The following is a 56346-nucleotide window of genomic DNA, read 5'->3' on the forward strand; positions in this document are numbered from 1 at the left end:
ATCTCGAGAGCCGTCTGTTCGGGAGCAGGTTTCTTCAACATGTCCCAGTGAATCACAAACCCCCAGCCAGAGCCAGGGGTTTGTCAGCAGTCTGAACCGGCGCTCTCGCGCCGGTTTCTTTTTTTGATCGAGAGCGTTGGCTCTCTCCGATCAGGCGATCATACCCATCGATGCCATGCCCAGAAGAATGGCGCCGAGAATGATGCGGTAGATCGCGAAGGCCGTGAACTTGTTGCTCTGGATATAGGAGAGCAACCATTTGACGGCGACGAAGGCAACGATCGTCGACACGACGAAGGCAATGCCGAGAGCGGTCCAGTCCTCATTGGCCGCGCCACCATCCCTGAATGTCTTCACCAGCTCATAGGCGCTTGCGGCGTACATCGTGGGAATGCCGACGAGGAAGGCGAATTCCGTGGCCGCTGCGCGGTTGCCGGTGCCGGCCAGCATGGCGACGAAGATCGTCGAGGCGGAGCGCGAGGTGCCCGGAAACACACCGGCGACGACCTGAGCGATACCAACCAGGATGGCGACCAGCCAGGTGATCTCCTTGTGCGGCGGGCGGCGGGCGGCGAGCCATTCGGCAACCATCATCCAGATACCGCCGATGATCAGCGCCCAGGCGATCGGCGTTGCCGTGCTTGGCAGCTCGAAGCCGAGCTTCTTGACGATCAGGCCGAGGATGGCGGTGATCAGGAAGGCAAGGATGAGCTTGCCGAGATAGGCGCGATTGTCCGCGTCCCGCCAGCCGAGCAGGAGCGTCATGATACGGCGCCAGTAGATGATCGTGACGGCGAGGATGGCGCCGGCCTGAATGACGATGTTGAAAAGATCAGATCGCTGGCCGAGCCATTGCTCCGCAATGATGAGGTGGCCGGTGCTTGAAATCGGTAGAAACTCGGTAATGCCTTCGACTATGCCTAGGATTATCGCGTTAATGTAATCCATCAATTGTCTCCGCTTTGGGTTCGGTCGGACGTGAATTGCACTGTGTCGCCGGGAGGAACGACACTGATTTTCACCAGACGAGGATGCGACGAGAACCTCTGATCGGTTGTCGGCGATTTTTGGGCGAGGTCGATTTCCTTCGTCAGGGTTTCGGCGGCCCGACTCGCTTGTGTTGGAGGGGCCAAACTTCTATAGCTTCAACGAATGAGTCATGACTAGGGCGCTATAATCATCGCGTCCCTGCGACGTGCACCCCAGCCATCAAAAAATCCGAGTCTCGATGCCCACGCTCTATCACCACCCCATGTCATCCTCATCACGCTTCGTCCGGTTGATCCTGACGGAGTATGGCTATCAGGCAGACCTGATCGAAGAGCAGACCTGGGAGAAGCGCCGGGACTTCCTGGCGCTCAACCCGGCCGGCACGCTGCCCGTCTATGTCGACGACAGCATGCGCGCGCTCTGCGGGTCCACCGTGATCTCCGAGTATCTCGACGAGACGCACGGCGTGTTGAAGCGCGACCGGCGGCTCCTGGCCGAGGACCCGTTCCAGCGCGCCGAAATCAGGCGTCTGACCGAGTGGTTCATGGTCAAGATGGAAACCGACGTGACCCGGCCGCTCGCCCGCGAGCGCGTCTACAAGCTGCAGATGACGGCCGATCAGGGCGGCGGCGCGCCGGATTCGAAGATCCTGCGCACGGCGCGCGCCAATATCCGCCAGCACATGAAGTATCTGACCTGGCTTTCCGGCTCGCGCCAGTGGCTGGCCGGCGACCGGATGAGTTATGCTGATCTCGCGGCCGCCTCGTCGGTCTCCATTCTCGATTATCTCGGCGAGATCGACTGGTCGGAATCGCCCGTCGTCAAGGAATGGTACCAGCGCATCAAGTCGCGTCCGTCGTTCCGGCCGCTGCTCACCGAGCGCGTGCGCGGCCTGACCCCTGTTTCGCACTACGCCGACCTGGATTTCTGACGGGGCCTCTCATGCCCGAACGATCCGCGCAGACCAAGGAAGACAAACGCCGCGACACGCTGACCGCCTTCGTCAAGACGCATGCGCAGGCGCTCGGCTTCGACCTCTGTCGGATCACCCGTCCGGACAGCATTCCCGAGGCGAAGGACCGTCTTGGCCAGTTCATCGATGCCGGCAGGCACGGGACGATGGAGTGGATGGCCGAAACGCGCGAGCGGCGCGGCGATCCGCGCGCGCTGTGGAGCGACGTGAAATCGGTCGTCGTCTTCGCGATGAATTACGGCCCCGAGGAAGACCCGCGCGGTATTCTCGACAAGCCGGACAAGGCGGCGATCTCGGTCTATGCGCGCAACCGCGACTATCACGACATCATCAAGGGCCGCCTGAAGGAGATCGCCACGCGGTTCGCGGCGCGCGCCGGCGAGGACGTGAAGGTGTTCGTCGATACCGCGCCGGTGATGGAAAAGCCGCTGGCGGCCGCGGCCGGGCTCGGCTGGCAAGGCAAGCACACCAATCTCGTCAGCCGCGCGCACGGCTCCTGGCTGTTTCTCGGCTCGATGTTCACCACGGCCGATCTCTCGATCGATGCGCCGGAGATCGATCATTGCGGCTCGTGCCGGGCCTGCCTGGACGCCTGCCCGACGGCCGCCTTTCCATCGCCTTACCAAATCGACGCGCGACGCTGCATCTCTTATCTGACGATCGAACACAAGGGGCCGATCGATCCCGAGATCCGGCCGCTGATCGGCAACCGCATCTATGGCTGCGACGACTGTCTGGCGGCCTGTCCGTGGAACAAGTTCGCCAGCGCCGCCTCGGAAATGAAGCTGAAGGCGCGCGAGGATCTGCGGGAGCCTGAGATCGCCGCGCTGCTTGCGCTCGACGATCCCACGTTCCGCGGCTTCTTCAGCGGCTCGCCGGTCAAGCGTATCGGCCGCGACCGCTTCGTGCGCAACGTGCTGATCGCGGCCGGCAACTCCGGCGATCGCGGACTGGTCGATGCCTGTCTCTCGCTTTCCTCCGACGCCTCGCCGGTGGTGCGCGCCATGGCGATCTGGGCGCTGTCGCGGCTGATGGAGGCTGGCGAATTCAAGCGCTTTGCGGCACAAAGGCCGCAGGATGAGTCGGACAGCGATGTGCTGAACGAGTGGAGACTGGCGGGAGCGGCGTGATGCATCTTGTGATTTTCGGTTGCGGCTATTCCGGCACCGCCATCGCCAGGGCGTTCATGGCCGACGGTTTCCGCGTGTCCGGCACCACACGCTCGCAAGAGAAGGCGGCGGCTTTGCGCGCCCAGGGCATCGAGGCCTTCGTGTTCGACGGCGAAACGCTCGACGAGACACTTGTTGATGCCATGCGCTCGGCCACGCATCTGGTACAGTCGATCGCGCCGCGCGAGGCGGGTGATCCTGTGCTGAGGCTTGCCGGCGAGCGCATCCAGACGCTCATGCCCGCGCTTTCCTGGATCGGCTATCTCTCGACCGTCGGCGTCTATGGCGACCACAAGGGCAACTGGGTGAGCGAGGAAACGCCCTGCGTGCCGGTCTCGGGTCGCTCCAGGGAGCGGCTGGAGGCGGAGGCGGCGTGGGTCGGCATCGGCGGCAGGATCGGCATTCCCGCGGCCGTGCTGCGGCTGTCCGGCATTTACGGTCCGGGTCGCAACGCTTTCGTCAATCTGGCGCGCGGCACGGCGCGGCGGCTGATCAAGAAGGATCAGGTGTTCAACCGCATCCGCGTCGAGGATATCGGCGCCAGCGCGCGGTTCCTCTCGGACCGCAAACTTGGCGGCATCTATAATGTCACCGACGACCGCCCCGGCCCGCCGCAGGATGTCATCGTCGAGGCGGCCCGCCTCATGGGCGTCGAGCCACCGCCGGAACAGGCCTTCGAAACCGCCGAACTGACGCCGATGGCGCGCTCCTTCTATGGCGAGAACAAGCGCGTTTCGAACGCCAAGCTGAAGGCCTCCGGCTTCAGCTTGGCGTTCCCCACCTATCCGCAATCACTCGCGCAGTTGTTGCAGGACGAGCGCTGGCGCGGCTGAGGCCGCAGGTCCTTTCAGCTGTCATATCGCATGCGATGAATTGGTAGGAATTTCCTACTCGCGGCATATTTCGTTAAAATTTGGCGCGAAATTTGGGCGCAAGCCTTGGAAATTGCCCAAATGCGGCAAGAATTATGACGCTCGCGCAAAATTATTTTCGTGATTTTTGTGATCGCGAGAGTCGCGAACGGTTGCTTGCAAAAAAAGTTCTAATTTTACTTGATTCAATTGTGCTTTTTTCATTCGAAACCGCTTGACGACGGTTCGAATCATTTCGCCGGCTCATCACATATATTTCAAAATGTAACATTCCGTGATCGGTCGGGGCACTTTTCTGCCACTTTTCGACCGGTTTAAGCCCCCGCCGCCCACAAGGCGTAGGTTTAACAGTTGAGGGACACCCCGTTTTGAAGAAAATCTGCCGTTCTATTATCGCCGTCACAACTATAGCAGCCTCTTCTACGATCCTTCCGATGGAAGGTTTTGCTGCAAATGGTTGCGGTGGCGCGTCGTGGTACGCACTTCACTCCAAAACCGCTTCCGGCGAACGCATGAACCCGACCATCAATACTGCCGCGCACCGCTCGCTCGCCTTCGGCACGAAGCTGAAGGTCACCAACCGCAACAACGGCCGCAGCGTCGTCGTCCGCGTCAACGATCGCGGTCCCTTCATCCGCGGCCGCGTTCTCGATCTTTCGCGTGCCGCCGCGCAGAATATCGGCATGGTCAGCAGCGGCACAGCCAAGGTCTGCTACGAAGTGATCGGCTGAGCCTGAACATAAGGCACCGCTTGCTCTTGCCGCCAATCGCGGATACCACGCGGTTGAGACTTGTGTACCATCCGCTGCGTCTGTCGCGCTTCCTGCGGATCGTTCACAAGCCGCCGGCCTTTAAGGGTCCGGCATTGATCCAGGCAATAGGAGCGTTGTGAATGCGATTGGGCGGTAGGCTCGAAGGGGCGATTTCGGTTCTTGAAGACATCGATGCCCGCAGACGGCCTGTCGCCGATGCCCTCAAGGACTGGGGGCTCGCGCATCGGTTCGCCGGTTCCGGCGACCGCGCCGCGATCGGCAACATCGTCTACGACGCGCTTCGCATGCGCCTCTCGCACGCCTGGCTGATGGACGACGACAGCGCATCGGCGATCGCCCATGCCGTCATGTTCCGCCAGTGGGGCTTCACGCCCGAGACACTCGCCGCCGAGCTTGCCGATGATAAGTTCGCGCCAGCAGCACTCTCCGTGGCAACACTTTCGGCCTTTCACTCCCGTGATCTCAAGGACGCTCCTTCCCATATTCAGGGCGATATCCCGGAGTGGGTTCAGCCCACCTTCGAAAAATCCTTCGGCGACACCTGGCTCAGGGAGGCACAGGCGCTCGCCGAGCGACCGACGCTGGATCTCCGTGCGAACATCCTGAAGGCCACCCGCGAAAAGGCCGTCAAGGCGCTCGAAAGATCAGGCGCGCAGGAGGCAAACATCGCGCGTTACGGCATCCGGATCGCCGCCGGCGAAGGAGCCTCCCGTCTTCCCAACGTGACAGCGGAGCTTTCGTTCCAAAAAGGCTGGTTCGAGGTTCAGGACGAGGGATCGCAGATCGTGGCCGACCTGGTGCTGCCGCAGGATGGCGAGCAGGTGCTCGATTACTGCGCCGGCGGCGGCGGCAAGACGCTCGCCATGTCGGCGGCGATGCACAACAAGGGCCAGGTCCACGCCTATGACGCCGACCGCAAGCGGCTGGCGCCGATCATCGAGCGGCTGAAGCGCGCGGGGACCCGCAACGTCCAGGTGCACGACAATCCGAAGGCGCTGAAGAACCTCGAGGATCGCTGCGACAAGGTGTTGGTCGACGCGCCTTGCACGGGAACCGGCACATGGCGCCGACGCCCGGATACGAAATGGCGCCTGACCGCCAAGAACCTCGACGAGCGCACCGCGCAGCAGCAGGACGCGCTGAAGCAGGCAAGCGCCTATGTGCGCCCCGGCGGCGAGCTGATCTACGTGACCTGTTCGGTGCTGCCGCAGGAAAACGAGGATCAGGTGCGCGCGTTTACCGCCGCAAATCCCGAGTTCGAGATTTCGGGCGCGCTCGAGGGCTGGGATCAGCTCTTCGGCAAAAACAGCCCGCGCCCGCGCTCCTCGGACGGCCAGACGATCACGCTGACGCCCGCATCGACCGATACGGATGGATTCTTCTTCTGCCGGATGAAGCGCAGGGGCTGATCGAACGACCGGGCCGGATGGCCCAGACAGCAGGCCTTGATCAGTGCGGAGCCCGCAGCGGATATTGATGCCGCGGCGGGATCAGGTGATGCAGCACGGCGATCGCGATCAACAGCGCGCTGCCGAAACCGACGATCACAAACAGCATGGGCCCGCCCATATGCGAGCCGAAAGCCACCAGCGGCACGGCGCCGGCCGGCGGATGGGTGACGCGCAACATCAGCATGCCGGCGATGGTCAGCCCAACGGCGATCGCGCCGACCCACCACAGCCCCGGGAACAGGAAGACCGCCAAGCCGCCGATCAGCGCCGCCAGGAGGTAGCCGCCGATGACGTTGGCCGGCTGCGCGAGCGGGCTCTTCGGCTGACCGAAGATCAGCACGGCCGTGGCGCCGAAGGGCGCGATCAACAGCGGAATGCCTGTCAACACGGTCAACGCGCCGACCGAGGCCATGCCGATCATGGCGCCGATGCCGGATTTGAGATGGAGGTGAACGGTACCCTTCGGCTCATGGCGATGGGTGAAATGCTTGATGTGTCGGCGCATGCGCGGTCGATCCGGACAATGTTTATGCAGATGCACAGTGATTACTCACATATCGCCCATTTTCCAAGCAATTCGATTTCGATTTGACGGCCTTTCGGCGGATTTCGTTTCCTTAAAACCATTCCAAACTAGAGTGTTTGACACCGGTTTTCTTTTGCGCGAAGACATTTTCGCCGGGCGTCATACGGGAGGCCCGTCACAGGAGAGGATCCCATGAAACTCAACAGGAATTTCTGCGCAGCCCTGGCGCTGGCGGTGGCCCCAACCGCTTTGTCCGCCATTCCCGCTTACGCGGCACCGGACGCTGCCGCCGTTGTGAAATACTACACCGAAGTCGCCCATGCGAAGTACGAGGATTCGCTGATCACCGCCAAGGCGCTGGACGTCGCGATCGACGCGCTCTTGAAGGATCCGACCGACAAGACGCTGCAGGCCGCCCGCGCCGCCTGGATCAAGGCCCGCATTCCCTACCTGCAGACCGAAGTCTACCGCTTCGGCAACCCGATCGTCGATGACTGGGAAGGCAAGGTCAACGCCTGGCCGCTCGACGAGGGCCTGATCGACTATGTCGACACGTCCTACGGCACCGAGAGCGACGAGAACGCGCTTTACGTCGCCAACGTGATCGCCAACAAGACGATCAAGATCGACGGCAAGGATGTCGACGCGTCGAAGCTGACGCCCGAGTTTCTCTCCGGCACGCTGGCCAGCGCCGGCGCGGTCGACGCCAACGTGGCGACCGGCTATCACGCCATCGAATTCCTGCTCTGGGGCCAGGACCTGAACGGGACCGGCCCTGGCGCCGGCAACCGCCCGGCCACCGACTACGACCTGAAGAAGTGCACGAACGGCAATTGCGACCGCCGCGCCGAGTATCTGAAGTCGACCTCGACGCTTCTGGTCTCCGACCTGCAGGAAATGGTCGACAAGTGGACGCCCGACGGCGAGGCCACCAAGCAGGTCGAAGCCGATCCGAAGGCCGGCCTCGTCGCCATCCTGACCGGTATGGGCTCGCTCTCCTATGGTGAGCTCGCCGGCGAACGCATGAAGCTCGGCCTGATCCTGAACGATCCCGAAGAAGAGCAGGATTGCTTCTCCGACAACACCTACAACTCGCATCTCAACGACGCCGTCGGGATCGTCACCGCCTATACGGGCAACTATACGCGCGCCGACGGCACGAAGATGAAGGGTCCGTCGCTGCACGATCTCGTCTCCGCCAAGGACAAGAAGCTCGACGCGGAAATGCAGGGCAAGCTCGACACGACGATGAAGGCGATGGCGATCATGGCCAAGCGCGGCCAGAACGTCGAGAAGTACGACCAGATGATCGCCGAAGGCAACAAGAAGGGCAACGCCGTCGTTCAGGCCGCCATCGACGGCCTCATCGACCAGACGAAGTCGATCCAGCGCGTTATCGCCGCGCTCGATCTCGGCACGATCAAGCTGCAGGGTTCCGACAGCCTGGATAACCCTGGCGCGGTCTTCCAATAAGAAAAGGCGGGCCGCCTCGTCATCGAGGCGGCCCGAACCCCTGATGTCGCCTTTCCCGGCCCGCCGTCTTCTCTTCAGCGCCCTCGCGTGCGCCACGATCGCGGGCATCTCCGTCGCGCTTGCGGCCGGCTTCGATTTTCCGACGAAACGCACAGATCTCACGCAAGCGGACGCCAAACGCGTCGCCGAGGTGACGCGGCCGACCACCGATTTTTCCAAGGCCGAGCCCTACGAGGCGATGCAGGCGGGCGGCGCCACGTCGATCGATCCGGTGACGCAGGATGCCTTCTCGCGCATCTCGGCCACCATTCCCTTCGAGGAGGAGCAGCCGTTCAAGCTCGGCAACGCGCTCTTCAAGAAACTCTGGGTTTCCGCCCCGTCCTCGACGCTCGCCTCCGACGGGCTGGGGCCGTTGTTCAACGCCCGCTCCTGCATGAACTGCCACGTCAATGACGGGCGCGGCCGGCCGCCGGAGGCCGGCGCCAACACTGCCTCGATGTTCCTGCGGCTGGCGCGGCCGGCCAGGACGGCCGAGGAGGAACGCGCCATCGCCAATGCCGAGATCCTCAACTTCCCCGATCCGGTCTACGGCCGCCAGCTGCAGGATCGCGCGGTAGCGGGCCTTCCCTCCGAGGGGAAGATGAAGATCGAGTACACCGAGGAGACGGTGACGCTTGCCGGCGGCGAGATCGTATCGCTGCGGCGGCCGCGCTACTCCGTCGACAATCCCGGCTACGGGCCGCTCGACCCGGCCACGACGATCTCGCCGCGCGTGGCGCCGGCGATGATCGGGCTCGGGCTGATCGAGGCCATTCCCGAGGCCGATATCCTCGCCAATGCCGATCCCGACGACAGCAACGGCGACGGCATTTCCGGCAAGGCGGCGATCGTTCGCGACCACCGCACCGGCAAGCCGGCGCTCGGCCGCTTCGGCTGGAAGGCGCAGAACGCGAGCGTGCGCGACCAGAGCGCCGATGCCTTTGCCAGCGATATCGGCATCTCCACGCCCGACCGGCCGGCGGCGTATGGCGACTGTACCGAGGCGCAGGGCACCTGCCGGGACATGCCCGACGGCGTGCAGAAGCGGCTCGGAAACGAGGAAGCGCCGGGGCCGATCCTCGACCTGGTGACCTTCTATTCCGCCAATCTCGCCGTGCCGGCGCGGCGCAAGGCGAGTTTTCCCGAGACGCTCAACGGCAAGAAGGTCTTCTACGACAGCGGCTGCGCGGCCTGCCATGTCCCGAAGTTCGTCACCCGCCGCGACAGCGCCGACAAGGCGCAGTCCTTCCAGCTGATCTGGCCCTATTCCGACTTCCTGCTGCACGACATGGGCGAAGGGCTTGCCGATGGGCAACAGGTTGGTTTTGCAAGCGGACGTGAATGGCGCACGCCGCCGCTATGGGGTATAGGTCTCACCAGGACTGTCAGCGGACATAGCTTTTTCCTTCATGACGGCCGGGCCAGAAACCTCACCGAGGCCATTCTCTGGCACGGCGGCGAAGCACAGAAGTCGCGCGACGCATTTGCCTCCCTGCCTGCCGACAGCAGACAGGCACTGATTACGTTTTTGGAGTCTCTTTGATGCGCCTTTGGTACCCTCTGGTTCTCTCCTTCGCCCTTGCCTCCAGCGCCGCGGCCCAGACCGCCACACCGCAGACGGGCCAGGCTCCTGCCCAGGCCGGCCAGACCGTCGCTCCGGCAGGCCAGGCTGGCGCTCCGGCCGGATTGAACGAGGATGCCGTGCTTCCCGTCATGCAGCGCGCGGTCGACGAGGTGATCCGCCCGGGATACCGCAACGCCCAGCAATCGGCGGCGCGGCTGACGACAGCCATGAAGGACCTCTGCGACAAGGGCACGCCCGCCAGCCTCGACAAGGCGAAGTCGGCCTTCGACGACATCATCCGCTACTGGTCCGGCATCGAGATGGTGCAGATCGGCCCGGTCATTCAGGACAATCTTTTCGAGCACATCCTGTTCTACCCGGATCGCAAGGGCGTGGGCCTGAGGCAGGTGCAGACGCTGATCGCCAAGGCCGACCCCAAGGATACGACGGTGGACGCGATCGCCGCCAAGAGCGTGGCGCTGCAGGGCCTGACGGCGCTCGAATACGTGCTCTACGGCACGGGTTCGGAGGATCTGACCAGCCAGAAGGGCGGTTTCCGCTGCCTCTACGGTGCCGCCGTCGCCGGCAACATCCAGCGCGAGGCGGCCGAGGTGGTCGCCGCCTGGGAGAAGCCCGACGGCATCCAGGCGAGCTGGAAGCACCCGGGTCCGCAGAGCGCCGACTTCATGGACAACAAGGAAGCCGTGACGGCACTGCTCGGCATTCTCGTGCACGGCGCCGAGAACGTCCGCGACCAGCGGCTGGAGCAATTCTACAAAGGCAAGGACGCGACGCCGCGCCCGAAGATGGCGATCTACTGGCGCTCGAAGAACACCTGGAAGTCGATGACGTCGAATCTGGAAGCGCTGCGCACGCTGTGGCAGAAAGCCCAGATGGCCGATCTTCTGCCATCGGACAAGAAATCCGTCGCCGACGCGATCGACGCCAAGCTGAAGGCAATTATCGAAACCGTGCCGAAGCTCAACCCCGATATCGAGGCCGCGACCAGCGACGCGGAGCGCGCCAAGCTCGATCAGCTGCTGATCGACACGCGCGAGCTGGTGACGACAATCAGCGACGACTACGGCGCGGCGATCGGCCTTTCGGCCGGCTTCTCCTTCTCCGACGGCGACTGAACGATGATCAGGAGTGCGGCGATCGACCGGCGCAGCTTCGTCAAGGCCGCCGGGCTGACCTTCCTTTCGGCATTGCAGCCGCGCGCGCTGATGGCGCTCGAGCGCGCCGACGCCGTCTATGCCTCGGGAATGCGGCAGGCGAACGGATCCTTCGCGGTCGCGACGGTTTCCGAGCGCGGCGAGATCATCGATCAGGTGGCGCTGCCGGCGCGCTCGCACGGCATGGCCTTCAGCACGGCCACGGGCCGGACCGTCGCCTTCGCGCGGCGGCCGGGCACCTATGCGATGATCTTCGACCCGCAGGCGAAAGCCGAGCCGATCGTGATCGCCGCCGCCGAGAACCGGCATTTCTACGGACACGGCGCGTTTTCGCCCGACGGGCGCATCCTCTATGCCAGCGAGAACGATTTCGACGGCAATCGCGGCATGATCGGGCTTTACGACGCCAGAAGCCGTTTCGAGCGGATCGGCGAGTTCGAGACCTATGGCGTCGGCCCGCATGACATGACCGTCAGCGACGACGGTCGGATGCTCGTCGTCGCCAATGGCGGGATCGAGACGCATCCGGATTTCGGCCGCACCAAGCTCAACCTCGGCAACATGCAGCCATCGCTGACGCTGGTCGACGCCGCCACCGGGACGCTGATCGAAAAGCACACGCTGCCCGCCGAGTGGGCGCAGGTCTCGACGCGCCATGTCGATATCGACGACAGCGGCCGCATCTGGTTCGCCTGCCAGTACGAGGGCCGCCGCAACGACCTGCCGCCACTGGTCGGCTCCTTCGCCAAGGGCGAGGACCTGCGCTTCGTCGATCTCCCCGAAGAGACCACCCGCAGGCTCGCCAACTATGTCGGCGCCATCGCCGTCAACCGCAAGGACGGGCTGGTGGGCGTGACATCGCCGAAGGGCGGGGCTTCGGTGACGATCGATGCCATAACCGGCCGGGTGCTGCGCGAGGCGCTCGTGCCCGACGCGGCCGGCATCGCGCCGGCAGCCGGCGGCTTCGCCGTCTCCTCCTACGGCGGCGACTTCCTCGGCCAGCGCAGCAACGTCGCCTGGGACCAGCACATCGTCAGGATCGCGCCGTCACGACGCGTGTGACCATGCTTTCCGCCCGGCGCCGACGGAGGCGTCCGCCCGGCAATCGCGATCATCGCACGTTTGGTTGAATCGCATGCGATATGGCTCTGGCGAAGGCGGTCGCCACGCCCTATCTCAGCGGCATGAACAAAGCCCTTACCACCATCATCTTCATTGCGATCGCGCTTGGCGGCGGTCTGGTCATCGGCATCGGCAATCCTCCGGGCGAATGGTACCAATCGCTCGCCAAGCCGCCCTTCAACCCGCCCAACTGGGTGTTCGCGCCGGCCTGGACGCTGCTCTACGTGCTGATCGGCCTCGCCGGCGCGCGGACCTGGATGCGCGGCAACCTCTCCGTGGGCATGCTGATCTGGGCGGGGCAGATGGTGGCGAATTTTCTCTGGTCGCCATTCTTCTTCGGCCTGCGGATGCCGCCGGTGGCGCTGGTCGTCATCCTCGCCCTCCTGGCGCTGATCATCGCCTTCATCCGCAACCGCTGGAACGCCGACCGGATCGCGGCGCTGCTCTTCCTGCCCTACCTCGCCTGGGTCTCCTTCGCGACGCTGCTCAACGCCTCGATCGTCTATCTCAACTGAAGGCGGTCTCCGCGAGATACTTTTCCATGCGGAAATTGGTGAGGTGCTGGCCGCGTTTCTCGACGCTCTGGCGGGCGATGACGGTGAAGCCGCGACGCTCGAAAAAGGGCCGCGCGGTGAGGCTTGCCTCGGTGAAGATGCGGCCGATGCCCTTCTTCCTCGCCTCCTCCTCGACCTTCGCGAGCAGCAGGCTGGCAACGCCGATGCCATGATGGGCGGGATGGACGAACATCATGTCGAGATGGCCGTCGGGCTCCAGATCGGAAAAGCCGACCGGGTGTCCCCCGCGCTCGGCAATGAAGGTCGGCCGGCTGGCGCGGCGTTCGGCCCAGGCGGCGCGATCCTCGACCTGCGCCCAGGCGTCGATCTCGGCCGGACTATAATCACGCGACGCCACCTCGCGGATCGCCGCGAGAAAGATCGCGATCGTGTCGTCGCAATCGTCCGCCGTGTAACGCCTCACCTGCACCATGCTATCCCCTCCTCCTCTCCATCCTCCCCACCCGCACGATCTAACACGTCCGGCCACCGGCGTTGAGTGCACAATCGTACCGGCTCCGATCCATTGCGCTTGTCTGACGCGGCGCAGCATGGCACTTTCCGGCTCGCACGAGGGCAGACAGATGACCAACACCGACAGCGGCGATTTCCGCGACCGCATCCAGACCAATTTTTCGCGCCAGGCGGCGCTGCACACGATCGGCGCGGAACTGACGCGCGTCGAGCGGGCGATGGTGGAGATCGAGCTGCCGTTCGACGTGAAGCTGACGCAGCAGCACGGCATCCTGCATGCCGGGATCATTTCAGCCGTGCTGGATTCGGCCTGCGGGTTTGCCGCCTACAGCGTCATCGACCCCGACGCCTCGGTGCTGACCATCGAGTTCAAGGTCAATCTGATGTCGCCGGGGCGCGGCGACCGTTTCCTGTTTCGCGGCGAGATCACCAAGCCGGGCTCCAACATCATCGTCGCCGACGGGCGCGGCTACGCGATCAGCGACGGCCCCGCCAAGCTGATCGCCTCGATGACCAGCACCATGATGATCATACGCGGCCGAGAGGGAATTTCCGGATGACGTTCGAGCTGAAATCGGTCGCGGGGAAATCCATCCTGTTCGTGATGGCCGCGGAGGCCGAATACGGCCCCTTCCTGCGCTCGCGCTTCGAGCCGCTGATGACGGGCGTCGGCCCGGTCGAGGCCGCCGTGGTGCTGACGCGCACGCTCGCCGCCCTCGAGCATCAGGGCGAGCTGCCGCAGCTTGTCGTCTCGCTCGGTTCGGCCGGCTCCGCCAGGCTCGAGCAGACGGGCGTCTATCAGGTGACGTCTGTCTCCTATCGCGACATGGACGCCTCGCCGCTCGGCTTCGAGAAGGGGCGCACGCCGTTTCTCGACCTGCCTGCCGTGATCGACCTGCCGTTGCGCATCCCCGGTGTCGCGGAAGCGACGCTGTCGACCGGCGCCAATATCGTCTCGGGCGCGGCCTATGCCGGCATCGATGCCGACATGGTCGACATGGAGACCTTCGCCATCCTGCGCGCCTGCCAGGCCTACAATCTGCCGCTGATCGGCCTGCGCGGGATTTCCGACGGCGCCGAGGAGCTGCAGCACATTTCCGGCTGGACCGAATATCTGCATGTGATCGACCGCAAGCTTTCCGACGCCACCGACAGCCTGTTCACGGCGCTGGAGGATGGGGTATTCTGGTTCTAGGGCTTCTTATGCCCGAAAAACGCCTCCAGGCCCTGCGAGAGCGGGACAATCGATGCAATAAAATCCCGCGGCGGCGGATTTCCCGCATTGCAAGACCGGGTGCTTTTCATTAAAGGCTCGCCATGACCCAGACAGCACATCCCGACAGCGTTCTCATCGTCGATTTCGGCAGCCAGGTAACCCAGCTGATCGCGCGCCGCGTGCGCGAAGCGGGCGTCTACTGCGAGATCGTTCCCTTCCAGTCCGCCGAAGAAGGCTTCAAGAGCCTGAAGCCGAAGGCCGTGATCCTGTCCGGCAGCCCGGCCTCGACGGTCGACGAGGGTTCGCCCCGCGCACCCCAGATCATCTTCGATAGCGGCCTTCCGGTTTTCGGCATCTGCTACGGCCAGCAGACCATGTGCATGCAGCTCGGCGGCAAGGTCGAGAGCGGCCATCACCGCGAATTCGGCCGCGCCTTCCTTGAAGTCGATGAAGACAGCGCCTTGTTCGAAGGCCTCTGGTCCAAGGGTTCGCGCCACCAGGTCTGGATGAGCCATGGCGACCGCGTCACGGCATTGCCTGAAGGCTTCAAGGTGGTCGCCACCTCGCCGAACGCACCCTACGCCTTCATCGCCGACGAGAAGCGCAAGTATTACGGCGTGCAGTTCCACCCCGAGGTGGTCCATACGCCCGACGGCGCCAAGCTGATCGGCAACTTCATTCACAACATCGCCGGCATCAAGGGCGACTGGTCGATGTCTGCCTACCGCCAGAAGGCGGTCGACGAGATCCGCAAGCAGGTCGGCGACAAGCGCGTGCTCTGCGCGCTCTCCGGCGGCGTCGACAGCTCGGTCGCCGCCCTCCTGATCCACGAGGCGATCGGCGACAAGCTGACCTGCGTGCTGGTCGACCACGGCCTGATGCGCAAGGACGAGGCGGCCAATGTCGTCGCCATGTTCCGCGAGCACTACAATCTGCACCTGATCCACGTCGATGCCGCCGACAAGTTCATCGGCGAGCTCGAGGGCGTTTCCGACCCGGAGACCAAGCGCAAGATCATCGGCCGCCTGTTCATCGAGACCTTCGAGGAAGAGGCCAAGAAGCTCGGCGGCGCCGACTTCCTCGGCCAGGGCACGCTTTATCCCGATGTGATCGAAAGCGTTTCCTTCACCGGCGGCCCGTCGGTGACGATCAAGTCGCACCACAATGTCGGCGGCCTCCCTGAACGTATGAACATGCAGCTCGTCGAGCCGCTGCGCGAGCTCTTCAAGGATGAAGTGCGCGTGCTCGGCAAGGAGCTCGGCCTGCCCGACAGCTTCATCGGCCGCCACCCCTTCCCGGGCCCGGGCCTGGCGATCCGCTGCCCGGGTGGCATCACCCGCGAAAAGCTGGAGATTCTCCGCGAAGCCGACGCCATCTATCTCGACGAAATCCGCAAGGCCGGTCTCTACGACGCGATCTGGCAGGCCTTCGCCGTGCTGCTTCCGGTCCAGACCGTCGGCGTCATGGGCGACGGCCGCACCTACGAATTCGTCTGCGCGCTGCGCGCCGTGACCTCCGTCGACGGCATGACGGCGGATTTCTACCACTACGACATGGAATTCCTCGGCCGCGCCGCGACCCGCATCATCAACGAAGTGCGCGGGATCAACCGCGTGGTCTACGACGTGACCAGCAAGCCGCCGGGCACGATCGAGTGGGAATGAGGGTTCGGGGCTAATTGCCTCGCGCTGATAAGGATGCCGCCGGCGTGATGCGTCTGGCGGCATTTCTGTTTGGTGGGGTTTGATGTCGGACGGTGCCGAACAGACAATTCTCGATGCTTACCAGCACGCAAGTCGCCCATTCATGTCGCATGCCCGGAGACGTGGATGGATCTTTCTCCCTCGAACGATCCCCGGCGTCACGCACCCCGCAACGGCGGAAAACCCTCGTACCACTCGGAATGCTCGCCCTCCCAATTCTCCATCCCGGGCCTGGTGAGGATGCCGCGCGGGCTGACGTAGCTCTGGACCACCCGGCGCGGGCGTTCGTGCCACTGGATGTTGAAGGCCCATAATTTCGGGAAGAAGCAGAGCGAGGCGTAGGGCAGATGGTCGTGGATCCACCAGGCGAGCCGCTGCCAGTCCTCGAGCGCATGATAGCGATCGACCACCCAGGGAACGACGACGCAGGCCGCGGCACCCATGTAGCCATCCGCGTCGCGCATGTCCCAGATGTGGTGGGCGGCCGTGGATGCGTTGGTGGAGCAGTTGAGCTTGTTCAGATTACCGAAGCGGTTGACCGCCGCCGAGCGGTAGCCGGAGCGGATGTGCAAGCGCCCGAAGGTCTCCTGCAGGGGTTCCAGCAGCTCGTCGCACAGCCTCCTGCCTGTTTCGATCGCCAGATCCGGATCATCCGGGATATTCGGGATGCGATGGAAATCGGCGATCTCGGAATGCAGGAAATCGCGCAGGAAGAAATTCCTCGACAACCGCGCCCGGCCCATATCCTCCAGTGCCTTCATCGATCCCGGCTTCTTCATGTACGGCCTCCCCGCGTTCGAGACCCTCATCCTTTCGCGCGGACCTTCATCGCGCAACCCGATTTCATGCTTCGCGCGCGAGATCCAACCACAGATCATGGCGGCCATATCGATTTGTTCAACTTTGGGTCTTCTCCTCGCGCATATTAGCACTAGGTAAACTTTCCGTTGAGAGGAAGGGAACCCCATGCCTGATGCCAAGGACAAAGGGCCGGCCGATCCAGGCCTGTCCGACATAAGAGGACGCATGCTCGTGCTGGAAGTGGTGGTGATGACCTCGCTGGCGCTGGTTCTGGACACATCCGGCGAGGATGGCGGGAAGATGGGGCGCGGTATCCTGCACCTGATCCGCGAGGCCGTCGGCAACAAATGCGACGAGATGGGCCTGTCCGACAACGCCTCATCGACCGCGCAGGCCTATGCCGAGGAACTGATCGGCACCGCCCTGGCCACGCTCTACCCATCCACGCATTAAAGTCACCACAGTCCCGCAACGACTTTGCGCGTCGCGCGCTCCGCGCTATACTTCACCATCGACACGATCGAGGTACGGACCATGACGGACCGGCAGGCGATAGAAGCAGTCGTGCATCTCTATGTCGAAGGCATGACCTTCGCCAACGAGGCGGCGCTGCGCAAGGCGTTTCATCCGAAATGCGCTGTCATCGGGCATTACGAGAGCGCGGTCGAATGGTCGACCCGCGACGAGTTCATCGCCGCCATCGTGGCCGAGGGCTCGGCCCCGCCAGGCACGCAGCCGCACATGGACATCCAGACGCTTGATGTCGTCGGCGACGCCGCGAGCGTCAAGGTCAGCGACGACTTCGCCGGCATGCGCTTCACCGACTATCTCTCGATGCTGAAGATCGAGGGGCGATGGACGATCGTGAATAAGGTTTATTATCTGCACAATTGATGGGGTGCGAGCCTGCCCTGTAGGTTTCTATCGCGTTACACGATAGCCCACTCTCCTCCCTCATTCCTTTGCCCAGGCTTCGCCCGTGCGATGTGACAGGAATCCAGCCACGGCGCGTCCGCGACGTGAATGAACGTTTCTTGCATGTCAGGAAAGAGTCTCTCCGCCGCGCCGACGCGCGGCGGCTGGATCCCCGCCACGAGGGCGAGGATGAGGGAGAGTTGGGGGTGCGACCAGCGCTAAACCAATACGAGCGGCGGCCGTAGGGCCGTTGCCTGCCCGCACCAGAGGCCGAGGCCGCACACCCTATTTCATCAACCCCGTAGCACGCCACCGGTGATCTTGGTGACGCTGGCGACGATCTTCTGCGTCAGGGCCTCGAAATCCTCGTCGGTCAGCGTGCGCTCGACCGGCTGGATCTGCACCTCGATGGCGACGGACTTCTTGCCTTCGCCAACCGAAGCGCCCTCGAAGATATCGAAGACGTTGACGCCGGCGACCAGCTTGCGGTCGGCGCCGGTCGCGGCCTTGATGATGGCGCCGGCCTCGACCGCCTTGTCGACGACGAAGGCGAAGTCGCGCTTGACGGCCTGGAACTGCGAGAGTTCCAGCGCCGGCTTGGTGCGGGTCGCCTTCTTCTTCGGCTCGGGCATGACGTCGAGATAGACCTCGAAGCCCGCGAGCGCGCCGGAAACGTCGAGCGCTTCCAGCGTCGAGGGGTGGAACTCGCCGAAATAGCCGAGCACGACCTTCGGACCCATCTTGACGGTGCCGGAGCGGCCGGGGTGGTACCAGTCCGGACCGCCCTGCTCGACCTGGATGTTGGTCATCGGCAGGCCGCAGGCCTCGATCACGGCGAGCGCATCGGCCTTGGCGTCGAAGACGTCGACCGGCTTGCCGCCGCCCTTGGCCGTGTTGGACCACATGCGGCCGGAGCCCGCCATCGAGGCGGTGCCACGACGGATGCCGCCGGCAACGCGGCGCTGGCCTTCCGGCCTGTCGTTCTCATAGGTGCCGGAGACTTCGAAGATCGCGACGTCGCCATAGCCCTTGTCGGCATTGCGCTGGGCAGCGGTAAGCAGACCCGGCAGCAGCGAGGGGCGCATGTCGGACATTTCAGATGCGATCGGGTTCGCCAGCTTCAGCGACGGCGCACCGCCGCCGAAGAGCTTGGCCTGATCCTCGGAGATGAAGGACCAGGTGACGGCCTCCAGCATGCCGCGCGAGGCAAGCGCACGCTTGGCGGTGCGGGTGCGGATCTGCAGCGTCGTCAGGATGCGGCCGTTGATCGCGGTGTGGCTTTCCAGCGGCGCCGGCTTGATGTTGTCGACTCCGTGGATGCGCATGACCTCTTCGACGAGATCGGCCTTGCCATCGACATCGGGACGCCAGGAGGGAACGGCGACCGAGACGCGCTCTCCGGAACCGTTGACCTTGAAGCCGAGGCGGGTCAGGATCTCGATGCTTTCATCGGTGGAGACTTCCAAGCCCGTCAGGCGCTTCACTTCCGAGAAGGGGAAGTCGACGACCTTGGGCTCATAGCCCTTGTAGCCGACGATCTCGGCCTTGGCTGCCGTGCCGCCGCAGAATTCGAGCACCAGTTCGGTGGTGCGCTCGAGGCCGGGGACCATGTATTCGGGATCGACGCCGCGCTCGAAGCGGTAGCGGGCATCGGTGATGATGCCGAGGCCACGGCCTGATTTGGCGATGTTCATCGGGTCCCAGAGCGCCGATTCGATCAGCACGTCGGTGGTGTTTTCATCGCAGCCGGAATGCTCGCCGCCCATGATGCCGCCGATCGATTCGATGCCGTTTTCGTCGGCGATGACGACGTTGTTCGGCCCAAGCTTGTACTCGCGCTGGTCGAGCGCCAGCACCGTCTCGCCGTCCCTGGCGCGGCGAACGGTGAGGTTGCCCTTCACCTTGGCGGCGTCGAAGACGTGCATCGGGCGACCCTGATCGAAGGTCATGTAGTTGGTGATGTCGACGAGCGCGTTGATCGGACGCAGACCGATCGCCGTCAGGCGCTGCTGCACCCACTTGGGGCTCGGGCCGTTCTTGACGCCGCGCACCAGGCGCAGGCCGAAGCCCGGGCAGAGCTTGTCGTCGTCGAGATCGAGCGTCAGCTTCACCGGCGTGTCGCCCTCGACGGCAAACGACGGCGCGGCGCGCGTCTTCAGCGTGCCGAGGCCGGAAGCGGCCAGATCGCGGGCGATGCCGTAAATCGAGGTGCAATCCGGACGGTTGGGCGTCAGGTTGATCTCGATGACAGGATCGTCGAGATGGGCGTAGGCGGCGAAAGAGTTGCCGATAGGCGCATCCTCGGGCAGGTCGATGATGCCGTCGTGGCTGTCGGACATGTTGAGCTCCTTTTCGGAACACATCATGCCGTGGCTTTCGACGCCGCGGATCTTGCCGACGCCGAGCGTGACATCGATACCCGGCACATAATCGCCCGGCCGCGCCAGCGCGCCGACCAGACCGGCGCGCGCATTCGGCGCACCGCAGACGATCTGCAGCGGCTTGCCGCCGTTGATATCGGGGCCGGCATCGACCGACAGAACCTTCAGGCGATCGGCTTCCGGATGCTTCTCGGCTGAGAGCACGCGCGCGATGACGAAGGGCTTGTAGGCCGCCTTGTCGTCGACATCCTCGACCTCGAGGCCGATCTCGGTCAGGCGCTTGCAGATTTCATCCAGTGTGGCGTCGGTCTCAAGATGATCCTTGAGCCAGGAAAGCGTGAATTTCATTGTGTTGTTCTCGTCTCAAAAATCATCAATCGTTCGGTTAGGCAGCCTTCTCCGGAGCCTTGGCGCCGGGGGCCTTTATGCCCAGAAACATGCTTTTCACCGAAATACCCTCGTCGATGGCGGTCCACCAGATACCCTCGTACATCAATTCGATGTCGTTCAATGCCTTATCATCAAGTTCGGACAGGAACGGGTACCACCAGATAGGCGTGGCGATGGCGCGCCCATCCGCGAGCGCGACGTGAACCTCGCCATCGAGGCACCACGCGCGAACGGGCCGCATATCGTCGGTCTCAAACGCCAAAGAATTCATTCCACGCGCCTATCCATTCGTCCCGGTGCTCGGAGGCAACCTTGAGCAGCCTTGCGATCTCCTGATCACTATAGCCTTTGTTCTTCTCGACTTCCAAACTCTTCAACCACACCTTCAGGGACTTGCCGTCCTTGACGATATGGACATGCGGTGGTTCGCCGACATCCAAGGCGTAGAACCTGAACTTGTATCCATGCCAGATGAGCAAGGTCGGCATCGTCCGGTCTACGCCGCCTTTTCCGGAGCCTTGGCCTCGGGATACTTCCACCCCGCCAGCATGCCCCGGATCGACAAATCCTCGTCGACGTCAGGCCAGTGAACGCCCGCCAGCATCAGCTCGACATTGTTGCGCTCGGCCGGCGACGCCGTCAGAAGGCGGGGATACCACCAGAGTGGGGTTTTCACCGCTCGTCCGTCGGCAAGCCGGACGTGAAGATCGTGCGGGTCGCACCACGCCTCCACCGGCCGCTCGTTATCAGGATACAGACTTGGAGAATTCATCCCATGCCCCCGCAAACTGGTCCTTGTGATCTTCGACGACCTCCATGATACGCTTGAGATCACCCGCGTTAAACCCCTTCGCCTCGACTGCTCGAAGCGAAGGACGGTTGGCATTGGCTTACGCGCTCAACCCGCCGAACAGCGTCGGCATGTCGAGTGGGCGGAAGCCGTAGTGGGTCATCCAGCGGACGTCGGCGTTGAAGAAGTCGCGCAGATCCGGCATGCCGTATTTCAGCATGGCGATGCGGTCGAGGCCCATGCCCCAGGCAAAACCCTGGTACTCATCGGGATCGAGACCGCCCGCGCGCAGCACGTTCGGGTGCACCATGCCGCAGCCCAAAATCTCCATCCAGTCGGTGCCTTCGCCGAACTTGACGATCGGGCCGGAGCGGTCGCACTGGATGTCGACCTCGAAGGACGGTTCCGTGAAGGGGAAGAAGGACGGGCGGAAGCGCATGGTGACGCTGTCGACCTCGAAGAAGGTCTTGCAGAATTCTTCCAGCACCCAGCGGATGTTGGCGACATTGGCCTTCTTGTCGACGACGAGGCCCTCGACCTGGTGGAACATCGGCGAGTGTGTCGCGTCGCTATCCTGTCGGTAGGTCTTGCCGGGAATGATGATGCGGATCGGCGGCTTCTGCGCTTCCATGGTGCGCACCTGCACCGGCGAGGTGTGCGTGCGCAGCACCTTGCGCTCGCCGTTCTCATCCGGGTTGAAGAAGAAGGTGTCGTGCATCTCGCGGGCCGGATGGCCCTCGGGGAAGTTCAGCGCCGTGAAGTTATAGTAATCGGTCTCGACGTCGGGACCTTCGGCGATCGAGAAGCCCATGTCGGCGAAGATCGCGGTGATCTCGTCGACGATCTGGCTGATCGGATGGATGCGGCCGCGCTCGGCGGGCGAGGAGCGGACGGGGAGCGAGACGTCGACCGTCTCGGCCTTCAGGCGCTGATCGATCGCGGCCTTCTTGAGATCGGCCTTGCGGGCGTTGATCGCATCGGTCACCACAGTCTTCAGCGCGTTGATCGCCGCACCGCGGGTCTGGCGCTCTTCAGGGGTCATCGAGCCCAGCGTCTTCAGGAGTTCGGAGACCGACCCCTTCTTGCCAAGGGCCGCGACGCGCACGGCTTCGATCGCCGGTTCATCGGCGGCGGCCGCGACATCGGACAGGAGTTGCTTTTCCAGGGTTGCGAGTTCGGTCATCTTTTCCTGCCTTCAGGGCGCCCGGTCTTTGAGGGACACTTCACGAAACATGCTTCAGATAGCTGGTCGCCACGATGAAACGTCGCAGATCACTACCCATGTGGACGCGGCCAATCAACCGGGCAGCCGACAAAAAGCCGCCGAGAAAGCCGGTAAGCTTGCGCAGTTCGGCAACGGCCGCCGGCGGCGCCACCTCGGCCCAGGCCTTGTAGGCCCGGTCGTGGGTTTCGCCGCCGAGCTTGGCGCGGGTCGCGACCTGCAAAAAGAGCAGCCAGATATCGCGCGCCTGGGCGACCTCCAGCGGCATCACCCGGTCCGGCTCCTCCTCGAAATCCATGAAGCCGATGCGGCCGTCCTTCAGGAACATGTCGCGCGGATAAGGCCTGCCGTGGCACAGCCCCTTCGCATGCAGCCGGCCAAGCTCGGCGGCGCAATGGACGAGCATATCGTCGTGGGCCACCGGGTCGTTGTTCAGCACATGGTGGAGCTGGCGATCGACCGTATCGCCGGCATCGCTGAAGACGACGGCGGCGCCGGAGGAATAGATCACGCGCGCGGTCGGCACGTCATGAGAAGAAAACTGGGCGAGGCGGCGGATCTCGCGCCCGGCCATGCCTTCGTCGGCCAGAATCGGCGACGGGCGCAGAAACGGCGCGCGGATGAGATTGGCGAGCATGCGCTGCAGCACCATCCAGCGCGAGGCGCGCTCGGTGCCATAGCGCTTGATCCAGACGGCGCCGCCCGACAGAGCGACACGCTCGACGCGCTTGGAGCCGCGCAGCAGGGCCGCGATGAGAACGGGCACGTCCTCCTCGCCCAGCCCGCTCCTGGCAAGCAGGTCGCGATCCGTCGTCGGATGTCTCGGATCGTTCGCCAAATCTTGATCGTTCGCCACCAACGGCGCCCCTATCCCGGTAAAACGACGAAACCCGCGCAAGCCTTGCCAGCGCGGGTTTCAAATCATCGAAGCGAAGGTTCGAATAGCGCCGGCTTAGTTGACGGCTGCTTCAAACTCGTTCTTCGTGCCAGCGTCCTTCAGGTACTCGAGTGCCTTCTTGGAGGCAGCAACGAGCGCACCGAATGCTTCCGGCTCATGGATCGCCATGTCGGAGAGAACCTTACGGTCGACTTCGATGCCAGCCTTGTTCAGGCCGTCGATGAAGCGGCCGTAGGTCAGGCCGAATTCGCGGACGGCAGCGTTGATGCGCTGGATCCAGAGGGCGCGGAAGTTGCGCTTGTTGACCTTGCGGTCGCGGTAAGCGTACTGCTTCGAACGATCGACAGCAGCCTTGGCGGCGCGGATGGTGTTCTTGCGGCGGCCGTAGAAGCCCTTGGCCTGCTTCAGAACCTTCTTGTGCTTGGCGTGGGCGGTAACGCCTCTCTTTACACGTGCCATATCATGATCTCCTTAATCTATACGTTCGCGGAATAGTCTTAGAGACCGTTCGGCAGGTAATTCTTCACGACCTTGCGGCCATCCGGTTCTGCCAGAACCATGGTGCCACGTGCATCGCGAATGAACTTGTTGGAACGCTTGATCATGCCATGGCGCTTGCCAGCGGCTGCAGCCTTGACCTTGCCGGTCGCGGTGATCTTGAACCGCTTCTTGGCGGAGGACTTCGTCTTCATCTTGGGCATTTTGCTACTCCGTTTCTGATCCCCCCACCTGGCCTGCAAGAGGCGCGCTTCAAAAGAAGCCTTCTCGCGATCCCGGTTTCCCGGGTGTCGCAACAAGTGCGGGAGCGTTTGTTGTTGATCTGCGGTCACGGTGACGAACCGTGCCGCAAGCATTCGAAACTGCCACGGCATGCCCTGCCGGTCAGTTCGGACGCGCGCTTATAACCGCAGTGTCATGAAAGTGCAACGGGGCACGGGCCGGAATCTTTTCAGCAGCGCTTCGCCCCGCCCCTTGGGCGTCGATTGCCCGCCATACCAGGGCGAAAATACAAAAGCCGCCCTTGCGGACGGCTTTGATACGAACAGTGGCGACGCGCCTTATTTCGGCGCGAGCACCATCATCATCTGGCGTCCCTCGAGCTTGGGCTCGGCTTCGACCTTGGCGAGCTCCAGCGTGTCGGCCTTGACCTGCTGCAGGAGCTTCATGCCGAGTTCCTGGTGGGCCATTTCGCGGCCGCGGAACTTCAGGGTCACCTTGACCTTGTCGCCTTCCTCGAAGAAGCGGCCCATCGCCTTCATCTTCACGTCATAGTCATGCGTGTCGATGTTCGGACGCATCTTGATTTCTTTGACTTCGACGATTTTCTGCTTCTTGCGCGCCTCGGCCGCCTTCTTCTGGTTGGCGTATTTCAGCTTGCCCAGATCGAGGATCTTGCACACAGGCGGTTCGGCATTGGGGGAAATCTCAACGAGGTCGAGTCCGGCTTCTTCAGCCATTCTCAGGGCCTGGTCGGTCGCCACGACGCCCAAATTCTGTCCTTCAGCATCGATCAGCTGAACCTTGGGAATGCGAATTTCCCTGTTCGAGCGCGGCCCATCCTTCACGGGCGCGTCGGCTTTAAACGGTCTGCGAATGGTCGTATTCTCCTCGCGTTGTTTCGGATTGCTGCAGCGGATCGCCTCTATATAAGGAGGACGACCGTGTTTCGCCATCGCTGCAACGAAGTCATTAGCACGCTTTAGCGGAAAAATCACCTGCTGTCAGCCTGTCAAGAATCTGTTTTATAGGCTGAAACAAAGGAGTTCCGCCATGTCCGAAGCCAATATCGCCCCGCAGCACCAATTTCTGACCGTCGGCGAGGGATCGGCGGCGCGGGAGATCGCCTATATCGCCCGGCCCGCGGCCAGCGACGCAGCCGGGCCGACGCTGGTCTGGTTATCCGGATATCGATCCGACATGAGCGGCAGCAAAGCCGTGGAGCTCGACCGGATGGCCGCAGAGAACGGGCTAGCCTGCATCCGCCTCGACTATTCCGGCCATGGCCTGTCGGGCGGCGAATTCCGCGACGGCACGATCTCGCGCTGGCTCGAGGAGGCGATGGCCGTCGTTTCCCATCTCGAGCCGGAACGCATCATCCTCGTCGGCTCCTCGATGGGCGGCTGGATCGCGCTCCGGCTGGCGCAGGAATTGGCGGCGATTACCGGCGCGCCAAAGCTCGACGGGATGGTGCTGATCGCGCCGGCGCCCGATTTCACGCAGGTATTGATCGAGCCGAACCTCACCGAGAAAGAGAAGACCTCGCTCGCCGAGCGCGGCTTCTTCGAGGAGCATTCGGAGTACAGCCCGGAACCCAACATCTATACCCGCGCGCTGATCGAGGACGGTCGAAACAACCGGGTTTTGAGCGGGATGATCGAGACCGGATGCCCGGTTCACATCCTGCAGGGGATGAAGGACCCCGACGTGCCCTTCAGTCACGCAATGACGCTGATCGAGCATCTTCCGGCCGACGACGTGGTGCTGACATTTATTCGTGATGGCGACCACCGCCTGTCGCGCCCGCAGGACATCGAGCGCATGCTTTCGGCGGTGAAATCGCTCGTCCGCTGAGGCACCGGACTGGAAACCGTATCGGCTGACCTGAGAATATCGATTTGTTTCAACAACTTGTCGAAAACACGCCACGCCGGGCAAGCGCGCCCGGCGCGCGGCACTGTGCCAAATCCTAACGCATTTTAACCATGTTCACCGCTTCCCACCCCCTCGCCAGAAGTAGTGATTGACTCCAAGCGGCCGCCGCCATTAACTTTTTGTTAATAAATATGGGGCGATGCAAGGGACAGCGGGCGTGCGTATCAAGGGTTTCCTGTTGGCCATGATGGCCTTGTTTGCGATGTCGAGCGCCGCGATGCCGGCAGCGACAAACACTCTCTGGATGGAGACCGGCCAGGCGACATCGCAGCCGATCGGCCATTACGAATTCTGCCAGTCGCATGGCAACGAGTGCGGACCGAACCGCAATGTCGGCCCGATGGAGATGACCGACGCCAAGTGGGCGCTGGTGCGCGCCATCAATACCAGCGTCAACACCACGATCGCTCCGATGACCGACAAGGACATCTACGGCAAGGAAGAAGTCTGGGCCTATCCGACGACCGCCGGCGATTGCGAGGACTATGCGCTGCTGAAGCGCCGCATCCTGATCCAGCGCGGCTTTTCCCCCTCAAATCTGCTGATGACCGTGCTTCGCAAGCCCGATGGCGAAGGCCATGCGGTGCTGACGCTGCGCACGACCAAGGGCGACTTCGTGCTCGACAATCTCGCCGCGACGGTGAAGCCGTGGTACGACGCCCCCTACTCCTTCATCAAGCGCCAGTCGAGCGCCAATGCCGGCCGCTGGGTCACCATCGAGAACGGCCGCGACGTGCTGGTCGGCGCGCTGCGCTAGACCAGGATTTTCGAGGACCGAAATGTTCGATGGCCGGCGCGATGCCGGCCATTTTCGTTTCCGCGTCAGCCGTTGCCGATCAAGATGCCAGCGCCCAGCACCAGTCCTCCGCCGACGACGACCTGGAGGGCGGCGCGCAGGAACGGGGTTTCCATGAAGCGGTTCTGGATGAAGGCGATGGCCCAGAGCTCGAAAATGGCGATGATGACCGCCAGCGTGGTCGCCGTCCAGAAATCGGCGATGAGATAGGGCAGCGTGTGGCCGAGGCCACCGAGCGCCGTCATGACGCCGCAGGACAGGCCGCGCTTGACGGGCGAGCCGCGTCCGGAAATCTTGCCGTCGTCATGCGCCGCCTCGGTGAAGCCCATCGAGATGCCGGCGCCGACGGAGGCCGAGAGGCCGACGAGGAAGGTCTGCCAGGTATCCTGCGTGGCGAAGGCGGCGGCGAAGATCGGCGCGAGCGTCGAGACCGAGCCATCCATCAGGCCGGCGAGGCCCGGCTGCACATAGGTGAGCACGAACTGCCGGCGGCTCTTCAGATCCTCTTCCTTGCGGACGTCTTCCGGCGTGTGCCTGTCGCCGAGCATGCGGGTGATGTCCTCATGCCCCTGCTCGGCAAGGGCGAGATCGCCGAGCAGTTGCCGCGTGGAGGCATCACCGACGCGGCCGGCCGCCTCGATGTAGAAGCGGTAGGCCTGGTTCTCCATGGCCTCGGCCTCCTGGCGGATCTTCTCCAGCGACAGGTTGGCGCGCAGCCAGTCCGGCTTGCGCTCGTAGAAGCCTTCGACATGCTCACGTCGGATCAGCGTGATGCGCTCGCCGAAGCGCTGGCGGTAGAGCGTGATCAGCGAGTTGCGGTGGGTGTTTTCGACGTCCGCCATCTCCTCGAAAACCTTGGCCGATGCGGGATAATCGGCGCGCAACCTGTCGGCATAGGCGAGATAGATGCGGGCGTCGTCCTCCTCCGAGCCAATGGCGAGCGCCAGGATCTCCTGCTCAGACAGACTGTCGAAGGAACGTTTGGGTGATCTGAAAATTCGTTTCAGCATGATGGCCTCTTTTAGAATAATTCTAAAATAGGCTTCGCGAACGTGGTGGTCAAGTGCAAGCTGCCGTCCCGAATGGCCGGAACGGCTCATCCATCGCGAGAAAATCTTCAGCGAGAGAGAAAAGCCGCGCCCGCTAGTAACCGCGCCACACCCGTAAACTAGCTTCATGTATTTTATGCACGCTCAGGTATATTTCATCTTGTTTAACTAAGAAAACATCCTAAAAATCAGCCGAAAAGCTGGTTGAAATTTGCAAATCTTGGGTTGAGATATTTAAAAACCTCTGCATAGTGCTCAGATAAAATTAATGAAATGAACGGGAACACTCAAAGTGCCAGATCCGGTGGATATTATTGTCGGCCAGAACGTCCGGACGTTGCGCGCCAAGCGACGCATCTCCCAGCTGGAACTCGGAGAGGCGCTCGGGCTGACGTTTCAGCAGATCCAGAAATATGAAAAGGGCACGAATCGCGTCTCGGCGAGCAAGCTGCATCAGATCGCGGTTTTTCTCGGCGTCGATATTTCGGCCCTTTTCGAGGGTGCCGACACGACGGCGCGGCCGGGCCTCAGCGCCGAGGCCTACGAGCTTGCGGTGACCTACGACAAGCTGCGCTCGCCGGAAGGCCGTGAAGCCGTCAAGACCATCGTGACGCTGATGTCGGGTGACGACGTCTACGCCTGAGATTTTCGGGGCGACGCGACGAGCGACCGCGTAGGGCGGTCATCTAGTGAATATCGCAGTCGTGCAGAGCGACCAGCAGCTGATCCTGCGTCTGATGACCGGCATGATAGAGATCGATCGCGATGCTGGCGATCGACAGACCCTGCTGGCTCAAGAGTTTGATGTTGCGCTCGGCACACCAGGCGTACAGCGCGCCCGCGAGTACATCGACGTCATCAGACTGAAAAGACAAAGCGGCTACCGTCATGGAAGTTGCTCTCGGTGTAATGTGGTGTATTCCCCTTCGAGCATATTGAATATATTCGCGACCGCTGCAAAGCGACTTCGATTGCTTGCGTTAACGCCAATGTTGCGACGGCGCACCCCTGTCCCGAAATGAAGCGCCCGAGCGTGCGCACTCTACCTTAACGTTATTCCGATGCGACGCGGAACCCGTCCTGATGGAAGGTGCAGGCCGCGATGGCGTCGAGCATCGCCTGGAAACGCGGATGCCCGCGTACCGCGTCGAGGTCGGAATCGTGGCTGAACCAGAGGATCTGGTAGCAGGACGACTGCGGCAGCAACGCTTCGAGGATATCGAGCGCCTGGTCGCATTCGTTGAGCAGGGCGTGGACGCAGGCGACGTTGTACTGCGCGACGATATCGTCGGGGTCGATCAGTTGCGCCCGCTTGACCCATTCGCGCGCCTCGTCGAAGCGGCCCATATGGGCGAGCGCCAGCGCGCCGCGATGCGCCGGGCCGGCGTTTTCGGGATGCAGCTCGAGCGCCCGCTCGGCGCGCTCCAGCCCGACCCTGGCCCAGTGCTCATGCTCGCGCGAGAGCCCGAGAGAACGGCAGGCGCTCGTCAGATGGATCGGCGACAGATAGTCGTCCGGCCGTATCTCGCAGGCGCGGGTGAAGAAGGTGACGGCGCCCTCGAACTTGCCCTGCATGAACAGGAAGCGGGCGTAGTGGAAATTCGCCTCGTAGAGATCGGGCTCCAGCGCCAGCGCCTTTTCGAACTCCACCAGCGCCTCGCCGTCGCGGCCGTCCTGATGCAGCGCCAGGCCGCGCGAGGCATGCGCCTCGGCGAGATTGGGGTCGAGCGCCAGCGCCTTGGCGGTCAATTCCAGAATGCCCTTCAGCGTGTATTCGCCGGCATGCCAGTCGCGCAGCGTCGATTCGCAATCGGCGATGCCGGCATAGGCCTCGGCGTAATCGGGGTCGAGCGCGACCGCGGTGGCGAACATGCGGCGCGCCATCAGCAGGTAATGCCGGGTCCAGGAGTGCGAGAACTGCCGGCCGCGCAGATAATAGGTGTAGGCCTCGACGTTGGTGGTCGGCTCGGCGGCGATCGCTTCCTGTTCTTCCGGCAGAAGCTTGATCTTCAATTGGTCGACGATCGCGTGGGTGATCTCGTCCTGCACGGCGAAGATATCGGTCAGATCGCGGTCGAAGCGGTCGGCCCAGAGATGGGCGCCGTTGCGCGCGTCGATCAGTTGGCCGGTGATGCGCACCCGCTGACCGGCCTTGCGCACGCTGCCCTGCAGCACGAAATGGACGCCGAGCTCGGATGCCGCCTGCTTCACCTGCACCGACTTGCCCTTGTAGGTGAAGGCGGTGTTGCGGGCGACGACGTAGAGATTGGAGATCTTCGACAGATCGGTGATGATGTCCTCGGTGATGCCGTCGGAGAAGTATTCCTGCTCGGGATCACCGCTCATGTTGGAGAAGGGCAGCACCGCGACCAGCGGCTTCTGCTTCTCCTTGGCCGCGGCAAGTGCCGCCGCGTTGACCCTGAGCGGCAGGGCGCGCTTCGGCGAGATGGCATAGACCTGCACCGGCTGCTCGATGTTCTTCAGCGTGAAGAGGCCGAGATCCTGGAAGGAAAGATCGAGCCGGCTGCCGACGTGATCTCGGGCGGACGCCGAAATCGCCACGCCGCCGGGCGAGCAGATCGCTTCCAGCCTGGCCGCGACGTTGACGCCATCGCCGAAGATGTCGTTGTCCTCGACGATGACGTCGCCGAGATGGATGCCCATGCGGAACTCGATGCGGCGCTCTTCCGGCAGCGCCGTATTGCGCGCCGCCATCGCCTGCTGCACATCGTTGGCGCAGGACACCGCGTTGACGATGCTGGAGAACTCCACCAGCATGCCGTCGCCGGTGTGCTTGACCACGCGGCCACGCGCATGCGCGATCCTTTGATCGATGACCTCGCCACGGCAGAGCTTGACCGCATCCAAGGTCCCCTGCTCATCGGCACCCATCATTCGGCTGTAGCCGACGATATCCATTGCAAGAATAGCTGCGAGACGGCGTTCCAAATCAACCTCGGCACAGGCTACCAAAGGGAATGCAAGTCTAGAACCTTTTCGAGGCTCAATACAGAAACAATGTTACATATCTAATAAAGGGACTGGCAATAGAATTGTCGAGTCTCTTCGGTAGCAAAAAATATGCTTATCCCTATGCAAAACAGAAAAGCCCGGCTGCTAACAACCGGGCTCTCGAATTTTTACTAGAATATTCAATCAACCCTCGAAGAATTCCTTCATGCGGGCGAAGAAGCCCGTGGATTCGGGATTATTCTCCTTCGACGAGAGCTCCTCGAATTCCTGCAACAGCTCGCGCTGGCGCTTGGAGAGCTTCTGCGGCGTCTCGATCTGGATCTGGATGTAGAGATCGCCGGTCTGGCTGGAGCGCAGCACCGGCATGCCCTTGCCCTTCAGGCGAAACTGCTTGCCGGCCTGGGTGCCCTCGGGAACCGTGACGCGCGACTTGGTGCCGTCGAGCGTCGCCACGTCGAAGGTGCCGCCAAGCGCCGCCGTCGTCATCGAGATCGGGATGGCGCAATAGAGATCGGCGCCATCGCGCTGGTAGAATTCGTGCGGCCTGACCGACAGGAAGATATAGAGATCGCCCGCCGGGCCGCTGCGCATGCCGGCCTCGCCCTCGCCCTGCAGGCGGATGCGGGTGCCGTCCTCGATGCCGGCGGGAATGTTGACCGAGAGCGAGCGCTCCTCGGTGACGCGGCCCTGGCCATGGCACTTGCCGCAGGGATCGGGAATGATCTGGCCGCGACCATGGCAGGTCGGGCAGGTGCGCTCGACGGAGAAGAAGCCCTGGGCGGCGCGCACGCGGCCGGAGCCCTGGCAGGTGCCGCAGGTCTTGGGCTGGGTGCCGGGCTTGGCGCCGGAACCGGAACAGACGTCGCAGGTGATCGAGGTCGGAACCCTGATCTGCGCCGTCTTGCCGGCGAAGGATTCCTCCAGCGAAATTTCCATGTTGTAGCGAAGATCGGCGCCGCGTTCGCGACCGCCAGACGAGCGCTGCCTTGCGCGGCCGCCGCCCATCATCTCGCCGAAGATGTCCTCGAAGATATCGGAGAAGCCGCCGCCGGCGAAACCGCCGCCACCGCCGCCCATGCCGCCATGCTCGAAGGCTGCGTGACCGTAGCGGTCATAGGCCGCGCGCTTCTGCGGGTCCTTCAGCGTCTCGTAGGCTTCGTTGATTTCCTTGAACTTGTGCTCGGCGGTATGATCACCGGGATTCTTGTCCGGATGGTATTTCATCGCCAGTTTGCGGAAAGCGCTTTTCAGCTCTTTTTCGTCAACCGTCTTGGCGACACCCAGCGTTTCGTAAAAATCGGCTTTTGCCATTAAGGATCAGACCCCGGAAATGGATTTCCGGCTGCCATGGTGAGCAGCCGGAATGTCAGTTTCAAACGTGACCGTCGCGAGCCGCTTACGCGGACTTCTTGCGGTCGTCGTCCTTGACTTCTTCGTAGTCGGCATCGACGACATTGTCGTCGCCGGCTTCGGCCGAAGCGTCGCCCGCGCCGGCTTCCGCCTGCTGGGCTTCGTAGATCGCCTGACCGAGCTTCATGGAGACTTCCATGAGGGTCTGGGTCTTCGCCTTGATGTCTTCCGCGTCCGGCTCGGTTGCCTCGACGGAGGTCTTCAGGGCGGCGATCGCGTCGGAGATCGCGGTGCGATCGGCTTCGGTGACCTTGTCGCCGTAATCCTTCAGCGACTTCTCGCTGGAGTGGATCAGGCTTTCGGCCTGGTTCTTGGCTTCCACGCCTTCGCGACGCTTCTTGTCGGCTTCGGCATTGGCTTCGGCGTCCTTGACCATCTTCTCGATGTCGGCGTCGGAGAGACCACCGGAGGCCTGGATGCGGATCTGCTGTTCCTTGCCGGTGCCCTTGTCCTTGGCCGAAACCTGCACGATGCCGTTGGCGTCGATATCGAAGGTGACTTCGATCTGCGGAACGCCACGCGGTGCCGGAGGCAGGCCAACGAGGTCGAACTGGCCGAGCAGCTTGTTGTCCTGGGCCATTTCGCGCTCGCCCTGCGACACGCGGATGGTGACGGCCTGCTGGTTGTCGTCGGCGGTCGAGAAGGTCTGGCTCTTCTTCGTCGGGATCGTGGTGTTACGCTCGATCAGACGGGTGAAGACGCCACCCAGCGTTTCGATGCCGAGGGACAGCGGGGTCACGTCGAGGAGCAGGACGTCCTTGACGTCGCCCTGGAGAACGCCGGCCTGGATGGCGGCGCCGAGGGCCACGACTTCATCCGGGTTGACGCCCTTGTGCGGCTCCTTGCCGAACAGCTGCTTGACGACTTCCTGCACCTTCGGCATGCGGCTCATGCCGCCGACCAGAACGACTTCGTCGATCTCGGCGGGGGTGACACCGGCATCCTTGAGGGCTGCCTTGCACGGCGCGATGGTGCGCTGGACGAGATCGTCGACCAGGCTTTCGAGCTTGGCGCGGGTCAGCTTCAGCGTCAGGTGCTTCGGACCGGTCGCATCGGCCGTGATGAACGGCAGGTTGATTTCGGTCTGCTGCGAGGAAGACAGTTCGATCTTGGCCTTTTCGGCAGCTTCCTTGAGGCGCTGCAGAGCCAGCTTGTCGCCCTTCAGATCGATGCCGTTGTCCTTCTTGAACTCGGCAACGAGGTATTCGACGAGACGCATGTCGAAGTCTTCACCGCCGAGGAAGGTATCGCCGTTGGTGGACTTCACTTCGAAGACGCCGTCGCCGATCTCGAGAATCGAGATATCGAAGGTACCGCCACCCAAGTCGTAAACGGCGATGGTCTTGCCGTCCTTCTTGTCGAGACCGTAGGCCAGCGCTGCCGCCGTCGGCTCGTTGATGATGCGCAGAACTTCGAGGCCAGCGATACGGCCGGCATCCTTGGTTGCCTGGCGCTGGGCGTCGTTGAAGTATGCGGGAACGGTGATGACGGCCTTCTCGACCTTTTCACCGAGATAGGATTCAGCGGTTTCCTTCATCTTCTGAAGGATCATCGCGGAGATCTGGGCAGGCGAATAGCCGGTGCCGCGGGCCTTGACCCATGCGTCGCCATTGTCGCCCTTGGTGATCTCGAAGGGAACGAGAGCCTTGTCCTTTTCAACCGTCGGATCGTCGTAGCGGCGGCCGATGAGGCGCTTCACTGCGAACAGCGTGTCCGTGGGGTTGGTGACTGCCTGGCGCTTGGCCGGCTGACCGACGAGGCGCTCGCCATCTTCGGAAAATGCAACGATCGAAGGCGTGGTGCGCGCACCTTCGGCGTTCTCGATGACCTTTGCGTCCTTGCCGTCCATGACAGCGACGCAGGAATTTGTCGTTCCGAGGTCGATACCAATTACTTTTGCCATGTCATTTACTCCTTGAAGCAAGCTGTCTGAACCCCGGGAAGGCATTTCGATGACAGCCCCTTACGGGATGGGTCTCTACGTTTGACGCAATCGTGATTGCGGTGATGCGGCGTATATAAGGACGGGTTTTCGCGACTGCAAGGCGGGAAATGTCCTGAAAATCAGCAAAAGAAGCCAACGGCAATTAATTTTCACCGTCCGCCTCAGGGCACGTTTTTTGTTGCGCGGCGAAGCGTTTATTGCCCCATGATCAGGTCGAGAAGCGTGGTGCGGCGCGGCTGGTATTCCTGGCGCGGCGGGCCACCGCCGACGTCGCCCGGCGGCAGCGCGTTGCCATAGCCGTAACGGCCGTCCTCGGCGACATCGGCGGGCGGTACGGGACCATCATAAACGGGTGCCTGCTCTTGGCCGCCACGGCGCACCGGCGCCTGCGGATACTCTTCCTGCCGGTAGCGCGGCCGCCCCTCGTCGGAACCGCCGAAGACGCCCGAAATGATGCTGCCGATGGTGCTCCGTTCCTCGACCGGCGGCTGCATGCCACCCGTCGCGCCGGTCATGTCGCCGCCCTGCATGCCACCCTGCATGCCGTCGGCTTGCATGTTTCCGGGCATGTTTCCGGGCATGTTTCCTTGCATGTTTCCGGGCATGTTCGGATCGGCGGAAGCCATCGGCTGGCCGTTGTCCATCTGCGGCGCCGGATTGATGAACTGGCCGTTGCCGAAGAGCGGCGCCGGCGACAGGCCCTTGTGGGCCGCGACCATGAATTCCTGCCAGGCCTTGGCGGGAAGGCCGCCGCCGGTGACCTTCTTCATCGGCTTGCCGTCGTCGTTGCCGAACCAGACGCCCGTCGTGAGGTTGCTGGTGAAGCCGACGAAGACCGCGTCGCGGGAGTTCTGCGTCGTGCCGGTCTTGCCGGCCGCCTGCCAGCCGGGCAGCCTGGCGCTGCGGCCGGTGCCCTGGTCGATGACGCCCATCATCATGGCGTTCATGTTGGCGGCAATGGTTTCGGAGAGCACGCGCGGCGGGTTGTCGTAGGTGTTTTCATAGAGCACCTTGCTGCCATCGGCGGTGGTGACGCGGCGGATGACGTGCGGCGTCGCCTTGTAGCCGCCATTCATGAAGGCGGCGTAGGCGCCGGTGATTTCGGTGAGCGAGACTTCCGACGTGCCAAGCGCGATCGAGGCGTTGGGCTGCATGTCGGACTGGATGCCGAGGCGGCGGGCGAGCTTGATGACCTCATCGGGTCCGTCATACATGACGAGCTGGGCGGCCACCGTGTTCAGCGATTTCGCAAGTGCCGTGGCCAGCGTCACCTCGCCATTGTACTTCTTCTCGTAGTTTTCCGGCGTCCAGTCGCCGATGCGAACCGGCGCGTCGTTGACGATGGAAAACGGCGTCAGCCCCTTTTCGAGCGCGGTGGCATAGACGAAGGGCTTGAACGAGGAGCCCGGCTGGCGCTTGGCCTTGACGGCGCGGTTGAACTGGCTTTCGGCATAGTCGCGGCCGCCGACCAGCGCGCGGATGGCGCCGGTGCCGTCGATCGAGACGAGCGCCGCCTGCGAGGCGTCGAGCTTGGCGCCTTCCTTGCCGAGCACATCGGCGATCGACTGTTCGGCGCGTTTTTCCAGCGTCTTGTCGATGGTGGTGTCGACGATGATGTCTTCCTTGACGTCGCCGATCAGCGCCGGCAGCTCGTCCATGACCATGTCGGCCACATACTGGCCGGCGCCGTCCCAGTAGCGCTTGGCCTTCGCCGGGGTCTGCGACATCGCGGTCTTGACCTCGTCCTCCGAGATCATGCCCTGATCACGCATGGCCTGCAGCACCACCTGGGCGCGGTCGTTGGCGGCCTGCGGATCGCGCGCCGGCGACAGACGCGACGGCGCCTTGACGAGACCGGCAAGCAGGGCCGCCTCCCCGAGGTTCAGGTCGCGCGCCGACTTGTTGAAATAGCGCCGCGAGGCGGCCTCGACGCCATAGGCGTTCGAGCCGAAGAAGACGCGGTTGAGATACATCGCAAGGATCTGCTCCTTGGTGTATTTCTGCTCCAGCCAGAAGGCGAGCAGCACTTCCTGGACCTTGCGCTCCAGCGTGCGGTCGGGCGAGAGAAACAGGTTCTTGGCGAGCTGCTGCGTCAGCGTCGAGCCGCCCTGCACCATCTGGCGGGAGGTCAGGTTGGTGACGACGGCGCGGGCAAGGCCGAGCGGATCGACGCCGAAATGCGAATAGAAGCGCCGATCCTCGATGGCGACGATCGCCTTCGGGAGATAAGGCGACATGTCTTCCAGCGCCAGCGCCTCGCCACCCGTCGTGCCGCGATTGGCGATGACGCTGCCATCGACCGCGGTGATCTTGACGTTGGGCGGACGGGCGGGAATTTCCCAGCTGCTGGCGCTCGGCATGCGCGAGCCGTAATAGACGACCAGCCCGGTCACGCCGATACCGGCCCAGATGCCGAGCACGATGCACCAGTAGAACATGCGACGGACGAGACCGAAGACGCCGAGGCCCTCGCGCCCCGGCCGCCGGCGCTTGCCACCATTGCCACCACCACCGCCCGAGCGGCGGCGCGGCGGCTCGCGGTAGCGCGGCTCGTCGTCGTAATCGTCGTCATAGCGGGCGGAATCGGGTTCGCGCCGCGAGGGCGGATCGCGGCGCTCGGATCTCGAGGCGCTGGACTTGGGCGCGGCGCGCTTGGCGGGGCGTCCGCCGCCGGCGACGCGGTCATCGGCGCCGAGCGAAAAATCGTCGCCATCGTCGCGGCGCTCGCGGCCGCTGAAGGATGGTTCGATTCTATCGCCTGATCTGCCCCTGCCCGCCATTTACGCCCGCTGAACCTCGCTTCAATCGCAAACCGAGGTTTGCCCCAAACAGACGGCCATGGCCCAAGCCGGATGACCGTGGCGACCGCATCACGCTGGTCGCATCCTTACCCGGTTGAACTTTAAATGCGGCGATTTAAGGGGGAGTTAAGGCCTCGTTAGCCAAAGGCAAAAGCTTTTGCGGGCAGCGTTTTCCCGGCTTGAGGCCGGGCCTTTCCGTCCGCCGCAATAATGCCTTGGTTGGTTCAGCTTCCATTCACCCGAACGGCCCTCTAATCCACATGCAAGGGACTTGCATAAGGAATGAGGTGCAGAGATGCGCAAGACAATTATCGCGATCGCGGTCGCCCTGGTCGGACTTGGTACCACGGTTGCCGAAGCCATGCCCATGGGCGCCGTGCCAAGCGCCGCGACCAACAATGTCGTCAAGGTCGATTACGCGTGCGGCCGCGGCTTTCACGTCACCCCGTGGGGCGAGTGCCGGCCGAACTGGCGCCGCCCGCCGCCACCGCGCTACGAAGGCCGCTACCAGCGCGACTACGGCTGGGGCCACCGCCCGCAGCAGCGCTACGGCTGGCGCGACGACCGCGGCTACCGCCCGCCCCCGCCCTGGGCCCGCGACGGCTATCGCTACCGCTACTGACCGGCGGCACGACATATCTCCGAAGGCCCGCACGTCGCGGGCCTTTTTCGTATGGACGAGCCGTTGGCACCCGGAGAAAAGACAACTTCCGGATTGCAGCGCGGAACCATTTGCGCTTTCGGCCATTTCCTACCAAGCGAGGCAACACGTCTCGCGGCAGATCGGCCGTCTCCCCTCAACACGAGCCGATCGAATTCAGGCCCGGCGTCTCCTAGGAGCGTCGGGCTTTTCCATGCCTCAAGATGCGTGAAAGCAGAAAGGGCGACCTTTCGATCGCCCTTTGCATCATCACTGACGGTCTCATTGCCGTCGGTTCACTATTGGGGATTCTGACCGCAGTTCGGATCACCCGGCTGGCACACCGGCGGGCGGCGATCCTGGTCGCGGCGACGGTCGGGACCGCGATCGAAGCCCGGCTGTCCGGGCTGACCGGGCTGTCCGGCCTGGCCGCCCTGTCCACCCTGCCCCCCGAAACCGCCTTCACCCCGGCGGCCGGGCTGGCCCGGTTGACCCGGCTGTCCGGGCTGGCCTGGCATGCCGGCGCGGCCGTCGAAGCGCGGCGGACGACCGTCATTGTCCTGACGAGGATCTTGGCGGGGATCGGGGCCGCGACCGAAGTCCGGTCCGCGACCGGGACCGCGGTCGAAATCGGGCTGGCGACCGGGACCGGCATCGAAGCCGGGGCGCGGACGGTTGTTGTCGAAGCCGGGACGCGGACGATCATTGTCGAAGCCCGGGCGTGGCCGATCATTGTCGTAGCCGGGGCGCGGGCGGCCGTTGTTGTAACCGGGATTGCCGAATTCCGGGCCGGGCGGCGGGCGCACGGCCGCCGGGCGGTCATAGACCGGATTGCGGCGCCAGCGCTCGCGCTGACCGTAGAAGGATCGATCGCGGTAGTAGCGATCCCAGTAATTGCCGACGCTGAAGGCCACCGTCGGGATGCCGAGCGGACGATAATATTGCGGATCGACATAGACGCGGCGCTGCTGATAGAGCGCCTGCACGTAGCGGCCGGCGACCCAGCCGCGGCCGTTGTAGAACTCGACATCGCACCAGGGCACATCGGCGAGGCAGCCATAGATCTGCACGGATTCGCCGGCGGGAATGACTGTCACGGCGGGATATTGCGTGCTCGGGCCGGCGCGCATGTTGACGTTGGCGGTCGCGAAGCCTTCGGCGGCCTGAGCGGCGACCGGGGCCAGCAGCAAGGCCGCGACGGCGGTTATCTTCATCAGTGTGGTTTTCACGCTTGCACTCCGTAGATAGAGCGGCCGAAACGCCGTTCCTCGTAAACTTCCGGGCTCATCGCCTTCTCAGGACAACAGTGAACAGCTTCCCGGCCAAAGTTTGGCGAGAGTGATTCAACTTTCGTTTCAATGACTTATAGCAGGCACGAATGAACGCAGCTTGAACGGTTCGAGAGGCGAGGCCTTGAAATACGGCGGCGGGATCACGATATCCCGGTCATCGGATGCAGTCGTCGATCACCAAGCCGCACCATGGAGCGCATGGAGAACCGACCTGCCTATCGCGAGATTATCGTTAACGCTCCGTTAACCTTTCGCGGGCAGTCTGGCTGCAATATTCGCTTTCACCTTGACCACGGATGTACTGGCACTGATGCGAAGCGAATGACGAAAGGCCGGTTTCAACCCGGCCTTTTTGTTCCTCTGGCGCCCCGATCTTGAAAAATCGGTGCGCCTTTTTCATTTCATCGACGCAGATTACGCCGCCAGCGCTTCCATGATGCGGATCCAGGAGCGGATGCCCTTGTGATAGGACGTCAGCTCGTACTTTTCGTTGGGCGAATGGATACGGTCGTCGCTGAGGCCGAAGCCGACGAGCAGCGATTCCATGCCGAGCATGTTCTGGAAATCGCCGACGATCGGGATCGAGCCGCCCATGCCGATGACGACGGCGGGCTTCGGCCATTCGTCGGAGAGCGCCGTCTTCGCCTTGGTGAGCACAGGCGAATCGTAGGACAGGTGGATGGCCGGCGAACCGCCATGCGGGTGGAACTCCACCGAGCAATCGGCGGGCAGCCTGGAGCGCACATAGGCGCGGAAGCTGTCGCGGATGGCGTCCGGGTCCTGCGTGCCGACGAGGCGGAAGGAGATCTTGGCCGACGCCTTGGCGGCGATCACGGTCTTGAAGCCCTCGCCGGTATAGCCGCCCCAGATGCCGTTGACCTCGGCCGTCGGGCGGGCCCAGGTGAGCTCCAGCACCGAGCGGCCCTTCTCGCCCGAGGGAACCGACAGGCCGACCTCGCCGAGAAAGCCCTCGGTGGTGAGGCCGAGCGTTTCCCAGGACGCCTTGATGTTCGCGGGGGTCTCCTCGACGCCGTTGTAGAAACCATCCAGTGTGATGCGGCCGGTGTCGTCGTGCAGGCCGGCGAGTATCCTGGTCAGGATATGGATCGGGTTGGCGGCGGCACCGCCGAAGAGGCCCGAATGCAGATCGCGGTCGGCGGCGGTGACGACCACCTCCTCGCCGACGAGGCCGCGGAGCGCAGCGGCGATCGCCGGCGTGTCGCGGTCCCACATGCTGGTATCGCAGACCAGCGCGTAATCGGCCTTCAGCTCGGCGGCGTTGGCCTCGAGGAAGGGCTTCAGCGATGGTGAGCCGGATTCCTCCTCACCCTCGAACAGGATCGTCACGCGCACGGGCAGCGCGCCGTTGATGTCCTTGTAGGCGCGGCAGGCTTCGACGAAGGTCATCAGCTGGCCCTTGTCGTCGGCGGTGCCGCGACCGGTCAGGATCTTGCGGCCGCCGGCCGCTTCCTGCACGGAGGGCTCGAAGGGATCGTTGTCCCAGAGCTCGATCGGATCGACCGGCTGCACGTCGTAATGGCCGTAGAAGAGCACATGCGGGGCCGACGGCGCGGCGCCGTCGTGATGGGCGACGACCATGGGGTGACCGGGGGTTGTGCGTACCGAGGCGTCGAAACCGATGTCACGGAGATAATCCACCAGCCACTCGGCCGCCTTGCGGCAATCGTCCTTGTAGGCGGGATCGGTCGAGATCGACTTGATCCGCAACAGCTCGAACAGCTTGTCGAGGCTCGAGGGCAAATTCTGGTCCGCGCGCGCGAGAACCGGCATCAGGTCAGGCATTTCCGACTCCTTCTTCAAATTTTTGCCGGACGATAGACCAAAGCCGGTCCGCTTTCGAGTTGAAAAAGCGAGGCCGGGGCATGTGCGCGACTGTGCGAAAACGCACGCTGAACGCGGGGAGAATCCTCAATTTGCAATTTACGGTTATTTAAGAAGACGCTTGATAACCTTCAGCAATTGGTGCCTGGAGGTGGCTGATGTTTACCGTGGTCGCCTGTATTCGCGACAATCATGACTGGCGGCTGATCATCGCCGCCGTCGTTATCTGCCTCATCGGCAACCTCACCGGCATGCTGCTTCTCTTTCGGGCCCAGCAATGCGACCGCGCCCAGCAGCGCAACTGGATCATGGCCTCGGCATTCGCCATCGGCGTCGGCATATGGGCGACGCATTTCATCGCCATGCTGGCCTATGACAGCGGCTATGCGATCGCCTACGGGCTGGGGCTGACCACGCTTTCGGTCGTGATCGCCATCGGCGTGTCCTATCTGGCGCTGCTCGTCGCCACCGAAGGCGCCAGCCGCTTCGCCGTCGCGCTCGGCGGCGTGCTGATGGCGCTCGGGATCACCGCCATGCATATCACCGGCATGCAGGCGGTCGAGGGCCAGGTCGACATTCGCTTCAACGCCATGGCGACGCTCTCGGCGCTTGCGATCGGCGCGGCGCTCGCCGGCGTGGCCTTCCTGATCTTCCGCTCGCTCTCCGGCGCCAAGCGCGTGCTGTTGTCGGCGGCGTCGATGGTGCTGGCGATCGCCATCATTCACTTCGTGTCGATGAGCTACATCACCCTGATCCCTGAGCCTGGACGGCAGGTGACGGCGGCGATCGTCGAGCCGAGGACGCTGGCGGCCATCGTCATGGCGGTCTCGACGGCGCTCATCCTGGCTTCCCTCGGCACGGTTTTCCTGGCGAGCCACCTGACCGACCTGAAGGGCCTGGCGAACGCCACGATGGAGGGGCTGCTGGTGATCCACGAGGGAACGATCCTCGACGCCAACGAGCGCTTCCTGGAGATGTCCGGCTGGCAGCTCAGCGAATTGCGCGGCCGCAAACCGGACTTCCTGCTGCTGCCTGCGGGCGGACTGGCATCCGGCACGCATCACGAAACGCTGCTGACCACCCATGGCGAGACCGAACTGCCGGTCGAACTGATGGCGCGGCGGATGATCTATCGCGGCCGCAGCTGCGATATCCTGGCGGTGCGCGACCTGACGGAGCGCAAGCGCGCCGAGCAGATGATCGAGCATCTGGCCCAGCATGACGTGCTGACCGGCCTTCCGAACCGCTCTCTCTTCGACACGCGCCTCAGACAGGCGATCCAGGTGGCGCAGCGCAAGCACGCGCAGGCGGCCGTCTTCTATCTCGACCTCGATCGCTTCAAGGCCGTCAACGACCTGTTCGGCCATGCCGAGGGCGACCGGCTTCTGTGCAAGGTCTCTTCGATCCTGCAGCGCGTGGCCGACGACAGCGCCACCATCGCGCGGCTTGGCGGCGACGAGTTCGCGATCATCCAGAGCGGCAAGCCGCAGCCGGACGGCGCGCGCGACCTCGCCGACGCGATCCTTGCAGGCATCGCCGCCGAAATGGACGTCGCCCGCGACCCGACCGCCGTCGGCGTCAGCATCGGCATCGCGGTCTATCCCGCCGATGGCGATACCGGCGAGCTTCTGTGCATCAATGCCGATACCGCGCTCTACCGCGCCAAGCACGCCGGCCGCGGCAAGGCCTGCTTCTTCGACGCGGAGATGGACGCCGCCGTCAAGGCGCGGCGCGAGATCGAAAACGAACTGCGCCACGCGATCACCCGCAACCAGCTGTTCGTGAACTATCAGCCGATCCTCGACAGCCGCAGCGGCAGCATCAGCGGCTACGAGGCGCTGATGCGCTGGAACCGGCCGGGACATGGAAGCTCCGAGCCCGACGTCTTCATCAAAATAGCCGAGGAGAGCGGGATCATCGTGCAACTCGGCGAATGGGTGCTGCGCCAGGCCTGCACCGAGGCGGCGCGCTGGCCGCAGCCGCTGACGATCGCCGTCAACGTCTCGCCGGTGCAGTTCATGCTGCCCAATCTCTACGACCGGGTGGCCGCCATTCTCGAAGAGACCGGGCTCCTGCCGCAACGGCTCGAGCTGGAGATCACCGAGGCCGCCTTCGTCCGCGACCGCAAGGCGACGATCTCGACGCTGATGCGGCTGCACCGTCTCGGCGTGCGCATCGTCATGGACGATTTCGGCACCGGCTTTTCCTCGCTCTCCAACCTCAGGGCGCTGCCCTTCGACAAGATCAAGGTCGATCGCAGCTTTACCGGCATTCTCGAGCACGACGCCGCCGCCCGCTCGATCGTGCGCGCCATCATCGGGCTGGGCCACAGCCTCGGGATACAGGTGGTGACCGAGGGCGTGGAAACCGAACTGCAACGCCAGATCGTCACCAACGAGGGCTGCGAGCAGATGCAGGGGCTGCTCCTCGGCAAGCCGGACATCGAGCCGAGCGTGAAGATGGCGGCGCGCGAGAGCTATCTTTCCACGCACGAGAAGGCGCAGAAGACGGTGCTGCTCTACCCGCAGGCGATCTCGACGGCGAAATAGTCCGGTCTGTCGCGGGCGGAGACAGCGGCGGGCGTTTCGGATAGGTTGCGCCTTCCCGCCGATTTTCCCGAAGCTCCGCCGCTCATATGACCGATAGTACCGACGACCCGCGCAGCATTGATGCTCACGACAGACTTGAGATCTTCACGGACGGCTGCTGCGAGCCCGGCTCGCGTGATGGCGGCTGGGGCTTCGTCGTCTATCGCGATGGCGTCGAGATCGCGTCCGGTTGCGGCGGCGCAGCCGGCACCGCCAACAATGCGATGGAGGCGACCGCCGTTCTGAAGGCAGCGGAATGGGCCAACATCCATGCGGCGGAGGCGAAGGTGACGATCTGGTCGGATTCGGTCTACGCGGTGAAGGGCTGCAACGAGTGGCGACCGATCTGGCGCAACAACGGCTTCAAGAAGATCACCGCCAATAGCCGGCTCAGAAGCCGTGGCATCGCCGATGCCGATCTCTGGAGGGCGATCGACACGGCACTGTCGGGATCAGCGACTATCACCGTTTCATGGTGCAAGGGCCATGTCGGCACCGAGGGGAACGAGCGGGCCGACAGGCTTGCGGACAGCGGGCGGCTGTCAATCGCGGAGAAAGCCCCGCTCAGGCGATCGCGATGATCTCCAGCTCCTGGCCGCCGGCATCGACCACATCACCGACGGCCTTGCCGATCAGCACACGCGCCACCGGCGAGACGTAAGAAATCGACCCGGCCTTCGGATCGGCCTCGTCCTCGCCGACGATGCGATAGGTCTGCACGCGCCCGTCCTCGCGCTCGAAGGTGACGAGACTGCCGAAGGCGACGGCATCGCTGGACGTAGGCGCGGGCATGAGCTGGGCGGTGCCGAGGCGGGCCGCGAAGTAGCGGGCATCACGCAACGGTGCGGCACCCTGGCGGCGGCGCTCGTTGATGTCGTCGATCCCCAACGTCGCCTCATAGGCCTCGCGCGCTTGGCTAAGATCGAGCTCCAGCGCCTTCAACCCGGCCTCGGTGACGAGGTTCGGATGCGGCGAGATCGGCCGATCGGGGATCAGCGTTTCCGATGCCGTTTCGAAGCTTTCTTCCTTGGTGAAGGCGACCGCCAATCTCTACTCCATGTCTATACCGAGACGTCTTCGTCCCTTGCTTCATCGCAACAGCATATACCGGCGCGGCGGCGAGCGCCAACGCCGGTCGAAATGCCGCCTGATCGCTTTCAGGCCTTCGCGCCGAAGACGACCTCTTCCAGCCACGGATTGGAGAACTTGCGTTCCGGGTCCATGCGTCCGCGCAGGCGGGCGAAGTCGGGGAGCTTCGCGTAGTTCCTGCCGACATGTTGGCGGGTGAAGACCTTGCCCCAGTGCGGCAAGGGCGAGAACGGCGCCAGCGCCTGCTCGATCTGGGCGGCGGCGGCATCGACCGCCGCCTGGTCGCGGACCCAGGTGAAGTGGATCGACAGCGTATCGCGTTCAAACTGCGGGCTCAGCCACAGGCTGTCGGCGGCGACGGTGCGGAGTTCGCCTGATTGGACGAGATGCGCGAATTTCGAGCGGATCGACAACAGCGCCTCGACGGCGGCGGCGCCATGCTTGCGGGGCACATGATATTCGGACTGAATCTCGGCGCCGCTGCTCGGGGTAAAGCCCATCTTGAAATGCGGCAGCCGGTCCGACCAGCGGCCGAAGGCGCCGAGCTGCTCGGTGGCGTTTTCGGCGTCTAGGCCGATGATCGGATGGCGCTTGATGTCGGCATTGACCGCGCCGTGCAGGGCATCGGGATGATTGCCGCTCTTTTCCGTTTCCTTCAGCCAGACGGCGCCGGCCCTCTCGCCCCATTGGGTGAAGACGCTGACGCTATAGGCGGCCGCCATGATGGCATCGAGATTGGACAAGAGCGCATCCCAGCTCAGCCCCTCATAGACATGCTGCGCGACCTGGAATTCCGGCTGGACATCCAGCGTCACGCGGGTGACGACGCCGAGCGCGCCCAGATGCACGACCATGCCTTCGAAATCGGCGTCGCCGCGCTTCACCTTCACCAGGCTGCCATCGCCGGCGACGAATTCCAGGCCGGAGACCGCCGTCGCCAGATTGCCGTTCTTATCACCCGAGCCATGCGTCGCGGTGGCGATCGCGCCGGCGATCGAGATGTGCGGAAGGGATGCGAGATTGTGGATAGCGAGCTGGTGGCGCTGCAGGAAGAGCGCCAGCTCGCCATAGGTGCAGTGGCCGGCGACCGAGACCTGGTTGCCGCTGCTGTCGACGACGGGATTGATCGGCAGGTGCTCGAGCGACATGGCAGAGCTGCCATCGACGATGGCGTTGAAGGAGTGGCGCGAACCGAGCGTCTTTACCGCCGCCGAGCGCGCGACGATGGCGCGGACCTCTTCGACCGAAGACGGGTAGTGGCAGTCCTTGAAACCATAGTGAAAGCTTTCCGCCCAGTTGGCGGCAGGCACCTGCGTCATGAAACAACCTCCTCAAATCCCGCAGGAGTGGTAACACGACGATGGACGCGGAGACAGAGGAAACCCTCTTCCCCTGCGCTACGAATCTCCTAGATCGCCGAGTATTCGCATGTGCTTATCATTGGGGAGGATGGAATGGCGGAGAAGACGAAGGGTGCTGCAGGCGAGGAAGCCGATGCATCGCGGCTGATCGACCAGCGGATCGCGGAGCTGATCGACTGGCGCGGCGCGATGCTGGCCGATGCGCGGCGCATCATCCGGGACGCCGATCCAGAGGTGATCGAGACATGGAAGTGGCGCGGCGTACCGGTGTGGGAGCGTTCCGGCATCGTCTGCACCGGCGAGACTTACAAGACCGCGGTGAAACTGACCTTCGCCAAGGGCGCATCGCTCGACGATCCCTCCGGCCTGTTCAACGCCAGCCTCGAGGGCAATGCGCGGCGCGCCATCGACTTCCACGAGGGAGACACGATCGACGCACCGGCCCTTACGGCACTCGTGCGAGCGGCGATCGCGCTCAACATGACGAAGGCCACGAGGAAACCGAAGGGCGGTTGAGCGGGCGCCCCGCCTAGCCACCAATGCGGAGGATAGCCTGATGCCCAAGATCGACGTCGCCACCGTAGCCCGCGTCAAGGGCTCGCCTTATCCGGAGCCACATGCGGCGGCCTGCGCCGAGCGGGTCCGCCAGCGGCTGGGTGATGCCGGCGGGCTTTGCGATTTCGGCATCAACCTGATGCATCTGCCGCCGGGAAACTGGTCGAGCCAGCGGCACTGGCACTCGCATGAGGACGAGTTCGTCTATGTGCTCTCGGGCGAGGTGGTGCTGGTCGAGGATGACGGGGAGACGCCGCTTCGCGCCGGCGATTGCGCGGCCTTTGCGAAGAACACCGGCAATGGCCATCACCTGATCAACCGGTCCGATGCGATGGCGATCTATCTGGAAATCGGCTCGCGGGACATGGCCGACCTCACCACCTGTTCGGACATCGACATGATGAGCGCGAATGCCGATGGCCGGTTCGTTCACAAGGATGGGAGGCCCTATGCGCAGCCTTGACACTCCTGCCCCCTCCCTTCACCGATGAGAAACGGGGACGCATAATATTCATTTGTTCATGATTATATGCGAGGCATCTCCTACACGGACTTAGGTGGGGAGCACGTTTGCAATGGTTGTTGCGCGCGCATTCGGTACGTCTTCCGCGGACGTGAAGCAGCGGGAACTCGAGCGCCTGGCGGCGCTGGAGCAGCTCGACCTGCTCGATTCACCGCGCGATGAAGGCTTCGAGCGGATCGTTCGGCTGATCAGGGAAGTGTTCACCGTCGACGTCGGCCTGGTGTCGCTGATCGACGCGCATCGCCAATGGTACAAGGCCTGCTCCGGATTTTCGAACAGCGAAGTGCCGCGCGAGGATTCCTTCTGCCGCTTCGTGGTGGATCTCGACACGGCCGTGATCGTGCCCGACGCCACGCGCGATCCGCGTTTTGCCGCGCACCCCGCCGTAACAGGCGAAAATCACGTTCGCTTCTATGCCGGCGTTCCGCTGCGCACCAAGAGTGGCCATACCGTCGGGACCGTCTGCGCCATCGACCGCACGGCGCGCTCCTTCGGGCGCAAGGATATCACCATTCTGGAAGAGATTGCCGGCGTCGCCATGGACCGGATCGAGCTGATGCAATCGGCGGCGACCGACAGCCTGACGGAAGGACTGACCCGCCGCGCCTTCAAGGAAGAGACGGACCAGCTGATCGGCCTTGCGCTGCGCAACCAGAAAAGCCTCGCCTGCATCGTGCTCGACATCGACCACTTCAAGACCGTGAACGACACGCATGGCCACGCGGCCGGCGACGAGGTGCTGAAGGCGGTGTCCTCGATCTGCCGCTCGGTGCTTAGAAGCGGCGACCTGTTCGGCCGGCTGGGCGGCGAGGAATTCGCGATCATCCTGCCCAATGTCGACCGCGACGGCGCGCTCGTCATTGCCGAGAGACTGCGGTTGGCGATTTCGGCCGAGCCGATCGTCGGCGAATTCGGCTCGCTCGCGGTGACGGCGAGCTTCGGGATTTCGGCGCTGTCGATCGTCTGCAAGGAGATCGACACGCTGCTGGCGCAGGCGGACGCCGCCATGTACGAGGCCAAGCGCGGCGGCCGCAATCGCTGCGTCAACTTTCAATCGATCAGCGCCGACCAGCCAAGCGGCGCGCGCCGGCGGGTACTGAAGGCCGGCTCGATCCTGTTCAACGACCGCCGCTCGACGATAGACTGCACGATCCGCTCGCTCGGCGCCGACAGCGCTGCTCTCTCGGTCTCCAGCTCGACGGGAATCCCGACCGAGTTCGTGCTCATGATCAAGGGCGAAGGCTTCGAAACGCATTGCCGCGTGGTCGCGCAGGACAGGCAGAACCTGGAAGTTGCGTTCCGGGGCTGAGCCGGATGGCGCCGAAACGGCGAAAAAGTGGCGAAATTCGTAAGAATTCGAAACAACTTGTGACTAAGTGGCTCCAAAAGCTGACCTTTTCGTCTTGAAGCTGAAACATAGATAGCGGATATTACGTGCACGTTAAGGAAGACGTCATGATCCGTATGATTGAAGATCCCGCCGAACTGGCCGGCGAAGACATCACCGGCAAGTACATCTTGCGGAAATTGAACTACCACTGGTTCGCCTACGGCAAGGCGGGCATCGTGACCGCGTGCAAGGGCACGATCCTGCAGATCGACCGCGAAGAGACCGTCTATTCGGAGCGCTGGGGTCGCCGCGCCTATACGGGCAGCGGCAAGCGTTATCCTGGTGGTATCTGCCCGATATCGGCCATCGCCTGTGTCTGCGATACGCCGGATGAGGTGAACGCCGTGATTCAGCTCGATGTCGAGGCGCAGGACGAGTTCTATCAGCTGATCGCCAAGACCGAAGCGCGCGTGCAGGCTCTGGCCGCCGCCTCTCGCAACCAGATCTATCTCGCCGCCGCCGAATAAGGCGCCGGCCCCTCTCCCGGGCACGGTTCGCGCCGGGATTACATCTCGATCCTCAGAGCTTCTTGGCGTTTTCCAGCAGGCGACGGATATATTCCAGCGTCAGCTCGCGCTCGAATGTCTTGAAGCCATCGAACAGAGCAAGATCGGCCTCGCGGGCGGCCACGACAGCGTCATTTTCCATCGTCCGTGCCCTGTCTGTCAGGAAGACCAGCTGGGCGCGCTTGTCGGAGGGATGCGGCCTTCGCTCGATCAGGCCATCGCGCTCCATGCGCGAGAGCGTGTTCGCCATGGTCGCCTGCTCGATATCGACGCGGGTCAGCAGCTGCTTCTGCGTCAGCCCGTCCTCGGCCCAGAGCTCCAGCAAAATCGGAAACTGACCCGGCGAAAAACCCAACCTTGCCGCGCGCTGCTGCAGCGAGCGGGCAAAGCCCTTGGCCAGCTGGCTGGCGAGATAGGCTCCCGAGTCCATTCGTTCCGTTCCCATTTTTTCAGTTAGGCGCAAAACCCAGCCACGAGCAATGCAACAAATCGTATGCGATGCTTCAAAGACAATCACTCATATTCATATTCATACAGCTGGAGATAGTGCAGAAAAACAAAGCCGCCATAGCCTGGAGGTAAGGCTATGGCGGCTTCAAATAGGGGACAAAGGCCCGGAGAGGGGATGAGGCCTTTGTCCAAGTCCAATGCGGCGGGGGACGAGCCGACAATCAGACCCTCGACGTGATCAATGTCGCGTCGGTGATATTTATTTGTAGTTCCGAATGTGGCTTTTCAAGGGAAAGAAAAGAATTGACTATTACATTTTGGTAACAGTCCGGTGAGCGGCTTGCGCGAGACTCACGCTGCGGGCGGAAGGCGCGGGCCGATGAGGCGCTCGAGTTCGGCGAGGCGCTCCTCGATGTCGTCGACGGACATCCGGTTCTGATAACTGTCCTGCACGGCGTTGATCACTTCGTTGTACTGGCGCAGGCTATCGGAACGCAGTTCCTGGATATGATCGGCGAGATCATGTGTCCGGCCTTCCAGGTCGTCTATGCGCTTCAGGATCGCGCCGAGCCGGAGTTCCATCTCCGAGCGAAACTGACCCATCTCGGTCCGCAACCGGCCAACTTCAAGCTTCACGCCTCCCATATCAGCCCTGAGGTCGATCAAGTCGTTCTCGAACTTGGTCATGAAACGCCCTAGCTTGAAAAACTCGACGTCGTACCGACCCATCGCGTCGACCTGCCGGGCGACCTGCGTGCTCAACCCCTTCATGCCATCGATGAGCACGGAGAGTTGGCTGAGAAAGTATCTCTGAGATTCAGGTTCTGCAGACATCGCGGGCTCTCGTTGAACGCAAACCTAATGTACGGGCGAAAAATGCCTGAAACAAGCCGCAGCTATTGAGGGGTTATGGCCGTTTCCGCGCGTTTTCCGGCACTTCCCAGGCATGTGCGCAACGCGCCAGCACCCTAACTTTATATGGACCTCGCAGGGCCGGCGCGCTATCCATGCTGCCATGAAAAAAGGCGATCATCTCTTTCTTGTCGACGGCTCCGGATTCATCTTTCGAGCCTTCCATGCCCTGCCGCCGCTGACGCGCAAATCCGACGGGCTGCCTGTCGGCGCCGTCTCGGGTTTCTGCAACATGCTGTGGAAGCTCCTGACGGAGGCGCGCGACACGTCGGTGGGCGTGACGCCGACGCATCTGGCGGTCATCTTCGACTATTCGTCGAAGACCTTCCGCAAGGATCTCTACGACGCCTACAAGGCCAACCGCTCGGCGCCGCCGGAAGAGCTGATCCCGCAGTTCGGGCTGATCCGCCAGGCGACGCGGGCCTTCAACCTGCCCTGCATCGAGACCGAGGGCTTCGAGGCCGACGACATCATCGCCACCTATGCGCGGCAGGCCGAAGCGCTCGGCGCCGACGTGACGATCGTCTCCTCCGACAAGGACCTGATGCAGCTCGTCACCGATAACGTCCACATGTACGACAGCATGAAGGACAAGCAGATCGGCATTCCCGATGTGATCGAGAAATGGGGCGTGCCGCCGGAAAAGATGATCGACCTGCAGGCGATGACAGGCGATTCCGTCGACAACGTGCCCGGGATTCCCGGCATCGGCCCGAAGACGGCGGCGACGCTGCTGGCCGAATATGGCGACCTCGACACGCTGCTCGAGCGCGCCACCGAGATCAAGCAGGAGAAGCGCCGGCAGACGATCATCGAGAATGCCGACAAGGCGCGGCTGTCGCGTGAACTCGTGAAGCTCAGGACCGACGTGCCGCTGGAGCTTGCCGTCGCCGACCTCATTCTCGAGGCGCAGGACGGACCGAAGCTGATCGGCTTCCTGAAGGCCATGCAGTTCACCAGCCTGACGCGGCGCGTGGCCGAGGCCTGCGAGTGCGATGCTGGTGCCATCGATGCCGTCGACGTGCCGGTCGAGTGGGGCGCCAATGCGCATGGTCCCGATCTCGACGTGGCCGAACCGGCACCGGTTGCCGGAGGAACGCCTGAAGTCGTCGGCGATGCCGTTTCCGTTCCCGCTAAGGTCAACGGCTCCGCCGCGCCCGAGGGCAGCTTCACGCCATCCGACTTCGCCAAGTCGCGGGCCGATGCCTTCGCCAGCCTGCCCTTCGACCACTCACGCTATGTGACGATCCGCGATGTCGCGACGCTCGACAAGTGGATCGCGGATGCGCGCGAGACCGGCGTGATCGGCTTCGACACCGAGACGACCTCGCTCGACGCCATGCAGGCCGAGCTCGTCGGCTTCTCGATGGCGATCGCCGATAACGCGAAGAGCCCCACGGGCGTCAACATCCGCGCCGTCTATGTGCCGCTCGGCCACAAGACCGGCGTGGGCGACCTGCTCGGTGGCGGCATGGCCGAGAACCAGATCGCGATGCGCGACGCGTTGCCGAGGCTGAAGGCGCTGCTCGAGGACCAGTCGGTGCTCAAGGTGGCGCAGAACCTGAAATACGACTACCTGCTGATGAAGCGCTACGGCGTCGAAACGAAGAATTTCGACGACACGATGCTGATCTCCTACGTGCTCGACGCAGGAACCGGCGCGCATGGCATGGATCCGCTGTCGGAGAAATTCCTGAACCACAAGCCGATCGCCTACAAGGACGTGGCCGGCAGCGGCAAATCGAACATTTCGTTCGATCTCGTCGACATCGACCGCGCCACGCATTACGCGGCGGAGGATGCCGATGTGACGCTCAGGCTCTGGATGGTGCTGAAGCCGCGGCTGGCGGCCGAAAAACTCACCACCGTCTACGAGCGGCTGGAGCGGCCGCTGCTGCCCGTTCTCGCGCATATGGAAGAGCGCGGTATTACCGTCGACCGGCAAATCCTGTCGCGCCTCTCTGGCGAGCTGGCGCAGGGTGCCGCGCGGCTTGAGGACGAGATCTACCAGCTGGCCGGCGAGCGCTTCAACATCGGCTCGCCGAAGCAGCTGGGCGACATTTTGTTCGGCAAGATGGGTCTTGCCGGCGGCTCGAAGACAAAGACCGGCCAGTGGTCGACCTCGGCCAGCGTGCTGGAGGATCTGGCGGCGGCCGGGCTGGAACTGCCGCGCAAGATCGTCGACTGGCGGCAGCTGACCAAGCTCAAATCCACCTACACCGACGCGCTGCCGGGCTATGTGCACCCGCAGACCAAGCGGGTTCATACGTCCTACTCGCTGGCATCGACGACGACGGGGCGACTTTCCTCGTCGGAACCCAACCTGCAGAACATTCCGGTTCGCACCGCCGAAGGCCGCAAGATCCGCACCGCCTTCATCTCGACGCCGGGCCACAAGCTGATTTCGGCCGACTACAGCCAGATCGAGCTGCGCGTGCTTGCCCATGTCGCCGAAATCCCGCAGCTGACGCAGGCCTTCGCCGACGGGATCGACATTCACGCGATGACGGCATCCGAAATGTTCGGCGTTCCGGTCGAGGGCATGCCGTCGGAGGTGCGTCGCCGCGCCAAGGCGATCAACTTCGGCATCATCTACGGCATTTCGGCCTTCGGCCTTGCCAACCAGCTCTCGATCGAACGCTCGGAAGCCGGCGACTACATCAAGCGCTATTTCGAGCGCTTCCCCGGCATTCGCGACTACATGGACAGCACCAAGCAGCAGGCGCGCGACAAGGGCTATGTCGAGACGATTTTCGGGCGGCGAATCAACTATCCCGAGATTCGCTCCTCCAACCCCTCGGTGCGCGCCTTCAATGAGCGCGCGGCGATCAACGCCCCGATCCAGGGCTCGGCCGCCGACGTGATCCGAAGGGCGATGATCAAGATGGAGCCGGCGCTTGCAGAAGCCGGGCTTTCCGAGCGGGTGCGCATGCTGTTGCAGGTGCACGACGAACTGATCTTCGAGGTCGAGGACGAGGACGTCGACAAGGCCATGCCGATCATTGTTTCGGTGATGGAAAACGCCACGATGCCGGCGCTCGAAATGCGTGTGCCGCTGAAGGTGGATGCGCGCGCGGCGACCAACTGGGACGAGGCGCATTAGGGCGCCTCGTCGAAAATTCGCTAAAATTTTCTTTATCACCTAAGCGTCTGAAAAGGCTTGCCTTCCCTATGATTGCCCATGTCCCGCGAGGGCGCGGAGAAGGAACTTATTAACCTTCATTTCCTAAGCCGGAAGAGGATAATAGTTGCTAATCATGAGTGAGTAGCGGTCGTATGCGCTTTCCTAGAACCAATCTGACGGATGCCGGTGAAATTTCCGCCGACATCCCGGCCGAACAGCTGCAGGAACAGGCCGGCGAGAAGCCGGTGCCGCCGATCTGGCAGAACAACTTTTCGCTGGCGCCGAATGTCCGCTTTACCCGCACGCCGGAAAGCCAGATCAACCCCCGCAAGCAGCCGGCCGAACCGGTGCAGCAGCGGGTGATGGAGCCCGCGCAGGTCGAGACGCCCGCGCCGGAGACCGTACAGGTGATGGCGCCGATGGCCCAGCCGATCGTCGTGACGCCGCAGCCCGCCGCACAGCCGCGCCAGGGCTATGTCGCCCGCCAGGCCGCGATGCAGCCGGCCGTCACACAGCCACAGCCGCACGTTCAGCAGCAGGCGCTGCGCAATGCCTATGCGCCGCAGCAGACCGGCCCCCGCGCGCCCGTGGTCACGCCTCACGCGCCCGTGGTCACGTCTCGCGTGCCCGTGGTCACGCCGCGCGCGCCCGTAGTCGTCAACGTGCCGTTCGACGTCTACCAGCCGGAAGCAAATGCCGTTTCCGTCGAAGAAAACGCGATCGTCGTTTCGGAGACCGCCGACGAAACGCAGTTCCATGCCTCCTCCAACCTCGCCTCGATCTCGGACTTCGCCTTCTGGGAAGTAATGTCCTTCGAAGACGGCGAGGCGCCGGCCGAGCAGGTTGACGCGGCATCGCAGATGCAGATCGTGGCGCCGCAGACCGTCTCCGCGCCGCATTCGATCATCAGCCAGTTCCGCATCATGGAATGGCGCCCGGGCAGACAGCCCGTGGTCGCCGCACCCTATGCCGCGCCGCTGCCCGTTGCTCCAGTTGCTACGGCGCCAATCGTGACAGCTGCGCCCACCGTTTCCGTCGCAGCACCTGTTGCCGTGGCGCCGACCCCGACCACCGGCCGCGCGCCGATCCGCCAGCCGCTTGCGGTGAGACTGAAGCAGCAGGCGGCCGCCGCCGAGGCACTGGCGCCCGCCCCTGCCCCGCAGGTCTTGCAGCCCATCGCCATAGAGCCGCAGCCGGCCGCCGCACAGCCGATCGCGCCGATGCCGGTTCGTTCGCAGCCGGCGATCGCGCCGCTCGCACCCGCCGCCCGCATGGCCGGCCACAAGTTCGTTGCCTCCAAGGTCGACGCCTCCGGCTACGAATTCCCCTCCAACTCGCTGCTGCAGGAGCCGCCGGAACGCGTCGGCGAGATCATGTCGCAGGAAGCGCTGGAGCAGAATGCCGGGCTTCTCGAGAGCGTTCTGGAAGATTTCGGCATCAAGGGCGAGATCATTCATGTGCGCCCCGGCCCAGTCGTGACGCTTTATGAATTCGAGCCGGCGCCAGGCGTGAAATCCTCGCGCGTCATCGGCCTTGCCGACGATATCGCCCGCTCGATGTCGGCCCTTTCGGCGCGCGTCGCCGTGGTGCCCGGCCGCAATGTCATCGGCATCGAACTGCCGAACGCGCTGCGCGAGACCGTCTATTTCCGCGAGATGATCGAGAGCGCCGATTTCGAGAAGAGCAGCTACAAGCTGGCGCTCGGGCTCGGCAAGACGATCGGCGGCGAGCCCGTGATCGCCGAGCTGGCGAAGATGCCGCATCTGCTCGTGGCCGGCACCACCGGCTCGGGCAAGTCGGTCGCCGTCAACACCATGATTCTCTCGCTGCTCTACCGGATGACGCCGGAGCAGTGCCGGTTGATCATGATCGATCCGAAAATGCTGGAACTGTCGATCTATGACGGCATTCCGCACCTGCTCACCCCCGTCGTGACCGACCCGAAGAAGGCCGTGATGGCGCTGAAGTGGGCGGTGCGCGAGATGGAAGAGCGCTACCGCAAGATGTCGCGCCTCGGCGTGCGCAATATCGACGGCTATAACGGCCGCGTGGCGCAGGCCAAGGAAAAGGGCGAGACGATCCACATCATGGTGCAGACCGGCTTCGACCGCAGCACCGGGGCACCGATCGAGGAACAACAGGAACTCGACCTGACGCCGATGCCCTACATCGTCGTCATCGTCGACGAGATGGCCGACCTGATGATGGTGGCCGGCAAGGAAATCGAAGGGGCGATCCAGCGTCTGGCGCAGATGGCGCGTGCCGCCGGCATCCACCTGATCATGGCGACGCAGCGTCCCTCGGTCGACGTCATCACCGGCACGATCAAGGCCAACTTCCCGACCCGCATCTCCTTCCAGGTGACCTCGAAGATCGACAGCCGCACGATCCTTGGCGAACAGGGCGCCGAACAGCTGCTCGGCCAGGGCGACATGCTGCACATGCAGGGCGGCGGGCGCATCTCGCGCGTCCACGGCCCGTTCGTCTCCGACGCCGAGGTCGAGAAGGTCGTGGCGCATCTGAAGACGCAGGGACGGCCGGAATATCTCGACACGGTGACCGCCGACGAAGAGGAAGACGGCGAGGAAGAAGACAGCGCCGTCTTCGACAAGGGCGACATGGCGGCAGAGGACGGCAACGACCTCTACGACAAGGCCGTGAAGGTCGTGCTGCGCGACAAGAAGTGCTCGACCTCCTACATCCAGCGCCGCCTCGGCATCGGCTACAACCGCGCCGCTTCGCTCGTCGAGCGGATGGAGAAGGAAGGGCTCGTCGGGCCGGCCAACCATGTGGGCAAGCGCGAGATCGTCAATGGGCGTGGCGAGGGGGACTGAGGTCTCTCGCCGGGGTGCAATTCGGAATAATTGGACTCGGAACCCGGAGCCCCCTTGCATGTTCATTTTGCGTTGATTGTCTGATGATCGACGCGCACTCCGACGGATGGCCATCCGTCGGAGTGCGGACGTTCGGGACCGCG

52 protein-coding genes are annotated in these 56346 nt (G+C 63.4%); 27 read left to right on the forward strand and 25 right to left on the reverse strand.

Annotation, left to right across the window (positions count from 1 at the left end):
- Positions 1-150: 150 nt before the first annotated feature.
- On the reverse strand, positions 151-948 hold the full coding sequence (locus GGQ67_RS21505; protein WP_183902173.1) for an undecaprenyl-diphosphate phosphatase: 798 nt from the start codon (positions 946-948) through the stop codon (positions 151-153).
- A 280-nt stretch (positions 949-1228) separates the two neighbouring features.
- On the opposite strand from GGQ67_RS21505, the gene GGQ67_RS21510 reads away from it, so the two are divergent.
- The 5 genes from GGQ67_RS21510 to GGQ67_RS21530 all read left to right on the forward strand — a co-directional run bounded on the left by GGQ67_RS21510 (position 1229) and on the right by GGQ67_RS21530 (position 6186).
- A complete protein-coding gene (locus GGQ67_RS21510; RefSeq protein WP_183902174.1) occupies positions 1229-1921 on the forward strand; it encodes a glutathione S-transferase family protein in 693 nt (230 codons plus the stop codon).
- 11 nt (positions 1922-1932) lie between these two features.
- Entirely contained in the window at positions 1933-3093 is a 1161-nt protein-coding gene (gene queG, locus GGQ67_RS21515; RefSeq protein ID WP_183902175.1) for a tRNA epoxyqueuosine(34) reductase QueG, read from the forward strand.
- Positions 3093-3965, forward strand: coding sequence for an SDR family oxidoreductase (locus GGQ67_RS21520; RefSeq protein WP_183902176.1), 873 nt, complete (start codon positions 3093-3095; stop codon positions 3963-3965). Before queG ends, GGQ67_RS21520 begins: the two co-directional genes overlap by 1 nt.
- A gap of 407 nt (positions 3966-4372) precedes the next feature.
- Positions 4373-4735 carry a septal ring lytic transglycosylase RlpA family protein gene (locus GGQ67_RS21525; protein ID WP_183902177.1) on the forward strand — a complete coding sequence of 121 codons (363 nt, stop codon included), beginning with the start codon at positions 4373-4375 and terminating at the stop codon, positions 4733-4735.
- Positions 4736-4896: 161 nt separating this feature from the next.
- Positions 4897-6186, forward strand: coding sequence for an RsmB/NOP family class I SAM-dependent RNA methyltransferase (locus GGQ67_RS21530; RefSeq protein ID WP_183902178.1), 1290 nt, complete (start codon positions 4897-4899; stop codon positions 6184-6186).
- 40 nt (positions 6187-6226) lie between these two features.
- On the opposite strand, the gene GGQ67_RS21535 is transcribed toward GGQ67_RS21530, so the two are convergent.
- Complete coding sequence (locus tag GGQ67_RS21535; RefSeq protein WP_183902179.1) at positions 6227-6733, reverse strand: HPP family protein; 507 nt, start codon at positions 6731-6733, stop codon at positions 6227-6229.
- Between the two features lie 213 nt (positions 6734-6946).
- On the opposite strand from GGQ67_RS21535, the gene GGQ67_RS21540 reads away from it, so the two are divergent.
- The 5 genes from GGQ67_RS21540 to GGQ67_RS21560 all read left to right on the forward strand — a co-directional run bounded on the left by GGQ67_RS21540 (position 6947) and on the right by GGQ67_RS21560 (position 12642).
- A complete protein-coding gene (locus GGQ67_RS21540) occupies positions 6947-8227 on the forward strand; it encodes an imelysin family protein (RefSeq protein WP_183902180.1) in 1281 nt (426 codons plus the stop codon).
- A 43-nt stretch (positions 8228-8270) separates the two neighbouring features.
- Positions 8271-9809 (forward strand): di-heme oxidoreductase family protein, encoded by a 1539-nt coding sequence (locus tag GGQ67_RS21545; protein ID WP_183902181.1) that lies wholly within the window; start codon positions 8271-8273, stop codon positions 9807-9809.
- A complete protein-coding gene (locus GGQ67_RS21550; protein ID WP_183902182.1) occupies positions 9809-10966 on the forward strand; it encodes an imelysin family protein in 1158 nt (385 codons plus the stop codon). The genes GGQ67_RS21545 and GGQ67_RS21550 overlap by 1 nt, the downstream gene beginning before the upstream one ends.
- A 3-nt stretch (positions 10967-10969) precedes the next feature.
- The gene (locus GGQ67_RS21555) at positions 10970-12067 is read left to right on the forward strand and encodes a DUF1513 domain-containing protein (RefSeq protein ID WP_183902183.1); all 1098 of its coding nucleotides are present in this window, start codon (positions 10970-10972) and stop codon (positions 12065-12067) included.
- Between the two features lie 122 nt (positions 12068-12189).
- Positions 12190-12642 carry a TspO/MBR family protein gene (locus tag GGQ67_RS21560; RefSeq protein ID WP_183902220.1) on the forward strand — a complete coding sequence of 151 codons (453 nt, stop codon included), beginning with the start codon at positions 12190-12192 and terminating at the stop codon, positions 12640-12642.
- On the opposite strand, the gene GGQ67_RS21565 is transcribed toward GGQ67_RS21560, so the two are convergent.
- A complete protein-coding gene (locus tag GGQ67_RS21565) occupies positions 12635-13114 on the reverse strand; it encodes a GNAT family N-acetyltransferase (RefSeq protein WP_183902184.1) in 480 nt (159 codons plus the stop codon). The genes GGQ67_RS21560 and GGQ67_RS21565 overlap by 8 nt on opposite strands.
- A gap of 151 nt (positions 13115-13265) precedes the next feature.
- Between GGQ67_RS21565 and GGQ67_RS21570 the strand changes: the two genes are divergently transcribed.
- The 3 genes from GGQ67_RS21570 to guaA all read left to right on the forward strand — a co-directional run bounded on the left by GGQ67_RS21570 (position 13266) and on the right by guaA (position 16035).
- Positions 13266-13715, forward strand: a complete 450-nt coding sequence (locus GGQ67_RS21570) for a PaaI family thioesterase (protein ID WP_183902185.1) — start codon at positions 13266-13268, stop codon at positions 13713-13715.
- A complete protein-coding gene (locus GGQ67_RS21575) occupies positions 13712-14350 on the forward strand; it encodes a 5'-methylthioadenosine/S-adenosylhomocysteine nucleosidase (RefSeq protein ID WP_183902186.1) in 639 nt (212 codons plus the stop codon). The genes GGQ67_RS21570 and GGQ67_RS21575 overlap by 4 nt, the downstream gene beginning before the upstream one ends.
- 122 nt (positions 14351-14472) lie before the next feature.
- Entirely contained in the window at positions 14473-16035 is a 1563-nt protein-coding gene (guaA, locus tag GGQ67_RS21580) for a glutamine-hydrolyzing GMP synthase (RefSeq protein WP_183902187.1), read from the forward strand.
- A 197-nt stretch (positions 16036-16232) separates the two neighbouring features.
- On the opposite strand, the gene GGQ67_RS21585 is transcribed toward guaA, so the two are convergent.
- Positions 16233-16853, reverse strand: a complete 621-nt coding sequence (locus GGQ67_RS21585; RefSeq protein WP_183902188.1) for a hypothetical protein — start codon at positions 16851-16853, stop codon at positions 16233-16235.
- Between the two features lie 187 nt (positions 16854-17040).
- On the opposite strand from GGQ67_RS21585, the gene GGQ67_RS21590 reads away from it, so the two are divergent.
- Both GGQ67_RS21590 and GGQ67_RS21595 read left to right on the forward strand, forming a co-directional pair.
- Positions 17041-17328, forward strand: coding sequence for a hypothetical protein (locus tag GGQ67_RS21590; RefSeq protein WP_183902189.1), 288 nt, complete (start codon positions 17041-17043; stop codon positions 17326-17328).
- A gap of 81 nt (positions 17329-17409) precedes the next feature.
- Positions 17410-17769, forward strand: a complete 360-nt coding sequence (locus tag GGQ67_RS21595; RefSeq protein ID WP_183902190.1) for a nuclear transport factor 2 family protein — start codon at positions 17410-17412, stop codon at positions 17767-17769.
- 314 nt (positions 17770-18083) lie between these two features.
- Here the strand turns inward: GGQ67_RS21595 and pheT are convergent, their stop codons facing one another.
- The 9 genes from pheT to infC all read right to left on the reverse strand — a co-directional run bounded on the left by pheT (position 18084) and on the right by infC (position 25066).
- Positions 18084-20519: a phenylalanine--tRNA ligase subunit beta gene (gene pheT / locus GGQ67_RS21600; RefSeq protein WP_183902191.1), complete on the reverse strand. Its 2436-nt coding sequence runs from the start codon at positions 20517-20519 to the stop codon at positions 18084-18086.
- A 37-nt stretch (positions 20520-20556) separates the two neighbouring features.
- On the reverse strand, positions 20557-20832 hold the full coding sequence (locus GGQ67_RS21605) for a DUF2442 domain-containing protein (RefSeq protein WP_246400259.1): 276 nt from the start codon (positions 20830-20832) through the stop codon (positions 20557-20559).
- The gene (locus GGQ67_RS21610; protein ID WP_183902192.1) at positions 20813-21049 is read right to left on the reverse strand and encodes a DUF4160 domain-containing protein; all 237 of its coding nucleotides are present in this window, start codon (positions 21047-21049) and stop codon (positions 20813-20815) included. Before GGQ67_RS21610 ends, GGQ67_RS21605 begins: the two co-directional genes overlap by 20 nt.
- Before the next feature lie 8 nt (positions 21050-21057).
- Positions 21058-21333, reverse strand: coding sequence for a DUF2442 domain-containing protein (locus tag GGQ67_RS21615; protein WP_183902193.1), 276 nt, complete (start codon positions 21331-21333; stop codon positions 21058-21060).
- A gap of 118 nt (positions 21334-21451) precedes the next feature.
- Positions 21452-22534, reverse strand: coding sequence for a phenylalanine--tRNA ligase subunit alpha (gene pheS, locus GGQ67_RS21620; RefSeq protein ID WP_183902194.1), 1083 nt, complete (start codon positions 22532-22534; stop codon positions 21452-21454).
- A gap of 40 nt (positions 22535-22574) precedes the next feature.
- The gene (locus GGQ67_RS21625; RefSeq protein ID WP_343056537.1) at positions 22575-23429 is read right to left on the reverse strand and encodes a BUD32 family EKC/KEOPS complex subunit; all 855 of its coding nucleotides are present in this window, start codon (positions 23427-23429) and stop codon (positions 22575-22577) included.
- Between the two features lie 96 nt (positions 23430-23525).
- The gene (rplT, locus tag GGQ67_RS21630; RefSeq protein ID WP_183902195.1) at positions 23526-23930 is read right to left on the reverse strand and encodes a 50S ribosomal protein L20; all 405 of its coding nucleotides are present in this window, start codon (positions 23928-23930) and stop codon (positions 23526-23528) included.
- 38 nt (positions 23931-23968) lie between these two features.
- Entirely contained in the window at positions 23969-24172 is a 204-nt protein-coding gene (rpmI, locus tag GGQ67_RS21635) for a 50S ribosomal protein L35 (RefSeq protein ID WP_007813308.1), read from the reverse strand.
- A gap of 357 nt (positions 24173-24529) precedes the next feature.
- A complete protein-coding gene (infC, locus tag GGQ67_RS21640; RefSeq protein ID WP_183902223.1) occupies positions 24530-25066 on the reverse strand; it encodes a translation initiation factor IF-3 in 537 nt (178 codons plus the stop codon).
- A 175-nt stretch (positions 25067-25241) separates the two neighbouring features.
- On the opposite strand from infC, the gene GGQ67_RS21645 reads away from it, so the two are divergent.
- A complete protein-coding gene (locus GGQ67_RS21645; protein WP_183902196.1) occupies positions 25242-26042 on the forward strand; it encodes an alpha/beta hydrolase in 801 nt (266 codons plus the stop codon).
- A gap of 238 nt (positions 26043-26280) precedes the next feature.
- Positions 26281-26880 carry a transglutaminase-like cysteine peptidase gene (locus GGQ67_RS21650; RefSeq protein WP_183902197.1) on the forward strand — a complete coding sequence of 200 codons (600 nt, stop codon included), beginning with the start codon at positions 26281-26283 and terminating at the stop codon, positions 26878-26880.
- 65 nt (positions 26881-26945) lie between these two features.
- Here GGQ67_RS21650 and mbfA read toward each other — a convergent pair whose 3' ends face one another.
- A complete protein-coding gene (gene mbfA / locus GGQ67_RS21655) occupies positions 26946-27929 on the reverse strand; it encodes an iron exporter MbfA (RefSeq protein WP_183902198.1) in 984 nt (327 codons plus the stop codon).
- A gap of 331 nt (positions 27930-28260) precedes the next feature.
- On the opposite strand from mbfA, the gene GGQ67_RS21660 reads away from it, so the two are divergent.
- Complete coding sequence (locus tag GGQ67_RS21660; protein WP_183902199.1) at positions 28261-28611, forward strand: helix-turn-helix domain-containing protein; 351 nt, start codon at positions 28261-28263, stop codon at positions 28609-28611.
- Between the two features lie 43 nt (positions 28612-28654).
- On the opposite strand, the gene GGQ67_RS21665 is transcribed toward GGQ67_RS21660, so the two are convergent.
- The 5 genes from GGQ67_RS21665 to GGQ67_RS21685 form a co-directional block, all read right to left on the reverse strand.
- Entirely contained in the window at positions 28655-28858 is a 204-nt protein-coding gene (locus tag GGQ67_RS21665) for a hypothetical protein (protein ID WP_183902200.1), read from the reverse strand.
- 163 nt (positions 28859-29021) lie between these two features.
- A complete protein-coding gene (locus tag GGQ67_RS21670) occupies positions 29022-30887 on the reverse strand; it encodes a TPR end-of-group domain-containing protein (RefSeq protein WP_281393630.1) in 1866 nt (621 codons plus the stop codon).
- Between the two features lie 237 nt (positions 30888-31124).
- On the reverse strand, positions 31125-32252 hold the full coding sequence (gene dnaJ, locus GGQ67_RS21675; protein WP_183902202.1) for a molecular chaperone DnaJ: 1128 nt from the start codon (positions 32250-32252) through the stop codon (positions 31125-31127).
- An 85-nt stretch (positions 32253-32337) separates the two neighbouring features.
- Entirely contained in the window at positions 32338-34254 is a 1917-nt protein-coding gene (dnaK, locus tag GGQ67_RS21680) for a molecular chaperone DnaK (protein WP_183902203.1), read from the reverse strand.
- A 236-nt stretch (positions 34255-34490) separates the two neighbouring features.
- Positions 34491-37076 carry a transglycosylase domain-containing protein gene (locus tag GGQ67_RS21685; protein WP_183902204.1) on the reverse strand — a complete coding sequence of 862 codons (2586 nt, stop codon included), beginning with the start codon at positions 37074-37076 and terminating at the stop codon, positions 34491-34493.
- A gap of 316 nt (positions 37077-37392) precedes the next feature.
- Between GGQ67_RS21685 and GGQ67_RS21690 the strand changes: the two genes are divergently transcribed.
- Complete coding sequence (locus GGQ67_RS21690; RefSeq protein WP_183902205.1) at positions 37393-37719, forward strand: GCG_CRPN prefix-to-repeats domain-containing protein; 327 nt, start codon at positions 37393-37395, stop codon at positions 37717-37719.
- Positions 37720-38036: 317 nt separating this feature from the next.
- Here the strand turns inward: GGQ67_RS21690 and GGQ67_RS21695 are convergent, their stop codons facing one another.
- Both GGQ67_RS21695 and GGQ67_RS21700 read right to left on the reverse strand, forming a co-directional pair.
- Entirely contained in the window at positions 38037-38966 is a 930-nt protein-coding gene (locus GGQ67_RS21695) for an SH3 domain-containing protein (RefSeq protein WP_183902206.1), read from the reverse strand.
- A gap of 477 nt (positions 38967-39443) precedes the next feature.
- Complete coding sequence (locus GGQ67_RS21700) at positions 39444-40832, reverse strand: dipeptidase (RefSeq protein ID WP_183902207.1); 1389 nt, start codon at positions 40830-40832, stop codon at positions 39444-39446.
- 197 nt (positions 40833-41029) lie between these two features.
- Between GGQ67_RS21700 and GGQ67_RS21705 the strand changes: the two genes are divergently transcribed.
- Together GGQ67_RS21705 and GGQ67_RS21710 are read left to right on the forward strand one after the other, a co-directional pair.
- Positions 41030-43420, forward strand: coding sequence for a bifunctional diguanylate cyclase/phosphodiesterase (locus GGQ67_RS21705; protein WP_183902208.1), 2391 nt, complete (start codon positions 41030-41032; stop codon positions 43418-43420).
- 86 nt (positions 43421-43506) lie between these two features.
- The gene (locus GGQ67_RS21710; protein ID WP_183902209.1) at positions 43507-44040 is read left to right on the forward strand and encodes a ribonuclease H family protein; all 534 of its coding nucleotides are present in this window, start codon (positions 43507-43509) and stop codon (positions 44038-44040) included.
- On the opposite strand, the gene greA is transcribed toward GGQ67_RS21710, so the two are convergent.
- Both greA and GGQ67_RS21720 read right to left on the reverse strand, forming a co-directional pair.
- Positions 44024-44506 carry a transcription elongation factor GreA gene (greA, locus tag GGQ67_RS21715; protein ID WP_183902210.1) on the reverse strand — a complete coding sequence of 161 codons (483 nt, stop codon included), beginning with the start codon at positions 44504-44506 and terminating at the stop codon, positions 44024-44026. The two genes, GGQ67_RS21710 and greA, sit on opposite strands and share 17 nt — an antisense overlap.
- A gap of 110 nt (positions 44507-44616) precedes the next feature.
- Entirely contained in the window at positions 44617-45867 is a 1251-nt protein-coding gene (locus tag GGQ67_RS21720) for a D-arabinono-1,4-lactone oxidase (RefSeq protein WP_183902211.1), read from the reverse strand.
- Positions 45868-46002: 135 nt separating this feature from the next.
- Here GGQ67_RS21720 and GGQ67_RS21725 point away from each other — a divergent pair, with 135 nt between their 5' ends.
- The 4 genes from GGQ67_RS21725 (at position 46003) to GGQ67_RS21740 (ending at position 48844) form a co-directional block, all read left to right on the forward strand.
- Positions 46003-46425 carry a DUF1801 domain-containing protein gene (locus GGQ67_RS21725; protein ID WP_183902212.1) on the forward strand — a complete coding sequence of 141 codons (423 nt, stop codon included), beginning with the start codon at positions 46003-46005 and terminating at the stop codon, positions 46423-46425.
- A 40-nt stretch (positions 46426-46465) separates the two neighbouring features.
- Positions 46466-46927 carry a cupin domain-containing protein gene (locus tag GGQ67_RS21730; protein ID WP_183902213.1) on the forward strand — a complete coding sequence of 154 codons (462 nt, stop codon included), beginning with the start codon at positions 46466-46468 and terminating at the stop codon, positions 46925-46927.
- A 112-nt stretch (positions 46928-47039) separates the two neighbouring features.
- Positions 47040-48296 carry a GGDEF domain-containing protein gene (locus GGQ67_RS21735; protein ID WP_183902214.1) on the forward strand — a complete coding sequence of 419 codons (1257 nt, stop codon included), beginning with the start codon at positions 47040-47042 and terminating at the stop codon, positions 48294-48296.
- Positions 48297-48442: 146 nt separating this feature from the next.
- Positions 48443-48844, forward strand: a complete 402-nt coding sequence (locus tag GGQ67_RS21740; RefSeq protein WP_183902215.1) for a hypothetical protein — start codon at positions 48443-48445, stop codon at positions 48842-48844.
- Between the two features lie 52 nt (positions 48845-48896).
- On the opposite strand, the gene GGQ67_RS21745 is transcribed toward GGQ67_RS21740, so the two are convergent.
- Both GGQ67_RS21745 and GGQ67_RS21750 read right to left on the reverse strand, forming a co-directional pair.
- A complete protein-coding gene (locus tag GGQ67_RS21745; RefSeq protein WP_183902216.1) occupies positions 48897-49313 on the reverse strand; it encodes a MarR family winged helix-turn-helix transcriptional regulator in 417 nt (138 codons plus the stop codon).
- Positions 49314-49684: 371 nt separating this feature from the next.
- Positions 49685-50167, reverse strand: a complete 483-nt coding sequence (locus tag GGQ67_RS21750) for a hypothetical protein (protein ID WP_183902217.1) — start codon at positions 50165-50167, stop codon at positions 49685-49687.
- 181 nt (positions 50168-50348) lie between these two features.
- Here GGQ67_RS21750 and polA point away from each other — a divergent pair, with 181 nt between their 5' ends.
- Together polA and GGQ67_RS21760 are read left to right on the forward strand one after the other, a co-directional pair.
- Positions 50349-53348, forward strand: coding sequence for a DNA polymerase I (polA, locus tag GGQ67_RS21755; protein WP_183902218.1), 3000 nt, complete (start codon positions 50349-50351; stop codon positions 53346-53348).
- A gap of 173 nt (positions 53349-53521) precedes the next feature.
- Positions 53522-56203 (forward strand): DNA translocase FtsK, encoded by a 2682-nt coding sequence (locus GGQ67_RS21760; RefSeq protein ID WP_183902219.1) that lies wholly within the window; start codon positions 53522-53524, stop codon positions 56201-56203.
- Positions 56204-56346: the final 143 nt, after the last annotated feature.

This window comes from Rhizobium metallidurans, assembly GCF_014196505.1.
Lineage (GTDB): Bacteria > Pseudomonadota > Alphaproteobacteria > Rhizobiales > Rhizobiaceae > Rhizobium > Rhizobium metallidurans.

Coding starts and splice junctions, on each gene's coding strand:
- GGQ67_RS21670 (WP_281393630.1), bottom strand. CDS start 30,887: ATGGATATCGTCGGCTACAGCCGAATGATGGGTGCCGATGAGCAGGGG.
- dnaJ (WP_183902202.1), bottom strand. CDS start 32,252: ATGGCAAAAGCCGATTTTTACGAAACGCTGGGTGTCGCCAAGACGGTT.
- GGQ67_RS21550 (WP_183902182.1), top strand. CDS start 9,809: ATGCGCCTTTGGTACCCTCTGGTTCTCTCCTTCGCCCTTGCCTCCAGC.
- GGQ67_RS21700 (WP_183902207.1), bottom strand. CDS start 40,832: ATGCCTGACCTGATGCCGGTTCTCGCGCGCGCGGACCAGAATTTGCCC.
- GGQ67_RS21760 (WP_183902219.1), top strand. CDS start 53,522: ATGCGCTTTCCTAGAACCAATCTGACGGATGCCGGTGAAATTTCCGCC.
- GGQ67_RS21510 (WP_183902174.1), top strand. CDS start 1,229: ATGCCCACGCTCTATCACCACCCCATGTCATCCTCATCACGCTTCGTC.
- GGQ67_RS21565 (WP_183902184.1), bottom strand. CDS start 13,114: ATGGTGCAGGTGAGGCGTTACACGGCGGACGATTGCGACGACACGATC.
- guaA (WP_183902187.1), top strand. CDS start 14,473: ATGACCCAGACAGCACATCCCGACAGCGTTCTCATCGTCGATTTCGGC.
- GGQ67_RS21615 (WP_183902193.1), bottom strand. CDS start 21,333: ATGAATTCTCCAAGTCTGTATCCTGATAACGAGCGGCCGGTGGAGGCG.
- queG (WP_183902175.1), top strand. CDS start 1,933: ATGCCCGAACGATCCGCGCAGACCAAGGAAGACAAACGCCGCGACACG.
- GGQ67_RS21725 (WP_183902212.1), top strand. CDS start 46,003: ATGGCGGAGAAGACGAAGGGTGCTGCAGGCGAGGAAGCCGATGCATCG.
- GGQ67_RS21710 (WP_183902209.1), top strand. CDS start 43,507: ATGACCGATAGTACCGACGACCCGCGCAGCATTGATGCTCACGACAGA.
- GGQ67_RS21745 (WP_183902216.1), bottom strand. CDS start 49,313: ATGGACTCGGGAGCCTATCTCGCCAGCCAGCTGGCCAAGGGCTTTGCC.
- polA (WP_183902218.1), top strand. CDS start 50,349: ATGAAAAAAGGCGATCATCTCTTTCTTGTCGACGGCTCCGGATTCATC.
- GGQ67_RS21690 (WP_183902205.1), top strand. CDS start 37,393: ATGCGCAAGACAATTATCGCGATCGCGGTCGCCCTGGTCGGACTTGGT.
- pheT (WP_183902191.1), bottom strand. CDS start 20,519: ATGAAATTCACGCTTTCCTGGCTCAAGGATCATCTTGAGACCGACGCC.
- dnaK (WP_183902203.1), bottom strand. CDS start 34,254: ATGGCAAAAGTAATTGGTATCGACCTCGGAACGACAAATTCCTGCGTC.
- GGQ67_RS21555 (WP_183902183.1), top strand. CDS start 10,970: ATGATCAGGAGTGCGGCGATCGACCGGCGCAGCTTCGTCAAGGCCGCC.
- pheS (WP_183902194.1), bottom strand. CDS start 22,534: ATGACCGAACTCGCAACCCTGGAAAAGCAACTCCTGTCCGATGTCGCG.
- GGQ67_RS21560 (WP_183902220.1), top strand. CDS start 12,190: ATGAACAAAGCCCTTACCACCATCATCTTCATTGCGATCGCGCTTGGC.
- GGQ67_RS21705 (WP_183902208.1), top strand. CDS start 41,030: ATGTTTACCGTGGTCGCCTGTATTCGCGACAATCATGACTGGCGGCTG.
- GGQ67_RS21545 (WP_183902181.1), top strand. CDS start 8,271: ATGTCGCCTTTCCCGGCCCGCCGTCTTCTCTTCAGCGCCCTCGCGTGC.
- GGQ67_RS21540 (WP_183902180.1), top strand. CDS start 6,947: ATGAAACTCAACAGGAATTTCTGCGCAGCCCTGGCGCTGGCGGTGGCC.
- rplT (WP_183902195.1), bottom strand. CDS start 23,930: ATGGCACGTGTAAAGAGAGGCGTTACCGCCCACGCCAAGCACAAGAAG.
- GGQ67_RS21750 (WP_183902217.1), bottom strand. CDS start 50,167: ATGTCTGCAGAACCTGAATCTCAGAGATACTTTCTCAGCCAACTCTCC.
- mbfA (WP_183902198.1), bottom strand. CDS start 27,929: ATGCTGAAACGAATTTTCAGATCACCCAAACGTTCCTTCGACAGTCTG.
- GGQ67_RS21665 (WP_183902200.1), bottom strand. CDS start 28,858: ATGACGGTAGCCGCTTTGTCTTTTCAGTCTGATGACGTCGATGTACTC.
- GGQ67_RS21520 (WP_183902176.1), top strand. CDS start 3,093: ATGCATCTTGTGATTTTCGGTTGCGGCTATTCCGGCACCGCCATCGCC.
- GGQ67_RS21730 (WP_183902213.1), top strand. CDS start 46,466: ATGCCCAAGATCGACGTCGCCACCGTAGCCCGCGTCAAGGGCTCGCCT.
- GGQ67_RS21605 (WP_246400259.1), bottom strand. CDS start 20,832: ATGAATTCTTTGGCGTTTGAGACCGACGATATGCGGCCCGTTCGCGCG.
- GGQ67_RS21645 (WP_183902196.1), top strand. CDS start 25,242: ATGTCCGAAGCCAATATCGCCCCGCAGCACCAATTTCTGACCGTCGGC.
- GGQ67_RS21570 (WP_183902185.1), top strand. CDS start 13,266: ATGACCAACACCGACAGCGGCGATTTCCGCGACCGCATCCAGACCAAT.
- GGQ67_RS21685 (WP_183902204.1), bottom strand. CDS start 37,076: ATGGCGGGCAGGGGCAGATCAGGCGATAGAATCGAACCATCCTTCAGC.
- GGQ67_RS21530 (WP_183902178.1), top strand. CDS start 4,897: ATGCGATTGGGCGGTAGGCTCGAAGGGGCGATTTCGGTTCTTGAAGAC.
- GGQ67_RS21720 (WP_183902211.1), bottom strand. CDS start 45,867: ATGACGCAGGTGCCTGCCGCCAACTGGGCGGAAAGCTTTCACTATGGT.
- GGQ67_RS21735 (WP_183902214.1), top strand. CDS start 47,040: ATGGTTGTTGCGCGCGCATTCGGTACGTCTTCCGCGGACGTGAAGCAG.
- GGQ67_RS21740 (WP_183902215.1), top strand. CDS start 48,443: ATGATCCGTATGATTGAAGATCCCGCCGAACTGGCCGGCGAAGACATC.
- GGQ67_RS21575 (WP_183902186.1), top strand. CDS start 13,712: ATGACGTTCGAGCTGAAATCGGTCGCGGGGAAATCCATCCTGTTCGTG.
- GGQ67_RS21590 (WP_183902189.1), top strand. CDS start 17,041: ATGCCTGATGCCAAGGACAAAGGGCCGGCCGATCCAGGCCTGTCCGAC.
- GGQ67_RS21595 (WP_183902190.1), top strand. CDS start 17,410: ATGACGGACCGGCAGGCGATAGAAGCAGTCGTGCATCTCTATGTCGAA.
- GGQ67_RS21585 (WP_183902188.1), bottom strand. CDS start 16,853: ATGAAGAAGCCGGGATCGATGAAGGCACTGGAGGATATGGGCCGGGCG.
- rpmI (WP_007813308.1), bottom strand. CDS start 24,172: ATGCCCAAGATGAAGACGAAGTCCTCCGCCAAGAAGCGGTTCAAGATC.
- GGQ67_RS21535 (WP_183902179.1), bottom strand. CDS start 6,733: ATGCGCCGACACATCAAGCATTTCACCCATCGCCATGAGCCGAAGGGT.
- GGQ67_RS21610 (WP_183902192.1), bottom strand. CDS start 21,049: ATGCCGACCTTGCTCATCTGGCATGGATACAAGTTCAGGTTCTACGCC.
- GGQ67_RS21505 (WP_183902173.1), bottom strand. CDS start 948: ATGGATTACATTAACGCGATAATCCTAGGCATAGTCGAAGGCATTACC.